The sequence below is a fragment of the Azorhizobium doebereinerae UFLA1-100 genome (assembly GCF_000473085.1).
Classification (GTDB): Bacteria; Pseudomonadota; Alphaproteobacteria; order Rhizobiales; family Xanthobacteraceae; genus Azorhizobium; species Azorhizobium doebereinerae.
Genome location: NZ_AXBA01000003.1, coordinates 167,609 through 224,092 on the forward strand (window position 1 = coordinate 167,609; position 56,484 = coordinate 224,092).

Annotated in this window: 53 protein-coding genes (2 of these 53 only partly in view); 32 read left to right on the forward strand and 21 right to left on the reverse strand. The window is 68.3% G+C overall.

Annotated elements, in window-relative coordinates:
• Positions 1–13, reverse strand: the beginning of a protein-coding gene (gene fabG / locus YU1_RS0104755; protein WP_029003082.1) for a 3-oxoacyl-ACP reductase FabG. 770 nt of this gene lie to the left of the window's left edge; only the first 13 of its 783 coding nucleotides appear in the window; it begins with the start codon at positions 11–13; the stop codon falls past the left edge of the window.
• 268 nt (positions 14–281) lie between these two features.
• On the opposite strand from fabG, the gene YU1_RS0104760 reads away from it, so the two are divergent.
• The 8 genes from YU1_RS0104760 (at position 282) to YU1_RS0104795 (ending at position 9,059) form a co-directional block, all read left to right on the forward strand.
• Positions 282–1,439: an ABC transporter substrate-binding protein gene (locus tag YU1_RS0104760; protein ID WP_198018830.1), complete on the forward strand. Its 1,158-nt coding sequence runs from the start codon at positions 282–284 to the stop codon at positions 1,437–1,439.
• A 336-nt stretch (positions 1,440–1,775) separates the two neighbouring features.
• Positions 1,776–2,864, forward strand: coding sequence for an ABC transporter ATP-binding protein (locus YU1_RS0104765; protein ID WP_029003084.1), 1,089 nt, complete (start codon positions 1,776–1,778; stop codon positions 2,862–2,864).
• A 4-nt stretch (positions 2,865–2,868) separates the two neighbouring features.
• Positions 2,869–3,789, forward strand: a complete 921-nt coding sequence (locus YU1_RS0104770; RefSeq protein ID WP_029003085.1) for an ABC transporter permease — start codon at positions 2,869–2,871, stop codon at positions 3,787–3,789.
• Positions 3,789–4,589 carry an ABC transporter permease gene (locus YU1_RS0104775; RefSeq protein WP_029003086.1) on the forward strand — a complete coding sequence of 267 codons (801 nt, stop codon included), beginning with the start codon at positions 3,789–3,791 and terminating at the stop codon, positions 4,587–4,589. The genes YU1_RS0104770 and YU1_RS0104775 overlap by 1 nt, the downstream gene beginning before the upstream one ends.
• Positions 4,590–4,846: 257 nt before the next feature.
• Complete coding sequence (locus YU1_RS0104780) at positions 4,847–5,632, forward strand: DeoR/GlpR family DNA-binding transcription regulator (RefSeq protein WP_029003087.1); 786 nt, start codon at positions 4,847–4,849, stop codon at positions 5,630–5,632.
• A gap of 52 nt (positions 5,633–5,684) precedes the next feature.
• Positions 5,685–6,581: a proline iminopeptidase-family hydrolase gene (locus YU1_RS0104785; protein ID WP_029003088.1), complete on the forward strand. Its 897-nt coding sequence runs from the start codon at positions 5,685–5,687 to the stop codon at positions 6,579–6,581.
• 111 nt (positions 6,582–6,692) lie between these two features.
• A complete protein-coding gene (locus YU1_RS0104790; RefSeq protein WP_029003089.1) occupies positions 6,693–7,676 on the forward strand; it encodes a phosphotransferase enzyme family protein in 984 nt (327 codons plus the stop codon).
• Between the two features lie 51 nt (positions 7,677–7,727).
• Positions 7,728–9,059, forward strand: coding sequence for an aspartate aminotransferase family protein (locus YU1_RS0104795; RefSeq protein WP_035713870.1), 1,332 nt, complete (start codon positions 7,728–7,730; stop codon positions 9,057–9,059).
• 39 nt (positions 9,060–9,098) lie between these two features.
• On the opposite strand, the gene YU1_RS0104800 is transcribed toward YU1_RS0104795, so the two are convergent.
• Positions 9,099–10,406: an MFS transporter gene (locus tag YU1_RS0104800; RefSeq protein WP_245263229.1), complete on the reverse strand. Its 1,308-nt coding sequence runs from the start codon at positions 10,404–10,406 to the stop codon at positions 9,099–9,101.
• Positions 10,407–10,598: 192 nt separating this feature from the next.
• On the opposite strand from YU1_RS0104800, the gene cyoA reads away from it, so the two are divergent.
• From cyoA to YU1_RS0104835, 7 genes are read left to right on the forward strand one after another with little or no spacing between them, the layout of a single operon-like run.
• Positions 10,599–11,765 carry a ubiquinol oxidase subunit II gene (gene cyoA, locus YU1_RS0104805; protein WP_029003092.1) on the forward strand — a complete coding sequence of 389 codons (1,167 nt, stop codon included), beginning with the start codon at positions 10,599–10,601 and terminating at the stop codon, positions 11,763–11,765.
• An 11-nt stretch (positions 11,766–11,776) separates the two neighbouring features.
• Positions 11,777–13,789, forward strand: coding sequence for a cytochrome o ubiquinol oxidase subunit I (gene cyoB, locus YU1_RS0104810; RefSeq protein ID WP_029003093.1), 2,013 nt, complete (start codon positions 11,777–11,779; stop codon positions 13,787–13,789).
• Positions 13,786–14,412, forward strand: a complete 627-nt coding sequence (gene cyoC / locus YU1_RS0104815) for a cytochrome o ubiquinol oxidase subunit III (protein WP_029003094.1) — start codon at positions 13,786–13,788, stop codon at positions 14,410–14,412. The genes cyoB and cyoC overlap by 4 nt, the downstream gene beginning before the upstream one ends.
• Positions 14,409–14,795, forward strand: a complete 387-nt coding sequence (gene cyoD, locus YU1_RS0104820) for a cytochrome o ubiquinol oxidase subunit IV (protein WP_029003095.1) — start codon at positions 14,409–14,411, stop codon at positions 14,793–14,795. Before cyoC ends, cyoD begins: the two co-directional genes overlap by 4 nt.
• Positions 14,792–15,580: an SURF1 family protein gene (locus YU1_RS0104825; protein ID WP_029003096.1), complete on the forward strand. Its 789-nt coding sequence runs from the start codon at positions 14,792–14,794 to the stop codon at positions 15,578–15,580. Before cyoD ends, YU1_RS0104825 begins: the two co-directional genes overlap by 4 nt.
• 19 nt (positions 15,581–15,599) lie before the next feature.
• Positions 15,600–16,883, forward strand: coding sequence for an ATP-binding protein (locus YU1_RS0104830; protein WP_035713874.1), 1,284 nt, complete (start codon positions 15,600–15,602; stop codon positions 16,881–16,883).
• Positions 16,873–17,406 (forward strand): response regulator transcription factor, encoded by a 534-nt coding sequence (locus tag YU1_RS0104835; RefSeq protein WP_029003098.1) that lies wholly within the window; start codon positions 16,873–16,875, stop codon positions 17,404–17,406. The genes YU1_RS0104830 and YU1_RS0104835 overlap by 11 nt, the downstream gene beginning before the upstream one ends.
• A gap of 7 nt (positions 17,407–17,413) precedes the next feature.
• Here YU1_RS0104835 and YU1_RS0104840 read toward each other — a convergent pair whose 3' ends face one another.
• Entirely contained in the window at positions 17,414–18,811 is a 1,398-nt protein-coding gene (locus tag YU1_RS0104840; protein WP_029003099.1) for an FAD-dependent oxidoreductase, read from the reverse strand.
• A gap of 135 nt (positions 18,812–18,946) precedes the next feature.
• Here YU1_RS0104840 and leuC point away from each other — a divergent pair, with 135 nt between their 5' ends.
• The 12 genes from leuC (at position 18,947) to YU1_RS0104900 (ending at position 32,048) form a co-directional block, all read left to right on the forward strand.
• On the forward strand, positions 18,947–20,368 hold the full coding sequence (gene leuC, locus YU1_RS0104845; RefSeq protein WP_029003100.1) for a 3-isopropylmalate dehydratase large subunit: 1,422 nt from the start codon (positions 18,947–18,949) through the stop codon (positions 20,366–20,368).
• A complete protein-coding gene (gene leuD / locus YU1_RS0104850) occupies positions 20,368–20,997 on the forward strand; it encodes a 3-isopropylmalate dehydratase small subunit (protein ID WP_029003101.1) in 630 nt (209 codons plus the stop codon). Before leuC ends, leuD begins: the two co-directional genes overlap by 1 nt.
• Before the next feature lie 91 nt (positions 20,998–21,088).
• Positions 21,089–21,931 carry a GntR family transcriptional regulator gene (locus YU1_RS0104855; protein ID WP_342446983.1) on the forward strand — a complete coding sequence of 281 codons (843 nt, stop codon included), beginning with the start codon at positions 21,089–21,091 and terminating at the stop codon, positions 21,929–21,931.
• A complete protein-coding gene (locus YU1_RS0104860) occupies positions 21,928–23,151 on the forward strand; it encodes an ABC transporter substrate-binding protein (RefSeq protein ID WP_029003103.1) in 1,224 nt (407 codons plus the stop codon). Before YU1_RS0104855 ends, YU1_RS0104860 begins: the two co-directional genes overlap by 4 nt.
• 67 nt (positions 23,152–23,218) lie before the next feature.
• Positions 23,219–24,091, forward strand: a complete 873-nt coding sequence (locus YU1_RS0104865) for a branched-chain amino acid ABC transporter permease (RefSeq protein ID WP_029003104.1) — start codon at positions 23,219–23,221, stop codon at positions 24,089–24,091.
• Positions 24,091–25,068, forward strand: a complete 978-nt coding sequence (locus YU1_RS0104870; RefSeq protein ID WP_029003105.1) for a branched-chain amino acid ABC transporter permease — start codon at positions 24,091–24,093, stop codon at positions 25,066–25,068. Before YU1_RS0104865 ends, YU1_RS0104870 begins: the two co-directional genes overlap by 1 nt.
• A complete protein-coding gene (locus YU1_RS0104875) occupies positions 25,068–25,814 on the forward strand; it encodes an ABC transporter ATP-binding protein (RefSeq protein ID WP_029003106.1) in 747 nt (248 codons plus the stop codon). The genes YU1_RS0104870 and YU1_RS0104875 overlap by 1 nt, the downstream gene beginning before the upstream one ends.
• Complete coding sequence (locus YU1_RS0104880; RefSeq protein WP_029003107.1) at positions 25,807–26,508, forward strand: ABC transporter ATP-binding protein; 702 nt, start codon at positions 25,807–25,809, stop codon at positions 26,506–26,508. Before YU1_RS0104875 ends, YU1_RS0104880 begins: the two co-directional genes overlap by 8 nt.
• A 215-nt stretch (positions 26,509–26,723) precedes the next feature.
• Positions 26,724–27,629, forward strand: a complete 906-nt coding sequence (locus YU1_RS0104885) for an isocitrate lyase/PEP mutase family protein (RefSeq protein WP_029003108.1) — start codon at positions 26,724–26,726, stop codon at positions 27,627–27,629.
• Positions 27,626–29,359 (forward strand): hydantoinase B/oxoprolinase family protein, encoded by a 1,734-nt coding sequence (locus YU1_RS0104890; protein WP_029003109.1) that lies wholly within the window; start codon positions 27,626–27,628, stop codon positions 29,357–29,359. The genes YU1_RS0104885 and YU1_RS0104890 overlap by 4 nt, the downstream gene beginning before the upstream one ends.
• Positions 29,356–31,437 carry a hydantoinase/oxoprolinase family protein gene (locus tag YU1_RS0104895; protein WP_035713878.1) on the forward strand — a complete coding sequence of 694 codons (2,082 nt, stop codon included), beginning with the start codon at positions 29,356–29,358 and terminating at the stop codon, positions 31,435–31,437. The genes YU1_RS0104890 and YU1_RS0104895 overlap by 4 nt, the downstream gene beginning before the upstream one ends.
• A complete protein-coding gene (locus YU1_RS0104900; RefSeq protein ID WP_035713881.1) occupies positions 31,437–32,048 on the forward strand; it encodes a cysteine hydrolase family protein in 612 nt (203 codons plus the stop codon). The genes YU1_RS0104895 and YU1_RS0104900 overlap by 1 nt, the downstream gene beginning before the upstream one ends.
• An 18-nt stretch (positions 32,049–32,066) precedes the next feature.
• Here the strand turns inward: YU1_RS0104900 and YU1_RS0104905 are convergent, their stop codons facing one another.
• Positions 32,067–33,302: an FAD-dependent oxidoreductase gene (locus tag YU1_RS0104905; RefSeq protein ID WP_029003112.1), complete on the reverse strand. Its 1,236-nt coding sequence runs from the start codon at positions 33,300–33,302 to the stop codon at positions 32,067–32,069.
• 205 nt (positions 33,303–33,507) lie between these two features.
• Between YU1_RS0104905 and YU1_RS0104910 the strand changes: the two genes are divergently transcribed.
• On the forward strand, positions 33,508–34,464 hold the full coding sequence (locus YU1_RS0104910; protein ID WP_245263226.1) for a hypothetical protein: 957 nt from the start codon (positions 33,508–33,510) through the stop codon (positions 34,462–34,464).
• A 159-nt stretch (positions 34,465–34,623) separates the two neighbouring features.
• Positions 34,624–35,412, forward strand: a complete 789-nt coding sequence (locus YU1_RS0104915) for a DeoR/GlpR family DNA-binding transcription regulator (RefSeq protein WP_029003114.1) — start codon at positions 34,624–34,626, stop codon at positions 35,410–35,412.
• Positions 35,413–35,464: 52 nt separating this feature from the next.
• On the opposite strand, the gene YU1_RS0104920 is transcribed toward YU1_RS0104915, so the two are convergent.
• The 5 genes from YU1_RS0104920 to YU1_RS0104940 all read right to left on the reverse strand — a co-directional run bounded on the left by YU1_RS0104920 (position 35,465) and on the right by YU1_RS0104940 (position 41,422).
• Complete coding sequence (locus YU1_RS0104920) at positions 35,465–36,190, reverse strand: MIP/aquaporin family protein (RefSeq protein WP_029003115.1); 726 nt, start codon at positions 36,188–36,190, stop codon at positions 35,465–35,467.
• A 116-nt stretch (positions 36,191–36,306) separates the two neighbouring features.
• Positions 36,307–37,803, reverse strand: a complete 1,497-nt coding sequence (gene glpK, locus YU1_RS0104925; protein WP_029003116.1) for a glycerol kinase GlpK — start codon at positions 37,801–37,803, stop codon at positions 36,307–36,309.
• A 55-nt stretch (positions 37,804–37,858) separates the two neighbouring features.
• Positions 37,859–39,352, reverse strand: coding sequence for a glycerol-3-phosphate dehydrogenase (locus tag YU1_RS0104930; protein ID WP_029003117.1), 1,494 nt, complete (start codon positions 39,350–39,352; stop codon positions 37,859–37,861).
• Between the two features lie 384 nt (positions 39,353–39,736).
• Positions 39,737–40,528: a transporter substrate-binding domain-containing protein gene (locus YU1_RS0104935; RefSeq protein ID WP_029003118.1), complete on the reverse strand. Its 792-nt coding sequence runs from the start codon at positions 40,526–40,528 to the stop codon at positions 39,737–39,739.
• A 126-nt stretch (positions 40,529–40,654) separates the two neighbouring features.
• Positions 40,655–41,422, reverse strand: coding sequence for an SDR family oxidoreductase (locus YU1_RS0104940; protein ID WP_029003119.1), 768 nt, complete (start codon positions 41,420–41,422; stop codon positions 40,655–40,657).
• 141 nt (positions 41,423–41,563) lie between these two features.
• Between YU1_RS0104940 and YU1_RS0104945 the strand changes: the two genes are divergently transcribed.
• The 3 genes from YU1_RS0104945 (at position 41,564) to YU1_RS0104955 (ending at position 44,347) form a co-directional block, all read left to right on the forward strand.
• Positions 41,564–42,601, forward strand: coding sequence for an L-idonate 5-dehydrogenase (locus tag YU1_RS0104945; RefSeq protein ID WP_029003120.1), 1,038 nt, complete (start codon positions 41,564–41,566; stop codon positions 42,599–42,601).
• Positions 42,602–42,783: 182 nt separating this feature from the next.
• Entirely contained in the window at positions 42,784–43,830 is a 1,047-nt protein-coding gene (locus tag YU1_RS0104950) for a LacI family DNA-binding transcriptional regulator (RefSeq protein ID WP_029003121.1), read from the forward strand.
• A gap of 172 nt (positions 43,831–44,002) precedes the next feature.
• A complete protein-coding gene (locus YU1_RS0104955) occupies positions 44,003–44,347 on the forward strand; it encodes a RidA family protein (protein WP_029003122.1) in 345 nt (114 codons plus the stop codon).
• A gap of 96 nt (positions 44,348–44,443) precedes the next feature.
• Here YU1_RS0104955 and YU1_RS0104960 read toward each other — a convergent pair whose 3' ends face one another.
• From YU1_RS0104960 to YU1_RS0105015, 12 genes are all read right to left on the reverse strand, one after another.
• The gene (locus tag YU1_RS0104960; protein WP_029003123.1) at positions 44,444–45,115 is read right to left on the reverse strand and encodes an isochorismatase family protein; all 672 of its coding nucleotides are present in this window, start codon (positions 45,113–45,115) and stop codon (positions 44,444–44,446) included.
• A gap of 28 nt (positions 45,116–45,143) precedes the next feature.
• Positions 45,144–46,454 (reverse strand): amidase, encoded by a 1,311-nt coding sequence (locus YU1_RS0104965; RefSeq protein ID WP_029003124.1) that lies wholly within the window; start codon positions 46,452–46,454, stop codon positions 45,144–45,146.
• Positions 46,455–46,468: 14 nt separating this feature from the next.
• Complete coding sequence (locus YU1_RS0104970) at positions 46,469–47,797, reverse strand: amidase (RefSeq protein WP_029003125.1); 1,329 nt, start codon at positions 47,795–47,797, stop codon at positions 46,469–46,471.
• A complete protein-coding gene (locus tag YU1_RS0104975; protein ID WP_029003126.1) occupies positions 47,794–48,003 on the reverse strand; it encodes a hypothetical protein in 210 nt (69 codons plus the stop codon). The genes YU1_RS0104970 and YU1_RS0104975 overlap by 4 nt, the downstream gene beginning before the upstream one ends.
• Positions 48,004–48,016: 13 nt before the next feature.
• Complete coding sequence (locus YU1_RS0104980; RefSeq protein WP_084539666.1) at positions 48,017–49,456, reverse strand: amidase; 1,440 nt, start codon at positions 49,454–49,456, stop codon at positions 48,017–48,019.
• Between the two features lie 10 nt (positions 49,457–49,466).
• Positions 49,467–50,525 carry an AbrB family transcriptional regulator gene (locus YU1_RS0104985; RefSeq protein ID WP_084539667.1) on the reverse strand — a complete coding sequence of 353 codons (1,059 nt, stop codon included), beginning with the start codon at positions 50,523–50,525 and terminating at the stop codon, positions 49,467–49,469.
• Between the two features lie 52 nt (positions 50,526–50,577).
• The gene (locus YU1_RS28030; RefSeq protein ID WP_051356499.1) at positions 50,578–51,603 is read right to left on the reverse strand and encodes an ABC transporter ATP-binding protein; all 1,026 of its coding nucleotides are present in this window, start codon (positions 51,601–51,603) and stop codon (positions 50,578–50,580) included.
• Complete coding sequence (locus YU1_RS0104995; protein ID WP_029003129.1) at positions 51,600–52,664, reverse strand: ABC transporter ATP-binding protein; 1,065 nt, start codon at positions 52,662–52,664, stop codon at positions 51,600–51,602. The genes YU1_RS28030 and YU1_RS0104995 overlap by 4 nt, the downstream gene beginning before the upstream one ends.
• 49 nt (positions 52,665–52,713) lie before the next feature.
• Positions 52,714–53,616, reverse strand: a complete 903-nt coding sequence (locus tag YU1_RS0105000) for an ABC transporter permease (protein WP_029003130.1) — start codon at positions 53,614–53,616, stop codon at positions 52,714–52,716.
• Positions 53,617–53,627: 11 nt separating this feature from the next.
• Positions 53,628–54,581, reverse strand: a complete 954-nt coding sequence (locus YU1_RS0105005; RefSeq protein ID WP_029003131.1) for an ABC transporter permease — start codon at positions 54,579–54,581, stop codon at positions 53,628–53,630.
• A gap of 62 nt (positions 54,582–54,643) precedes the next feature.
• A complete protein-coding gene (locus tag YU1_RS0105010) occupies positions 54,644–56,263 on the reverse strand; it encodes an ABC transporter substrate-binding protein (RefSeq protein ID WP_084539668.1) in 1,620 nt (539 codons plus the stop codon).
• Positions 56,264–56,364: 101 nt separating this feature from the next.
• On the reverse strand, positions 56,365–56,484 hold the end of the coding sequence (locus YU1_RS0105015; protein ID WP_156921961.1) for a hypothetical protein. 327 nt of this gene lie beyond the right edge of the window; the window shows 120 of its 447 coding nt (coding positions 328–447); the start codon falls outside the window, past its right edge; its stop codon occupies positions 56,365–56,367.

Here is a 56,484-nt window from a genome sequence, read left to right on the forward strand (position 1 = left end):
GCGCTGTCAGCATGTGTCTCTCCGTCTTCAGGCGGGACGGGCGCCCCGCGCTGCGAGGGCGACGATGCAATGCGAAAAATATGTTGTAAAGCCCACGGAGCGGCGCTTAACATCCAACATAGTTCAACAAGAAGTCCCACGCTTCAGGCACGTCCTGGGCCGGCGGCGCAAGGCGCGTCCGGTTGCGGATGACCTGTGCCGGCGGAGCAGCGGGGCCGGGCTTGAACACGGGAACAGGCGCCATCGCGGCGCGGGCACATCCATTCCAGAGGGTCGGACCCATGAGCATTTCGAAGCCGGGCATTTCACGACGCTCCGTGCTGCAGGGCATGGCGGCGGGCCTCGCGGTGGCCGGCGGCCCGTTCGCCAGCTCCCGCGCCTTCGCGGCGCGCGAGAAGGAGCTGAACATCCTGTGCTGGGAGGGCTACAACTCCGCCCAGGTGCTGGACCCGTTCCGCAAGAAGACCGGCGCCACGGTGAAGGCGGAGAGCCTGACCAACGACCCCACCATGATCAACCGCCTGCGCGCCGGCGAGATCAATGTGTGGGACCTGATCAACGTCAACAATCCCTGGGCGCGCAAGGTGATGGCGCCGGAGAAGCTGATCAAGCCGCTGCCCATCGCCGAATTCGAGCCGTTCTTCGCCAAGATGCTGCCCATGTTCAAATGGCCCTACAAATGGGCCATGAGCGACGACGGCAAGGAATTGCTCGGCTCCTGCCAGCGCTTCGGGCCCTATTCCTTCGTGGTGAACACCAAGAAGATCAGCCGCAAGACCGCCGAGGAGACCGGCTGGGACCTGTTCAACGACCCCAAGCTCGCCGGGAAATACGGCATCCTGGAGAGCGACGACTGGAATGTGTTCAACATCTTCCTGGTCGCCGGCATCGACCCGTTCAAGACCCACACGCCGGAGGAGATGGCGAAGTTCGAGGAGACCGCCAAGCGGGTGTTCAAGGGCGCCAAGCTGATCGGCGACATCGCCGCCATGAACCAGGCCCTGGTGTCCGGCGAGATCGACCTGCACCTCACCGGCGGCACCTATTCGGTCTCGCCCGCCCGCGCCGACGGCTATCCGGAACTGCGCGGCATCACCCCGCTGAAGGGCCCCATGGCCGGCGGCAAGGGCGGCATCTCCTGGATCGAGGTCACCTCCACGGTGAACAACCCCAACCTCTCGCCGCTGGCCATCGAGTTTCTGAAATACGTGCAGGCGCCGGAGGTGGCGCACACGGTGGCCTTCGCCGAGGGCACCTTCAACCCGGTGGCCCAGATGGGCAATCCGGACTGCTTCAAGCTGTTCACGCCCAAGGAGCTGGAGGCGATCCAGTGGGACAGCCTGGACGAGGAGATGGCGCGCTCGGTGGAGTACGACATCGTGCCGGACTACGACAAGGCACTCGACGTGATGAACGCCGCCAAGCGCGTGCGCGGGTAGGGGCGCGGGGTGGGGGAAGGGCCGGCGCGCTCTGCCCCGGCCGCGTCACCCCCCACCCCAGCCCTCCCCCGCAAGGGGGGAGGGGGCCGGTCGCGCGGGGTGATGATCGGGCGCTGAACAGCCTGACGATGCGAGCCGGAATGTCGGTTCGTGCATCCTCGCCGATGTCACCCTCCCCCTTTGCGGGGGAGGGCAGGGAGGGGGTGAAACGCCCTCCGCTATGGGCCGGCGTGGATCGAGGCGCCGGCCGCCGCAAGCCTTGCCGCCATGTCGTTCCGCTCGATCATTCTTCCCGCTCGATCACGCAAGCCGCATCACGCCAGCCCAGGACCCTTCATGCCGACCACCGACAAGCCGAACCTGCCGATCCTCCAGCTCGTGGGCGTGCGCAAGACCTTCGGCGATTTCGTCGCGGTGGAGACGCTCGATCTCGACGTAATGGAGGGCGAGTTCCTCACCATCGTCGGCCCCTCCGGCTCGGGCAAGACCACTCTGCTGCGCATGCTGGCGGGCATGGAGGCGCCGAGCGCGGGCGACATCAGCCTGCGCGGCGTGCGCATCAACGAGATGCCGCCGGAAAAGCGGCCCACCTGCATGGTGTTCCAGTCCCTGGCGCTGTTTCCGCACAAGAGCGTGGGCGAGAATATCGAGTTCCCGCTCAAGATGCGCGGCGTGCCGGCCAAGGCCCGCAAGGCCCGTGCGCTGGAGCTGATGGGCGTCGTCCGCCTGCCGGAGAGCTATTACGCCAAGAACGTCATGAAATGCTCCGGCGGCGAGCGCCAGCGCGTCGCGCTCGCCCGGGCGCTGGCCTATGACCCGGACGTGCTGTTCTTCGACGAGCCGCTTTCGGCCATCGACTACAAGCTCAAGAAGGTGCTGGAGAAGGAGCTGAAGGACCTGCACCGGGAGACCGGCAAGACCTTCGTCTACATCACCCATTCGCTGGAGGAGGCGATGGTGATGTCCGACCGCATCGGCGTCATGCGCTCCGGCCGCCTGGTCCAGGTGGGCACGCCGGAGGAGATCTATGCCAAGCCGGTGGATCGCTTCGTGTCCGAATTCATGGGCGAGGTGAACGTCATCGCCGTGGAGCGGGCGGCCGGCGTCGAGGATTGGACCGGGGTGGACGTGCCCGGCCGCTTCACCCTCGCCCCATGCCAGGAGATCGCCGATGCCGCCACGGCCTATGTGGTGGTGCGGCCGGAATATCTGCGCGTGCTGGGGGAGGGGGCGGGCGCCGACAATGCGCTGGAAGGCGTCATCTACAATGAATATGCGCTGGGCTCGCGCATCCAGTATCAGGTGCGGGTGGGCGAGAAGGTGATGCTGGTGGAACTCTCTCGCGCGCAGGCGCTCCATGCCGCGCCGGGCCAGCGCGTGCGGCTCGGCTGGGATGCGCGCGACGCCATCGCGGTGCGGAACTGAGCCGATGGTCTCGCTCTCCGTGTCCGATCGCGCAACCGACACCGCCACCAAGCCAGCCGGAGCGCCGCGCCTGCCGTTCCGCCTCTCGCCCGGCGCCCGCGCGGCCCTGCCGCTGCTCGGCCTCCTGGCGGTGGGCTTCCTGGCGCCGCTGCTGGCGATCCTCGCCTTCTCCTTCGCCCCGCCGCGCAGCTTCGCCGTGCTGCGCGCCTTTTCGCTGGCCAATTATGCCGAGCTGTTCAGCCTCTCCAACACGGTGTGGCTGTCCTTCCTGTGGTCCATCGGCTTCGCGCTCGCCACCGTGGTGCTGCTGGCGCTCATCGCCTATCCCATCGCCTTCGGGCTCACCTTCGTGTTCGGCCGCTGGTCGGGGCTGGTGAGCGTGCTGTTCGTCTTCCCTTTGTTCGTGTCGGAGAACGTGCGGCTCTATGGCTGGGTGCTGTTCTTCATCAAGAACGGCGTGCTGGACGGCTCGCTCAAGGCGCTGGGCTTTTCCGGCGGCCCGCAGGTGCTCTACACCTCGGGCATGATCCTGGCGGGCATGGTCTATACCTATCTGCCCTTCATGCTGTTTCCCATGACGCTGGGCCTCGCCATGGTGCCGCGCGACCTGATCGACGCGGCGCGCGATCTCGGCGCCGGCCGCTGGCAGATCTGGCGCGAGGTGGAAGTGCCGCTCGCCATGCCGGGCATCCTCATCGGCACGCTGCTCACCTTCGTGCTCGCCATCGGCGCGGTGGCGGAAGCCAAGATCCTGGGCGGGCAGTCGGTCATCGTCATCTCGCATGACATTGAGATCGCCTTCACTTATTCGCAGAACTGGCCGCTGGGCTCGGCCCTTGCCGTGCTGGTCACGCTGTTCATCGGCACGCTGACGCTTCTGGCCTTGCAGCGGCTGGATCTCGACCGGCTGCTGGGGAGGCGGTGATGGACCAGGCCCGCAGGCGCACCGCGCTCCTCGTCTCGCTCTGGACCGGCCTCATTGCCCTCCTGCTCTATCTGCCCATCCTGTGCGGGGCGCTGGCGAGCCTCAGCAAGGGGCGCTATTTCGGCTTTCCGGTGCGCGCCTTCTCCACCGAATGGTGGGAGCGCACCTTCGCCTCCATCGAGATCGGCATGATCGTGGAGAATTCGCTGCTGGTGGCGGCGCTGGTCACGCTGCTGTCGGTGGTGTTCGCTTTCTTCGGCGCGCTCGCCTTCGCCCGCTATGATTGGAAAGGCCGGCGGCTGTTCCAGAAGCTGGTGCTGCTGCCCATCTTCTTCCCCCAGCCGGTGCTCGGCCTCGCGCTCTTGCTGTGGTTCAGCGCGCTGGGCATCCAGACCTCCTGGATGACGGCGGTGTTCGCCCATCTGGTGTGGATCGTGCCGGTGGTCACGCTCATCATCGCCATCCAGGTCTATGGCTTCGACCCCGCGCTGGAGGAGGCGGCGCGCGATCTCGGCGCCAGCCGCTGGCAGGTGCTGCGCGAGGTGACGCTGCCGCTGCTGTGGCCCGGCATCTGGTCGGGCGCGCTGTTCGCCTTCCTGCTCTCCTGGGGCAATTTCCCGCTCTCGCTCTATACGGCGGGGGCGGATTCCACCGTGCCCAAATGGCTCTATTCCAAGATGGTGGCGGGCTATACGCCCATGGTGCCGGCGCTGGGCACCATGAGCACCCTGGTGGCCGCCGCCGCCTTACTGCTCGGCGGCCTCGTCATGCTGCTGCTGCGCCGGCGGAGCGCGGCATGAGCGGGACGGCGCGGAATCCCTTTATGCTGATGGCTGATCGGCCGCCCGATTCCGGCCGTTTCACCCCCCTCCCCAACCCTCCCCCGCAAGGGGGGAGGGGGCGGCGGCGCGCTGATTCTGCGGGCGTTCGGGGCGTGAGAACGGGGAGCCCTCCCCCCTTGCGGGGGAGGGCAGGGAGGGGGGTGAAACGGCATCCGCTGGGTGCGCGCCATGCGGCGGGCAAGACCGACGGACAGCGGGAAGGATAAGGAAGCGTGATGCTGGAGCGGCCGAAACTCAGCAAGAAGCAGCGGCACGAGCGCATCGTGGCGGAGCTGATGGCCACCTCCACCCTGCGGGTCTCCGAACTGGCGGCGGAGCTGGACGTCTCCACCGAGACCATCCGGCGCGACCTCTACGAACTGGGCGAGAAGGGCCTCATCAACCGCACCTATGGCGGCGCGGTGCGCCCGCTGGGCACCGAGCCCTCCGTCACCGAGCGGCATGGCATGATGGTGGCCGAGCGCGAGGCCATGGCGGCGGCGGTGGTGAAGCTGCTGAAGCCCAACGAGGTGGTGGCCATCGGCGCCGGCGCCACCACCACCCATGTGGCCCGGCGCATGGCGGCGGAGTGCCGCGACCTCACCGTGATCGCCCATTCCTTTTCCATCGCCACGGTCATCTCGCAGAACCCGACGCTCACCGTGCTCATGTGCCCCGGCCGCTACAATGCCCGCGAGGGCATGATGGTGGGGGCCGAGACCATCGAGTTCCTGCAATCCTACAACGCCAATTGGGCGATCCTCGGCGCAACCGGCATCACCCCCGAGGGGCTGTCGGACGCGGAGGCCGCCGCCGCCTCGGTCTACAAGGCGATGATGCTGCGGGCGGCGGAAACCATTGCGGTGGCGGACCATACCAAGTTCGACCAGCAGGCCCTGGCCATCTGGGGCCGCTGGCACGATGTGCGCCGGCTGGTCACCGACAAGGCGCCGGGCGGGGCCATCGGCCGGGCCATGGAGCGCGCGCGGGTGGATATCACCGTCGCCCGCCCGCGCGGGTGAGGCGGCAGGCAAGGCACTCTCAAAGGCACTCTCAGGAGAGGCGGGACAGGCCATGTGGCAGGAGCGGCAGGCGGACCGGACGGTCAAGGTGGATGTGGGCGGCCACACCGTGGTGGCCTATGAATTCGGCACCGGCGACAATGTGCTGCTGTGCCTCAACGGCGGGCCGGGCCTGCCGTGCGACTATCTGCGCGAGGCCCATTCCTTCCTCGCCGACCACGGCTGGCGCGTGGTGGCGTTCGACCAGCTCGGCTGCGGCGCCGCCGACCGGCCGGACGATCCGGCGCTGTGGTCCATCACCCGCTATGTGGCCGAGGTGGAGGCGGTGCGCACCGCGCTGGGGCTCGGCCGCGTGCATCTCACCGGCCATTCCTGGGGCGGGTGGCTGTCCATCGAATATGCCCTCACCCATCCGGAGGCTGTGCGCACGCTCATCCTCCAGAACACGGCGGCGGACCTGCCGCACCTGATGCAGGAACTGCACCGCCTGCGCGCCGCGCTCGGCGCCGAGACCGTGGCCATGATGGCGGCGCACGAGGCGGCGGGCACGCTGAAGGCGCCGGATTATCTCGCCGCCATCATTCTGCTGAACCACCGCCACGTCTGCCGCCTGAAGGGGGAGTGGCCGGCGCCGGTGCTGCGCTCCCTGAACGACTGGAACATGGTGCCCTACGAGGCCATGCAGGGGCCCAACGAATTTCTCTATGTGGGCAATCTGAAGGACTGGAGCCGGCTGGCGGACCTGCCGAAGCTGACCCTGCCGGTGCTGATCACGGTCGGCTGCCATGACGAGCAGACGCCGGCCTGCGCCGCCCGCATGGCCCGCGCCCTGCCGCAGGCGGAGCTGCACCTGTTCGAGCATTCCAGCCACATGCCCTTCTATGAGGAGCCGGAGGCGTTCGACGCCGTGCTGCTGTCCTTCCTCGACCGCCATCGGGCCGCGCCGTGAGGCGGGGCGGCGGGCGAGCCGTGGTCTTCGAGAGGGCGGATGTTGCATCCGCATCGGAAAATGTGGAAGGTGCCACATCATCCGAGCCAACCACGCGGGAGGGCCTGCGCTTTGTATGACGGCGATTTCCTGGCCCGCCTGGAAGGGGGCCTGCGGGCGGCGCTGCCGCGCTGGGGGCTGCCGCTCGACACCGGGCTCAGCCTGCTCACCATCTCCGAGAACGCCACCTTCAAGGCGACGGGGACGGGGCAGGGGGACCTTGTGTTCCGCGTCCACCGGCCGGGCTATCACACCCGCGCCGAGATCGCCTCCGAGCTGGCCTGGCTCACCGCATTGCGCGACGAGGAGGTGGTGGCGACGCCGCGCCCGGTGCCGCTCGCCGGCGGCGGGCTGATCGCCGACATCGACGATGCCGGCACCCAGCGCCAGGTGGTGGCGTTCGACTTCGTGCCCGGCGCCGAGCCGGCGGCGGATGCCGGGCTGGTGGGCTGGTTCCGCGAGCTCGGGGGCATCCATGCCGGGCTGCACGCCCATTCCCGGCGCTGGCGCCGGCCGGAGGGGTTCGTGCGCAAGCGATGGAATTTCGCCAGCACCTTGGGGGCGGCGCCCTTGTGGGGGGACTGGCGCGCCGGGCTGGGGCTGGACGATGCCGGCCGGGCGCTCCTCCAGCGCACGGTGGACGTGCTGGAACGACACTGTGTGGCATTCGGGGAATCCGAGGGGAACTTCGGGTTGATCCACGCCGATTTACGTTTGGCCAACCTGCTGGTGGACGGCGACAGGCTTTCGCTGATCGATTTCGACGATTGCGGATTCTCCTGGTATCTCTACGACTTCGCCGCCGCCATCAGCTTCATCGAGCACGAGCCCTATATTCCGGAGCTGGAAGCCGCCTGGATCGAGGGCTACCGATCGCATGCTCAGCTATCGACGGAAGAAGCCCAGCGATTGCCGGTATTTGTGATGCTTCGCCGCATTTTGCTGACCGCCTGGATCGCCTCCCATTCCGAGACCCCCACCGCCCGGGAGATGGGCCTCCCCTATACCGAGGGCACCCTGGCGCTGGCCGAGAATTTCCTCACCCGCTTCGGCTAGGTATCTGGACGGGCACGATAAATTGGCGCATGCGCCATCGGAGCAGGCTCAATGAGCAGCAAGACGCAGCAGATCCTCGCCCTCAACGCCTTCCGCCCCCAGGCGGACGGGAGCGGGCTGAGCGGCGACGTGGAGGCCCTGGTCGCCCGCCGGGCGGCGAGCTTCGGGGCGGGCTCGGTGCTGTTCTATCGCCAACCGTTGCATGTGGTGTCGGCGCACGGTGCCACCATCCAGACCTTTGACGGCAAACGCTATCTCGACCTGTACAACAATGTGCCCTCGGTGGGGCACTGCCATCCCAAGGTGGTGGAGGCAGTGCAGCGTCAGGTGGCGCTGCTCAATTGCCATACGCGCTATCTCTTTGACGGCATTCACGATTATGCCGAGCGCCTGCTGTCGACCTTCCCCGCGCCGCTGTCCAACCTCGCCATGACCTGCACCGGCAGCGAGAGCAATGATCTGGCGCTCAGGATCGCCCGCATGGCCACGGGGGGCATGGGGGTCATCGTCACCGAGACCGCCTATCACGGCAACACCTTCGCCGTCACCGAGGTCTCGCCCTCCTCCTACAAGGTCGGCCGCCCGCCGGACCATGTGGAAACCGTTCCCGCGCCTGATCCCGCGCGCTTCGGCGATGATCTGGCGGGCGGCTTCACCGCCGCCGTGGAAGCCGCCATCGCGGCCCTGGAGGCGCGCGGGCACAAGGTCGCCGCCCTGCTGGTGGACACCATCTTCTCCAGCGACGGCGTGTTCGCCGACCCGCCCGGCTTCCTGCAAGGCGCTGTTGCTGCGGTGCGAAAGGCCGGCGGGCTGTTCATCGCCGACGAAGTGCAGCCCGGATTCGCCCGCACCGGCAGCGCCATGTGGGGATTCGCCCGGCATGGGCTGGAGCCGGACCTCGTGACCATGGGCAAGCCCATGGGCAACGGCATCCCCATGGGCGGGGTCGTCACCCGGCCCGAGCTGCTGGCGCAATTCTGCGAGCGATTCGGCTATTTCAACACCTTCGGCGGCAATCCCGTGGCCGCCGCCGCCGGCCTGGCGGTGCTCGATGTCATCGCTGAGGAAGGGCTGATGGCCCACGCCGCCACCCTCGGCGCCCATCTCACGGCGCGCCTCGACGACCTGCGCGGGCGCGCGCCGGCCATAGGCGCGGTGCGCGGGGCCGGGCTCTATATCGGCGTGGACATGGTGGCGGACGGGGCTCCCGATCCCGAGGGCGCCACCCGCCTCATCAACGCCTTGAGAGAGCGACAGATTTTGATCGGGGCGGCGGGCCGGCTCGGCCATGTGCTGAAGCTGCGCCCGCCGCTGTGCCTGACGCAGGAGGAAGCGGACCGCTTCGTGGACACGTTGGAACGCATCCTGGTCCCGGCCGGCTGAACCGGCGGGGTGTGCGGGCCCCGCCGGTCCGGTGTGTCATCAGCCCCCCGCCATCTCCAGCCGCTTGTTCAGCCGCAGGGCGAGCAGGGTGCATACCGCGCCGGACAGGAGATAGGCGCCGGCGGAGAGCAGCCCGAAGTGGCTCGACAGGAACAGGGCGACGAACGGCGCGAAGCCGGCGCCGAACAGCCAGGCGAGGTCGTTGGTCAGCGCCGAGGCCGTGTAGCGGTAGCGATTGGCGAACAGCGAGGCCACCGCGCCGGACGACTGGCCGAACGAAATGCCGAGCAGCACGAAGCCCAGCAGCATGAAGATCGTCTCGCCGACGACGCCGATGCTCAGAAGCTGCGGGGCGAAGCCGCTGAACACGGCGATGGCCACCGCTGAGGCGCCGAGCAATGTGCGCCGGCCGACCTGGTCGGCGATGGTGCCGGAAGCGATGATGGCGCCGATGCCCACCGCGGCACCGAGGGCCTCGATCATCAGGAACCGCGTCGCGCCTTCCCGGGTGAACAGATAGACCCAGGAGAGCGGGAACACCGTCACCATGTGGAACAGGGCGAAGGTCGCCAGCGGCGCGAACGCGCCGATGGCGATGCCCGGGCCTTCCGCCCGCACGGTTTCGATCACGGGGGCCGGCTGGAGGTCGCCGCGCTCGAACAGCGCCTCGTATTCCGGCGTCACCGCCATGCGCAGCCGGGCGAACAGCGCCACCACGTTGATGGCGAAGGCGACGAAGAAGGGGTAGCGCCAGCCCCAGGAATAGAAATCCTCGGTGGAGAGGTTGCCGGCGAAGAAGGCGAACAGCACGCTCGCCACGATGAGGCCGAGGGGCGCGCCGAGCTGGGGCAGCATGGCATACCAGCCGCGCCGGGATTCCGGGGCATTCATGGCCAGCAGCGGCGCAAGCCCGTCCCACGCCCCGCCCCAGGCGAGGCCCTGGCCGATCCGCGCCAGCGCCAGCAACCAGACGGCCGAGACGCCGATCTGGCCATATGCGGGCAGGAAGGCGATGGCGACCGTGCAGGTGCCCATGAGGAAGAGGGCCATGGTGAGCTTCGCCCCGCGCCCCTGCGAGCGGTCGACGGCGAGGAACAGCGCGGTGCCGAACGGACGGGCGATGAAGGCCAGCGCGAAGATGCCGAAGGAGTAGAGCGTACCCGTCAGCGGGTCCACGCCGGGGAACAGCAGGCGCGGAAACACGATCACCGAAGCGATCGCATAGACGAAGAAATCGAAGAATTCCGAGGTACGGCCGATGACGACGCCGATGGCGATGTCACTGGGATCCACCCGTCCGCCCGTGCTGTGCAACGCCACCGCGTCGCGTTCCATGGTCGAAGCCATCTGCGTCATGTTTCACATCCCCTTGCGAGAGCTTCAACCGCAGAGAGAATGATCCGTTCCGGATCGATCGAACCGGGCAAGTTCATTCCCTTACAGGGGATTATCGGCGCCTTGGGCAAATTGTCCAATGTCACTTGTGCTGCACTGCAGCTAGCCAACCGGCACCATGCAATCCCCCAGGCAGGTGCTCCCGTGAGCCGCTTTCGATTCCTCGCCGTGCTGCCGCTGCTGGCGGTGCTGTGCGGCTGCAATTTCGTCGTCCTCGACCCGTCCGGCGACGTCGCGGTGCAGCAGCGCGACCTCATCATCATCTCGACCGTCCTGATGCTGCTCATCATCATCCCGGTGATGGCGCTGACGATCCTGTTCGCCTGGCGCTATCGCCAGACCAACACCGAGGCCAAGTACGAGCCGGACTGGCACCACTCCACCAAGCTTGAGCTGGTGATCTGGTCCGCGCCGCTGCTCATCATCATCTGCCTCGGGGCGCTGACCTGGATGGCGACGCACCTGCTGGACCCCTACCGCCCGCTGTCCCGCATCACCGCCGACCAGCCCGTCGCCGCCGGCGTGAAGCCGCTGGAAGTGGATGTGGTGGCGCTCGATTGGAAGTGGCTGTTCATCTATCCGGAATACGGCGTCGCCTCGCTCAACGAGCTGGCCGCTCCGGTGAACCGGCCCATCACCTTCCGCCTGACCTCCTCCTCGGTGATGAACTCGTTCTTCGTGCCGGCGCTGGCAGGGCAGATCTATGCCATGCCGGGCATGGAATCGAAGCTGCACGCGGTCATCAACGAGGCCGGCTCGTACCGCGGCTTCTCGGCCAACTACAGCGGCGCCGGCTTCTCCGGCATGCATTTCGCGTTCAAGGGCCTGCCCGCCGCCGATTTCGACAAGTGGGTCGCCGGCGTGAAGGCGGGCACCAATGGCGAACTGACCCGGCAGGCCTACCTCGAGCTTGAGCGTCCGAGCCAGAACGTGCCAGTGCGGTATTATCCGAGCGTCGATCCCGGCCTGTTCAAGGCCATCGTCAACATGTGCGTCGAGCCGGGCAAGATGTGCGCGAGCGACATGATGGCGATCGATGCCAAGGGCGGCCTGGGCAAGGAGGGCGCCAGCAACGTGCTGCCGCTCGCCTACGACAAATATGCCCGCCGTGGCGCGGTGCTCGGCGGCGAGCCGGCCTATGTCGTCGGCATCTGTGCGCCCGATGACCTGAGCAAGGCTGCGGTCGGCGCTCCCGTGTCCGTCGGCGGCGCCCGCATTCTCGGGGGCGGCCTGTCCACCCCCGCCTTCACCCCCATCAGCGCCCCGTCGGCCTTGCCCATGCCGACCCTGCGCCAGCCCTCCAATTCCTGACGCGAGGCGGCATGTCCCCAGCTCCGTCCCTCCCCCTGAGCCCGATCTTCGGACGGCTCACGCTTGAGAGCTTCCCGTTCCATGAGCCCATCCTGGTCGCCACCTTCGCGGTGGTGGCCACGGGCGGCGTCCTGGTCTTCGGCCTCCTGACCTACTTCCGTCTGTGGGGCTATCTCTGGAAGGACTGGTTCACCAGCGTGGACCACAAGAAGATCGGCATCATGTACATGGTGCTCGGCATCATCATGCTGCTGCGCGGCTTCGCCGACGCCATCATGATGCGCCTCCAGCAGGCCATCGCCTTCGGCGGGTCCGACGGCTACCTGCCGGCGCACCATTACGACCAGGTCTTCACGGCCCACGGCGTCATCATGATCTTCTTCGTGGCGATGCCTCTGGTGACCGGCCTGATGAACTTTGTCGTGCCGCTCCAGATCGGCGCGCGCGACGTGTCCTTCCCGTTCCTGAACAATTTCAGCTTCTGGATGACGGTAGGCGGCGCGATCCTGGTGATGATGTCGCTGTTCATCGGCGAGTTCGCCAAGACGGGCTGGCTGGCCTATCCGCCGCTGTCGGGCATCGGCTACAGTCCGGACGTGGGGGTCGACTACTATATCTGGGGCCTCCAGATCGCCGGCGTCGGCACAACCCTATCGGGCGTCAACCTGATCTGCACCATCGTTAAGATGCGTGCGCCCGGCATGACGCTGATGAAGATGCCGGTGTTCACCTGGACCTCGCTCTGCACCAACGTGCTGATCGTCGCCAGCTTCCCGGTCCTGACCGCCGTGCTCGTGCTGCTGTCGCTGGACCGCTACGTCGGCACCAACTTCTTCACCAACGACTTCGGCGGCAGCCCGATGTTGTACGTGAACCTGATCTGGATCTGGGGCCACCCCGAGGTCTACATCCTGGTGCTGCCGGTGTTCGGCATCTTCTCCGAGGTCACCTCGACCTTCACCGGCAAGCGCCTGTTCGGCTACACCTCCATGGTCTACGCCACGGTGGTGATCACCATCCTGTCCTACCTGGTGTGGCTGCACCACTTCTTCACCATGGGCTCGGGCGCCAGCGTGAACTCGTTCTTCGGGATCACGACCATGATCATCTCCATCCCGACCGGGGCGAAGATGTTCAACTGGCTGTTCACCATGTACCGCGGGCGCATCCGGTTCGAAGTGCCGATGATGTACACGGTGGCGTTCATGCTCACCTTCGTCATCGGCGGCATGACCGGCGTCCTGCTCGCCGTGCCTCCGGCCGACTTCGTGCTGCACAACAGCCTGTTCCTGGTGGCGCACTTCCACAACGTCATCATCGGCGGCGTGGTGTTCGGCCTGTTCGCCGGCATCGCCTACTGGTTCCCCAAGGCGTTCGGCTTCAAGCTCGACCCGTTCTGGGGCAAGATGTCGTTCTGGTTCTGGGTGGTGGGCTTCTACTTCGCCTTCATGCCGCTCTACGTGCTCGGCCTGATGGGCGTGACGCGCCGTCTGCGGGTGTTCGACGACCCTTCGCTGCAGATCTGGTTCATCATCGCCGCTTTCGGCGCGGGCCTGATCGCCCTGGGCATCCTGTCGTTCATCATCCAGATCGCCGTCAGCATCCTGAAGCGCGACCAGTTGCGCGACACGACGGGCGATCCGTGGAACGCGCGCACGCTGGAATGGGCGACCTCCTCGCCGCCCCCGGACTACAACTTCGCCTTCACGCCCGTCATCCATGACAGCGATGCGTGGTGGGACATGAAGCAGCGCGGCTACAAGCGTCCGTTGAGTGGCTTCAAGGCGATCCACATGCCGAAGAACACCGGCACGGGCGTCCTGCTGGCCATCTGCAGCGTGGCCCTCGGCTTCGCTCTGGTCTGGTACATCTGGTGGCTGGCGGCGGTGAGCTTCATCGCCCTGATCGCCATCGCCATCGGACATACCTTCAACTACAACCGCGACTTCGACATTCCCGCCGCGGACGTGACGCGGACCGAGGATGAGCGGACCCGCCTCATCGCTGCGCAGGTGAAAGCATGACGACCGCCGCTACCCCCCAGACCGGCGCGCCCGTCTTCTACGAGGTGGACGAGCACGCCCACCCCGAGGGCCACAGCACGGCCCTCGGCTTCTGGCTCTACCTGATGAGCGACTGCCTCATCTTCGCGATGCTGTTCGCCGCCTTCGGCGTGCTGGGCGGCAGCTATGCGGCGGGGCCGGGGCCGAAGGACCTGTTCGACCTTAATCTCGTGGCGGTGAATACCGCCATGCTGCTGTTCTCCTCCATCACCTATGGCTTCGCCATGCTGGCGATGGAGAAGGGGCGGACTGCGCCGGTGCTGGTCTGGCTCGCGATCACCGGCCTGTTCGGTCTCGCGTTCCTGTCCATCGAGCTCACCGAGTTCCACCATATGATCGCCGAGGGCGCGACGCCGCAGCGCAGCGCCTTCCTGTCGTCCTTCTTCACCCTGGTGGGCACCCACGGCCTGCACGTGACCTTCGGCATCATCTGGCTGGTCACGCTGATGGTGCAGGTCACCCGCCGAGGCCTGATCGCCGCCAACCGGCGCCGCCTGATGTGCCTCAGCATGTTCTGGCATTTCCTAGACGTGATCTGGATCGGCGTCTTCACCTTTGTCTATCTGATGGGAATGCTGCGATGAGCTCCGACGCCCACGCTCACACGGCGGATGCGCACGGCCATGCGCATGAGGATGGCCACAGCCATGGCTCGCTCAAGAGCTATCTGATCGGCTTCTTCCTCTCGGTCGTCCTGACCGCCGTTCCGTTCTGGCTCGTCATGACGGGCAAGCTCGGCAGCAACCAGGTCACCGGCTTCGTCATCATGGCGCTGGCCGCCGTGCAGATCGTCGTCCATATGGTGTTCTTCCTCCATATGAACACGCGCTCGGAAGGCGGCTGGAGCATGCTGGCCATGATCTTCACGATCATGATCGTGGTGATCGTCCTCAGCGGCTCGCTGTGGGTGATGTACCACCTGAACACCAACATGATGCCCACGCACGACATGAGCCGCATGCCGTGAGCGGGCCGACCGGGACGGGGGACGACCACGCTCCGCAAGGGGCGGCGGGCGGTCCCGTCCCTGCCAGCGCGGGCGGTGTCCGCTCCGTCCGCGTCTATCTCCTCGTCGGTTTCCTGCTCGTCTGCACCGGCGTGTTCTGCGCCCTGGGCGTCTGGCAGATCCAGCGCCGCGCCTGGAAGCTGGACCTGATCGCCCGCGTCGACCAGCGCGTCCACGCCGCGCCCGTGTCTCCGCCGGGCCCCGCCGACTGGCCCGTGATCACCGCCGCGAAGCACGAATATCTCGCAGTCCGCGCCACCGGCCGCTTCCTGAGCGACCGCGAGGTGCTGGTGCAGGCCGTGACCGATCTCGGCGGCGGCTATTGGGTGCTGGCGCCGTTCCGGACCTCGGATGGCTTCACCGTGTTCGTGAACCGGGGCTTCGTGCCCGTGGACCGCCGCGATCCGGCGAGCCGCAGGGCCGGGCAGGCGGAGGGCGAGGCCACCATCACCGGCCTGTTGCGTCTCAGCGAGCCCGGGGGCGGCTTCCTGCGGTCCAACGACCCTGCCGGCGACCGCTGGTATTCGCGCGACGTGCCCGCCATGGCGGCGGCACGGGGGCTGGGCGATGTCGCGCCCTATTTCATCGATGCCGACGCGACGCCCGTGCCTGGCGGCTTCCCGGTCGGTGGCCTGACGGTGGTGCGCTTTCCCAACAGCCACCTCGTTTACGCGCTGACGTGGTTCTCGCTTTGCGCTATGGCCTTGGGCGGCGCCGTCCTCGTCTGGAGACGCAGCGCCCGGTGAGAGGACACTCCACGGCGCCATGACCACGCCCCTGCGCGACACGAGCAGCAACAAGAACCTCTTCCTGCTCGCCCAATTGCGCTGGCTGGCCGTGGCCGGGCAGGTGTTCACCATCATGGTGGTGCACATCTGGTTCCACATCCCCTTGCCGCTGCAAGAAATGGTGTCGGTGTTGCTGTTCCTGGTGGCGCTCAACCTGGTGACGCTGTGGCGGCACCGCCGTTCCGAGACCGTGACCAACGCCGAGCTGTTCTTCGAACTGCTGCTCGACGTCGCCGCGCTGACCATCCAGCTCTATCTCAGCGGCGGCGCGGCCAATCCTTTCATCTCGCTCTATCTGCTGCAGATCGGCCTCGGTGCCGTGCTGCTGGAGACATGGTCGGCCTGGACGCTGGTGCTGATCGCGGGCGGCTGCTTCGTATGGCTGACCACCACCTTCCGTCCGCTCACCCTGCCGGACGCACCGCGCGAAGGACTGTTCGATCTCCACATCGGCGGCATGTTCGTCTGCTTTCTGCTGGCGGCGAGCCTGCTGGTGCAGTTCATCACCCGCATCAACGCCAACCTGCGTGCGCGCGACACGCATCTGGCCGACCTGCGCCAGAAGTCGGCGGAGGAGGACCATATCGTGCGCATCGGCCTGCTGGCCTCCGGCGCGGCGCACGAACTGGGCACGCCCTTGGCGACGCTGTCGGTGATCCTGAACGACTGGCGGCACATGGCGCAGTTCAGCTCCGATCCGGACCTCGCGGAGGAGATGGCGGAGATGCAGAACCAGCTCGACCGCTGCAAGGCGATCGTCTCGGGCATCCTCATGTCGTCGGGCGAGGCGCGGGGCGAGGGGACGCTGCACACCACGGCGGGTGCCTTCTTCGACGAGGTGATCGCGGAATGGCGGGCCAGCCGTTCGCCGGCGCATCTGGAGTATCGCAACACGATCGACGAGGGCGTCGCGATCATTTCCGATCACGCTCTCAAACAGGTGATCTTCAACGTGTTCGACAATGCGCTAGAAGCTTCCCCTGACTGGGTCAGGGTCAGCGTTCGCAGGCAGGGCGAAGAACTGGTGCTCACGGTGCGCGATCAGGGCGGCGGCTTCGCCGAGGAGATTCTCAGCGAATTCGGCAAGCCCTATCGCTCGACCAAGAACCGCCCTGGCGGCGGCCTCGGCCTGTTCCTTGTCGTCAATGTGGTCCGTAAGCTCGGCGGCAGCGTGCGGGCGATGAACGGGGATCGCGGAGCGTCGGTGACGTTGAACCTGCCGCTGTCCGCTTTGACGCCGGATGGTCGCCATGGAGCCTAGCAACCTGCTTCTGATCGTCGAGGACGACGCGTCCTTCGCCCGCGCCCTGCGACGCTCGTTCGAGCGTCGGGGGTACGAGGTGCGCATCGCCGCCGGAGCGGAGGGCGTCGCCACGCTCCTTGAGGACGCTTCGCCGGTCTATGCGGTGGTGGATCTCAAGCTGAACGGCAGTTCGGGCCTGGAATGCGTGAGGCAGTTGCACGCTCACGACCCGGAGATGAAGATCGTGGTGCTGACCGGCTTTGCCAGCATCGCGACGGCCGTCGAAGCGATCAAGCTCGGTGCCTGCCACTATCTCGCCAAGCCGTCCAACACGGATGATATCGAAGCTGCCTTCGACAAGCGCAGCGGTGATGCGTCCATTTCGGTCACCGCCCGCCCCACGTCGCTGAAGACGCTGGAATGGGAACGGATTCACGAGACGCTTGTCGAAAGCGACTTCAACATCTCGGAGACCGCCCGGCGGCTCGGCATGCACCGCCGCACGCTTGCGCGCAAGCTGGAGAAGAAGCGCGTTACCTGACCTCCGCTCAGGTTGCGGCAGCGCCCGCGGCCCGGCCGGCGATCCGGCCGAGCGTCACCGCCATCAGCAGGCCGTTGCCGGACAGATAGCCGGACGCCTGCGCGCCCGAGACGCCACAGGCGGCTCCGCCGGCGGCGAACAGGTTCGGCAGCGGATGCCGGGCCCGGTCCAGCACACGGGCCTCCGCGTCCACCACGAGGCCCCCCTGGGTGTGAAACAGGGCACCCGTCACCTTCACCGCGCGGAAGGGAGGGGCGAGGTCCGGCAGGCCGGCGAAGGACCGGCCGAAGCCATCTTCGGTCCCGGTGCTCTTGAAGCCCGATACGGCCGTCATGGTGGCGCCCAGCGTGTCGATGGGGACGGACATCCGCGCCGCGAGCGTCGGCCAGTCGTCGGCGGCGAGCACGGCGCCGATGGCCTCCGCCTGGCGAAAATCCTCGAATTGCCGGGCAATGGCCGCGATGCGCGCGTCAAATACCGTCCAGGCCACGCCGTCGGGCTGGCGCAGCACCTCCGCGGCCTGTTCGGAATAGCCCCGGGACTCGTCGCAGAAGCGCTCGCCCCGGCTGTTCACCTGGACGCCGCCCTCCGTGATGGTGGCCCAGGTGACAAGGATGCCGGCCGGATGGGCCACCGACCCGTGGCCCTGATGCCCTGACAGATGCCGCGTGCCGGCGCCGAGCGCCTCACCCCACAACAGGGCGTCGCCCTGGTTGCCGGGATGGCCGAAGTAGAGCGCGTCCGCCAACGAGGGGATGTGCTGCGCCACCAGCGCCCTGTTGCCGCCGTAGCCATTGCAGGCGAGCACGAGCTGGCCGCAGCCCACCTCGTCCCGCGTGCCGTCGGGGCGGGTGAATGCGAGCCCGATGATGCTGCTGTCCTCGCCGGCGAACAGGGTGGTGACATGGGCATCGCAGAGAATGGAGATGTCGGCGCGTTCGGCCGCTCCGCGCAGGGCGTTGATCAGTTCCTCGCCGGAGCGGGAGGGAAGGCCATGCATGCGCCGGGCACTGTGGCCGGGATAGCCGAAATCGGTGATGAGGGAGAAGGCGAGGCCATGGGAGGCAGCCAGCCATTCGATGGCGGGGGCGGCTTCCCGGCTGACACGGTCCACCAGGACCGCATCCGGCTCGTGGTGGGCCTTGGCCATGATATCGGCGGCGAACAGTCCGGGATCATCGACAATGCCGGCCGCCCGCTGCCAGCGCGTGCCGGCGGCGGGAACGAGGCCCGCCGACAGGGCGGTGGATCCCCGAGGCAGGGGATCGCGTTCGATGACCAACACTTCGGCGCCGGCCTCGTGGGCGGCCAGCGCCGCCACCAGCCCGGCCGCGCCGGCACCGATGATGACGACGGGAACGTGGGCATCGAAGGCCTTGCCGGGACGATGGACGATGCTGCTCACGAAGGGCCTCATGCGAGAGAGCGAAGCTGTCTTTCCGTCAGACAATAATCGGTATTAGATATGAAACAAGATTTGCCAGGGGGCCGCATTCCCCCTTAGTCTGGCGCGCAAGAGCGAAAGAGCGGAGGAAGCCGCATGGCGACCGGGAACGCGACAGGCCGCACCTTGTTCGACAAGGTGTGGGATGCCCATGAGGTGGTGCGGCGGGAGGACGGGCAGAGCCTGCTATGGATCGACCGCCACTTCCTCCACGAGGGTTCGTTCCACGCCTTCGACAAGGTGGCGGCGCGCGGCGCCGAGGTGGCGCGCCCCGACCTGACGTTCGGCGTCGAGGATCATTATGTACCCACCCGGGTGCGGGTCCTGGAACGGATGGACCCGGCCATCCGGCGCATGATGGAGCAACTGCGGGCGAACACGGACCGCCATCATGTGCGGCTGTTCGGCATCGACGATCCGGCCCAGGGCATCGTTCATGTGGTGGGGCCTGAGCAAGGGCTTACGCTGCCGGGCCTTTGCATTGTCTGCGGCGACAGCCATACGGCGACCCACGGCGCCTTCGGCGCGCTCGCCTTCGGCATCGGCGCGTCCGAGGTTGCCCATGTGCTGATGACGCAGACCCTGTGGCAGAGCAGGCCGAAGCGCCTGCGCGTGCGGGTGGAGGGTGCTCTCGCGCCGGGGATCGCGGCCAAGGACATCGCGCTGTCCATCATCGCGCGCATCGGCGCCGACGGGGCGGCGGGCCATGCCATCGAATATGCCGGCTCGACCATCAGGGGCCTGTCCATGGAAGGACGGCTGACGCTCTGCAACCTGTCGATCGAGGCGGGCGGGCGCTGCGGGATGGTGGCGCCCGACGAGACGACCTTGGCCTATCTGCGCGGCCGGCCCTTTGCACCGGCCGGCGCAGACTTCGAGCGGGCGGCGGAGGCGTGGCTGGGCCTCGCCGGCGATATGGATGCCGTGTTCGACCGCGAGGTGGTGCTGGACGGCAGCGAGATCGCCCCCATCGTGACCTGGGGCACGAGCCCCGAGGATGCGCTCCCCATCACCATGGCGGTGCCCGATCCTGATGCCGCGGATGATGCGGGGCGGGCTGCGCATATCCGCGACGCTCTGGCTTACATGGATCTGCGCCCCGGCCAGAAGCTGTCCGACATCCGCGTCGATCGGGTGTTCATCGGCTCGTGCACCAACAGCCGCATCGAGGATCTGCGGGCCGCCGCCGCAGTGCTGGCGGGCCGGTCTGCGCAGGTGCCGGGCCTCGTTTCGCCGGGCTCCGCTCAGGTGAAGCAGCAGGCGGAGGCGGAGGGGCTGGACGTCGTCTTCACGTCGGCGGGGCTCGAATGGGTGGATGCGGGCTGCTCCATGTGCGTCGGCATGAATGGCGATCTGGTGCCGCCCGGTGAGCGCTGCGCTTCGACGACCAATCGCAATTTCAAGGGTCGGCAGGGGCCGGGCTCCCGCACCCATCTCATGTCGCCGGCGATGGTGGCGGCGGCGGCCGTGACGGGGCATCTCACCGACATGCGGCCGTTGCTCGCGGGGAGGGTGTGATGCGGCCCTTCACGCAGCTTCAGGCGGTCGGTTGTCCCTTGTCGTTGAGCGGGGTCGATACCGACCAGATCATTCCCGCCCGCTTCATGAAGCGCTCGCGGGCCGAGGGTTATGGCGGCTACCTGCTGCATGATCTGCGTTTTGACGCGGGCGGCGCGGCCCGGGCGGATTTTCCGCTCAATGCGCCGACCTATCAGGGCGCGCAGGTCCTGGTGGCTCGGCGGAATTTCGGCAGCGGCTCATCGCGCGAGGCGGCGGTCTACGCCTTGGTGGACTACGGCATCCGCTGTGTGGTGGCGCCGAGCTTCGGTGACATCTTCGCATCCAACGCGGTGAACAACGGCCTGCTGCCCGCGACCGTCTCCGAGCCGGACGGCGAGGCGTTGCTGGCGGCGCTCGAAGCTCAGGCGGGGCCGATGCAGGTGGATCTCGAAGCCTGCCGGGTGCGGATCGGCGCCCTCGACGTGGCCTTCGCCGTCGATCCCGTCTGGCGGACCAAGCTGCTGAACGGCTGGGACGACATAGACCTCACCACCAGCCACGCGGCGGCCATTGCCGCCTTCGTGGCGGGGGATCGGGCGCGGCGGCCCTGGGCGCTGCCGCGGACGACGGTGGGAAAGCCGGACTGAGAGCCGCCGTTTGGCTTGACAAGCCGGATGGTCATGAGATCACTAGACAGATATCTGTCTTATATAGCAGACAGGAATGGAGCGGCACCTGATGTCGAGCGTCGAACCGCTGAAGGCCCGCCGGCTCTATCTGCTGCTGCGTGACCGCATCCTCAGCGGCGAGGCGCGGCCGCAGACGCGCCTGCCCAGCGAACCGACGCTGGCGGTCGATTATGGTGTGTCTCGTGTGACGGTCCGCCGGGCCCTGGACGAACTGGAGCGCGAAGGGCTGATCGAGCGCAAGCCCGGATCTGGCACCTTCGTCAGCGGCAAGACCGCCGTCGCGCCCATGGTGGCAGATTTCTCCAACGTGTTCACCCATCTGGTGGAGATGGGGCGGCGCACGGGCGTGCGCCTGTTGTCGTTCGGCTATGTGCCGCCGACCCCGGCGCTGGTCGAAGACCTGAAGCTGGAGGCGGGCGAGCGCGTGCAGCGCTCGGTACGCGTGCGGCTCATCGACGGCCAGCCGTTCTCCTATCTGGTCACCCATGTGCCGGAGCGCATCGGCATCTCCTATTCCGAGGCGGACCTTGCCTCCACGCCGCTGCTGGAACTGCTGGAGCGCTCCGGCCTTGCCGCCGAGCGCGCCAGCCAGACCATCGGCGCGGCCCTGGCCGGGCCGGAGGTGGCGGCGGCGCTGGATCTGGAAATTGGCGCCGCGCTGCTCTCCATGACCCGCGTGGTCTACGAGCCGTCAGGGCGCGGCATCGAGCATCTGCAGGCGCTCTACCGGCCCGATCGCTATTCCTTCCATATGGATCTCGTCCGCACCGGGGCGGACGGGGCGCGGCGCTGGGCGCCGGTCGAGCTGTCGCGCCCCGCCGATCCCCAGGCACCAATCCTTCAAAAACGGCGTCCGAAACGGGCCCAACCTCAGAGGAGAACAGCAAGATGACGATTTGGAAGACGCCGCTTGGTCGTCGCGCTGTCCTGAAGGGCAGCACCGCCGCTTTGGCCACGCTCGCCGCCCCCTCGATCCTGCGCGGCGCGGAGCCCGCTCCGATCAAGGTCGGCGTTCTTCAGCCCATCACCGGCGCGCTCGCCATGGATGGCGAATTCGGCCGTACGGGTGCGGAATTCGCCATTGCCGACGTGAATGCGGCGGGTGGCATCAAGTCCCTCGGTGGCGCCAAGCTCGAGATGGTGTTCGGCGATGCGCGCTCCAACCCGGAGGCGGGCACGCAGGAAGTCGAGCGGATGCAGTCCGAGGGCGTGGTGGCGGTCGTCGGCGGCTTTGCCAGCGGCATCTGCCTTGCCGCCAGCCAGACCGCCGCGCGCTATGACCTGCCTTATATCGTCGACGTGGGTGTGTCCGACCAGATCGTGCAGCGTGGCCTCAAGAACACCTTCCGCTTCGGCCCGGGCTTCGGCACCTGCGCCCGCACGGCGTTCGACAACCTTGCCCGTATCAACGAGGCCGCAGGCAAGCCGGCGAAGACGGTGGTCCTGGTGCACGAGGACGGCCTGTTCGGCAGTGGCCTCGCGAAGGTGATGCAGCAGGAACTGCCGAAGCTGGGCTTCGAGATCCTCGATACCATCGCCGTGCCCACGCCCTCGCGCGACCTCTCCAACGTGGTGCTCCGGCTGCGCTCGCTGAACCCGGATCTCGTCATCCCCAGCACGTATTACGGGGAGACGGTTCTGCTCGCCCGCACCATGCAGCAGCAGCGGGTGCGGCCGAAGGGCGTCTATGGCGTGCTCAACGGCGCCGCGTCCAACACGCGCTTCGTGAAGGAATTCCCCGAAGCCGCCGACAAGATCATGGACTGCAACCACTGGTACGATCCACGCAAGGCGGCCGCCCAGGCGCTGATCAAGGCGGCCGCGGCGGCCGGGAAGGGCTGGAACTATAATCTCCCACTCAATTATTCCTGCGTCGGCCTGCTGGCGGACGCGCTGAACCGGGCCGGTTCCACCGACCGTGCGAAGGTCAACGAGGCGCTCGCCGCCTCCACCTGGGCGGACCATGTGATGCCCTACGGCCCGACCAAATTCGTCGATGGCCAGAACCAGGGCGCAGCGCCTGTCTCGCTTCAGGTGCAGGAAGGCGCGATCCGGGTGATCTATCCGGAGGCCTTCTCCGACGCCAAGCCCATCTTCCCGGCCCGCGCCTGAGCGCGGACCACACGACCGGCCCGGCGGCACGCCGGGCCGCAAAGCGACGCCGGCAGCGGAAGAGGCGATGTATTCACTCCCCATTGTGCTCGAAGCCACGTTGAACGGGCTGCTGACCGGCGCGATCTATGCGCTGGTCGCGCTCGGGCTCACGCTGGTCTATGGCGTCCTGCACATCATCAATTTCGCCCACGGCGCCTTCCTCACCGCCGCCATGTTCGCGGTCTGGATGGCGGTCACTTTCCTGGGCGTCGATCCCTATGTGGCCATCCCGTTCCTGACCATTGTCTTCTTCGCCATCGGCTATGGCGCGCAGCGTTTTGTGATCGGCCCGGCGAGCCACGGGGACGACGGCAACATCCTCCTCGTCACCCTCGGTCTCTCCATCGTCATCGAGAACATCCTGCTCGCGGTCTTCCGGGCCGATACGCGGACCATCACCACCGATTATGCCTTCGAAGTGGTGGAGATCGGGCCGCTGCTGATCTCGCAGGCGCGGCTCTACGGCTTTCTCGCCGCCGTCGTGGTCTCCGGCCTGCTGTGGGGATTGCTCACCCGCACGGACACCGGCAAGGCGATCCGCGCCGTGGCCAAGGAGAAGCTGGGCGCCAGCCTCGTCGGCATCGACGTCCGGCATATCTACGCGGTCACCTTCGGCCTCGGCTGCGCCACGCTGGCAGTGGCGGCCTGCCTGCTGATGCCGATCTTCTACGTGAACCCGCGTGTGGGCCAGGCCTTCGTGCTGGTGGCCTTCACCATCGTGGTGCTGGGGGGCATGGGCTCCATACCGGGGGCGCTGGCGGGCGGCCTGTTCATCGGCGTGGTGGAGAGCCTCACCGGCCTGTTCTTCGGCGACAGCCTCGGCCAGATCGGCATCTTCATCATCTTCATCCTCGTCCTGCTGCTGCGGCCCAGCGGCCTGTTCGGAGCGCGGGCCTGATGATGCGCACCTATCTTCCCATTCTTGCGATCGTTGGGCTCATCGCCGCCATCCCCTTTGCGGTGACGTCGAACACGGCGCTCAACTTTGTCGTCTTCGTGCTCATCATCGCTCTGGGCGCGCAGGGGTGGAACCTGCTGGGTGGCGTGGGCGGGCAGTTCTCCTTTGGTCACGCCGCCTTCTTCGGCACCGGGGCCTATGTCTCGGCGATCCTCCAGGTGCGCTACGGCCTGAATGCCTGGATCGCCATGGCGGCCGGTATCCTGCTTGGCGCGGCGGTCGCCTGGGGCATCGGCTTCCTCAGCTTCCGCGCCGGGTTGCGCGGCTCCTATTTCGCGTTGGTGACGCTGGCCTTCGCCGAGGTGCTGCGCATCCTGGCCAATGCCGTTCCCATCACCGGCGGCGCGGCCGGGCTGCTGCTCAAGCTCGACATCGGCGTCCTGAACCTCCAGTTCGCCAGCCGCGCCGCCTTCCTGTGGCTGGCCCTCGGCTGCGTGGCTGCCGGCCTGGTCCTGTGCCGCTGGATCATGGATTCCCGCTTCGGCGCGCAGCTTGTGGCCGTGCGCGAGAATGAGGATGCGGCGCGGGCGCTGGGCGTGGACGTGCTGGCGGTGAAGCTGAAGGCCATCACCGTATCCGGCGCGCTGACCGCTGCGGCGGGCTGCCTCTACCTCCAGTACTTTCTCTATCTCGATGCCAACATCGCCTATGGCGTGTGGATCTCCATCGAAGTGCTGCTGGCGGCGATGGTGGGCGGGCGCGGCCTGGTGCTGGGGCCGCTGGTGGGAGCCTTCACGCTGCATGGCCTCGGCGACCTCACCAAGCAGTTTGCGGGTGGCATTCCGGGCATCGATCTCGCCGCTTATGGCACGGTCCTGATCCTGGTGGTCGCCTTCGCCCCCGGGGGCGTGCTGGGCTTGCTGACGCGCCTTTGGACCCGCCGTGCCGCGGCGCAGCCGGCGGGAGGGCGGGCGTGATGCTCGATGTGCAGGACATCACCATGCGCTTCGGCGGGCTGGTGGCCGTCTCAGGCGCCTCCCTCTCGGTGCCGAAGGGAGCCATCGTCGGGCTCATCGGCCCGAACGGCGCCGGCAAGACCACGCTGTTCACGATCATCGCCGGCTTCCAGGCGCCGAGCGCGGGCCGCGTCGCATTTGGTGGGCAGGACATTACCGGCAAGCCTGCGCACATCCGCGCGCGGTTGGGCATCGCCCGTACTTTCCAGATCGTCCAGCCGTTCGCGGGCCTGAACGTGCGGGAGAACATCGCCGTCGGCGCCTATCTGCGGCATGCCCGCCGCGCCGATGCCCATGCGCGGGCGGAGGAGGTCGCGCGGCGGGTCGGCCTCGGCGTGGATCTCGATAAGCCGGCCGCAAGCCTCACCGTCGCCGGCCGCAAGCGGCTGGAGCTCGCCCGGGCGCTGGCGACAGAGCCGTTATTGTTGCTGCTCGACGAGGTGCTCGCCGGGCTCAACCCGTCTGAGATCCGCGACATCATCCCCGTCATCCAGGCGATCCGTGACGACGGCGTCACCATCCTGATGATCGAGCATGTGATGCAGGCGGTGATGAACCTGTGCTCGCATGTCCACGTGCTGGCGCGCGGCCGGATGATCGCTCAGGGCGCCCCGCGTGACGTCTGTGCCGACCCCGCGGTGATCGAGGCCTATCTCGGCAAGGGCGCCGCCGGTCGCATCGAGGCGGGGGAGGCGAGCGATGCTTGAGGTTCGCGGCCTGCGCGCGGGCTATGGCGGCGTCGAGGTGCTGCGCGGCATCGACCTGTCGGTGAAGGCCGGTGAGATCATCGCAGTGCTGGGCTCCAACGGTGTCGGCAAGACGACGCTCAACAAGGTGCTTTCCGGCGTGCTGGCGGCGGACGCCGGCGAGATGATGTTCGACGGCCGTCCGCTGCAGGGCCTGTCGCCGGCCGAGGTGGTGGAAGCGGGGCTGATCCACGTGCCCGAAGGGCGCAAGATCTTCCCCAACATGAGCGTGCGCGAGAATCTGGAGCTGGGCAGCTATCGCCGCGCCCGGCGCAATCGCGCCGCCAATCTGGAGAAGGTGTACGCGACCTTCCCCCGGCTGCGCGAGCGGATGGGGCAGGCGGCGGGAACGCTGTCGGGCGGCGAGCAGCAGATGGTGGCCATCGGCCGGGGCATGATGGCGGAACCGCGCCTGCTGATCCTCGACGAACCTTCCCTCGGCCTCTCCCCACTGCTGGTGGAGGAGATGTTCGCGCTCATCCAACGCCTGAATGCGGAGGGGCTGCCGATCATGCTGGTGGAGCAGAACGTGGTGCAGTCGCTGGAGGCGGCGACCCGCGCCTACATCATCGAGAACGGCATCGTGGCGCTCTCCGGCGAGGCCCGCGCGCTCGCCGCCGATCCTGCCCTGCGGCGCGCTTACCTGGGGCTTTGACATGATCCTCCTCACGCCGGGCGTGTTGCCTGCCTCCGTCCCGCGCGCCGGTCTGCCTCCTGCCTGGCTGGGACACTCGCAGCCCACATGTTCGTGGCCACGCCGCGATCCATGGGGTTCCCGCCGCACGCCATCGCCCATCGAAACGGTCCTTAATCCGGGGCTGCCCCGTGTGGCGGCCTCCGGCCGCCGCCACTGCCAGGAAGACCTGCGCCATGAGCCTTAAATCCCGCCTCGCCGAGGCCCGCGTCCTCGCCGCGCCCGGCATCTACGACGCCCTGACCGCCTCGCTCGCGACGGCGGCGGGTTTCGAGGCGCTCTATCTCTCCGGTGCGGCGATCGCCTATACGCGCCTCGGCCGGCCCGATATCGGCCTCGTCTCCATGAACGAGGTGGCGGAGGTCATCGCGCTGGTCAGCGACCGCGTGCCGACGCCGCTGATCGTCGATGCGGACAACGGCTATGGTAACGCGCTGAACGTGCGCCGCACCGTCCGCCTGTTCGAGCGGGCCGGGGCGGGTGCCATCCAGATCGAGGACCAGACGCTGCCCAAGCGCTGCGGCCACCTGCAGGACAAGAGCCTGATCTCGGCTGCCGAAATGGCCGGCAAGATCAAGGCGGCGGTCGATGCGCGGGAGAGCGAGGACACGCTCATTATCGCCCGCACCGACGCGGTGGCGGTGGAGGGTTTCGAGCGGGCGATCGCGCGGGCGAGCCTCTATGCGGAGGCGGGGGCGGACGTGCTGTTCGTGGAGGCCCCGCGCTCGCGCGAGCAACTGGCCGCCGTCACCACGGCCCTCGGCAATCGCCGGCCGCTGCTGGCCAATATGGTGGAGGGCGGCGACACGCCGCTCGCCTCGGCCGAGGAACTGGGCGAAATCGGCTTTCGCATCGTGATCTTTCCCGGCGGCATCGTGCGGGCCATCGCGCGCACGGCGCAGGATTACTACGGCTCGCTCAAGGCGCACGGCACCAACGAGCCGTTCCGTGAACGGATGTTCGATTTCGGTGCCCTGAACGCCTTGATCGGCACGCCCGAGATGCTGGCGCTCGGTCAGGATTACGACACCTTCGGCGCCGCGCTCGCCGACACTCCCGCAGCCAAGGAGGCCGCACGATGACCGCGATCGATCCCGTCACGCTGGCGGTCCTCAAGGGCCGCCTGGAGCAGATCGCCGACGAGATGGATGCGACGCTCTATCGCTCGGCCTTCAACCCGATCATCGCCGAGGCGCGGGACGCCTGCCACGGCCTCTACCATGCGCAGACCGGCGCGACCCTCGTCCAGGGCACCAAGGGGCTGCCGATCTTCGTCGGCGCCATGGCCTTCGCGGTGAAGGCGGTGATTGACAAGGTGGCGCGCGAGGGCAATCTCCAGCCCGGCGACACCTTCCTCTTCAACGATCCCTATGACGGCGGCACCCATCTCAACGACTTCCGGCTGGTGCGGCCGATCTTCCGGGGCGGGACGCTCTATTGCTGGCTCGCCTCCGTGGGCCACTGGCTCGACATCGGCGGCAACGTCCCGGGCGGCTTCAACGCCCGTGCCACGGAGAGCTTTCAGGAAGGCGTGCGCTTCCCGCCGGTAAAGCTGTTCGCCGCAGGGGTGATGAACCAGGACATCATCGATATCCTGGCCGCCAATTCCCGCGTCCCCGTCTCCAATTACGGCGACCTTAACGGCCAGCTGAACGCGCTCGACCTCGGCGAACGGCGGTTGGCGGAACTGCTGGACGCCTATGGCGACGCGGTGGTGGCCGGCGCCTTCGAGGCCTTCTCGGACCGCGCGGAGGCGATGATGCGCGCTGCCGTCCGCGCGCTGCCGGACGGCACCTATGCGTTCGAGGATTATCTCGACAATGACGGCATCACCGCCGGCCGCCTCACCATCGCGCTCGACCTCACCATCGCGGGTGACACGATGGTGCTGGATTTCTCCCGCTCGTCGGCCCCCTGCGCCGGGCCGCTGAACATCGCCTATTCCACGGCGGCGGCCTGCTGCTACGTGGCCCTCAAGCATGTGTTCACCGACGTGCCGGCCAATGCCGGCTGCCTGCGGCCGATCACCTTCGTCATCCCCGAGACCACGCTGCTCGGCGTGAAGGCGCCCAAGCCCGTGGGCGGCTATACGGAGACCATCCTGCGGGTCATCGGCGTCGTGCTCGGCGCGCTGGCGCAGGCGGACCCCGCGCGCGCCACGGCGGCGCCGTTCGGCACCATCAATGCCCTGTCGCTGGCGGGGCATCGGGCGGATGGCACGCGCTGGGTAATGTTCTCCTTCTTCGGCGGGGGCCTCGGCGGCAATCCGGAGACCGATGGGCTCAGCCACGCCAACAACCCGATCTCCATGGCGACCATCCCGCCGGCGGAAATCCTGGAGGCGGCCTATCCAGTGATGTTCAGTCAATGGGCGCTCCGGCCGGATTCCGCAGGCGCCGGTGCCCATCGCGGCGGGTTCGGCGCGGTCTATGAAATCGAGGCGTTGACGGACGCGGACGTGTTCCTGCTCGGCGAACGTGGCCTCTATCCGCCCTTCGGCGTGGCGGGCGGCGGGCCCGCGGCACTCAACGTGTTCTCCTGGGAGAGCGAGGATGGAGAGCGGTCTCCGCCGCTCGCCTCCAAGGTGACCGACGTGAAGATCAAGGCCGGCCAGCATGTCCGGCTGGAGACGCCCGGCGGCGGCGGCTATGGCGATCCGCGCGAGCGCAGGCTGGAGGATGTGGTGCGCGACGTGCGCCAGGGACTCGTGTCCCCGGACGCGGCCCGCATGGCCTATGGCGTGGCCCTCGCCGCCGACGGCACCCCCGATGCCGCCACCACCCGCGCCCTGCGCCAGGGAGCCGCCGCATGAACGCGCATGTTGAATCCGCCAAGGCCAAGCCGGCGCCCATGGTCGGCGTGGACGTGGGCGGCACCTTTACCGACCTGTTTTTCTTCGATGCGGCGGCGGGGCGCTTCCGCACCGCCAAGGTCCCGTCCAATCGCGGCGACGAGGCGGTAGGCTTCCTGGAGGGGCTGAAGACCTTCGGCCCGTTGGCGCAGCTCGGTTCCATCGTTCACGGCACGACGGTGGGCACCAATGCGCTGCTGGAGCGCAAGGGCGCCCGGACCGCGCTCATCACCACGCGCGGCTTCCGCGACGTGCTGGAGATGCGGCGGCGGGACCGGCTCCATACCTGGGGCCTATGGGGAGATTTCGTGCCGGTGATCGAGCGCGATCTCCGGTTCGAGGTGAACGAGCGCGTTCTGGCGGACGGCAGCGTGCGGCAGGCGCTCGATGTGGAGGAGGTGAAGGCGGCCGCGCGCGCCGCGCTGGCCCGGGGCGCGGAAGCCCTCGCCATCGTCTTCATCAACGCCTATGCGAACGCCGATCACGAGATGGCGGCGCTCGCCGCGGCGCAGGAGGTCTGGCCGAACGGGAACCTGGCCTGCTCGTCGCAGATCCTGCCGGAGATCCGCGAATTCGAGCGCACCTCGACGACGGCGCTCAACGCCTATCTCCAGCCGGTGGTGGGCAGCTATCTGGCCAAGCTCGACAGCGCGCTCCAGGGGGAGGGGTTCGGCGGGCGGTTCCATATCGTGCAATCCAGCGGCGGCGTCATGTCCACCGCCACCGCCCGCAAGCTGCCGGTGCGCACTGCGCTGTCCGGTCCGGCCGCGGGCGTGATCGCGGCGGCGGCCATCGCCGAGGCGGCGGGCTATCCGGACATCATCACCGGCGATCTGGGCGGCACCTCGTTTGATGTTTCGCTGGTGGCGGGCGGGAAGACGGCGCTGGCTGCGCAGACCACCATCGACTTCGGCCTCGTCATCCGCACGCCGATGATCGAGATCACGACCATCGGCGCGGGCGGCGGCTCCATCGCCCATGTGGACGCGGGCGGCATGCTCCAGGTGGGTCCCGAGAGCGCGGGCTCGCGGCCGGGGCCGGTTGCCTATGGCCAGGGCAACACCCGCCCGACGCTGACCGACGCCAATATCGTGCTCGGCCGCATCAATGCCGATCGGCCGATCGGCGGCAAGCTGGAACGGCTCGACGTGGAGGCGGCAAAGTCCGCCATCGCCGCCCATGTGGCGGCGCCGCTCGGCCTCGGGGTGATGGAGGCCGCCGAAGCCATCGTCCGCATCGCGGACGGCCGCATGGCGGGCGCCATCCGGCTCGTCTCCATCGAGCGAGGGCATGATCCGGCGACCTTCGCCGCCGTGCCGTTCGGCGGCGGCGGGGCCCTTCACGTCGGCGCACTGATCAAGGACGTGGGCCTGAAGGCGGCGCTCGTGCCGCGCTATCCGGGCGTCACGTCGGCGCTGGGCTGCGTCATAGCCGACATCCGGCACGACCAGGTCCAGACGGTCAATCTGACGCTCGATGCGCTCGATCCTGCCGCTTTGGATACGCGCATGGTAGCCGAAGCCCAGGCCGCCCGCGCGGTGGTCGAGGCGGCGGGATTGCCGATGGAGCGGATCGATCTCGTGTTCGAGCTGGACATGCACTATGTCGGACAGACCCACACCGTCGCCGTTCCTCTTCCCGTGGTTGTGACGGACGGCAGCACGGGTATCGACCGGGCCACCATCGCGGCGGCGTTCGATGCGGCCTATCAGGCTTCGTTCAGCCGCCTGCTGCCGGGCGTTCCCGCGAAGATCGTCAACCTGCGCACCGCCGCCATCGGCCGGCGGCCGCATTTCGATCTGCGGGCGCTGGCTCCCGAACCCGGCACCACCGTTGAAGGGGCCAGGCGCGGCACCCGCCCGGTCTGGTTCGCGGGGGCCTGGCACGCGGCGGCGATCTATGCCCGCCTCGATCTCCCGGTCGGTGCGATCATTTCCGGCCCGGCGGTACTGGAGCAGCCCGACGCGACCACATGGATCGATCCGGATCTGGTGGCGCGGGTGGATGGGCTGGGCAACGTCATCGTGGAGCGCGCCTGATGCACGAGCCTGTTTCCCTGTCGCAGACCGCGCTGGTGATCGTCGATCTGCAGAATGATTTCGTCGATCCAAAGGGGGCCTATGGCCGCGCCGGGCAGGGTGCGCCGGCCATCGCAGCCCTGCCGGAGAAGATCGCGCCCTTGGCCGATGCCATGCGGGCGAAGGGCGGGTGGATCGTCTCCACTCATTTCACGCTGGTGCCGGCCAAGGGCGGCGAGCCGCTGATCTCGCCGCATCTGAAGGACCTGCGGCCGTTCCTCGCCAAGGGCGACTTCCAGCCCGGAGCCTGGGGTCACCAACTCGTGGAGTGCCTCGCGCCGGCGGACCTGTCGGTGGAAAAGATCGCCTATTCCGCCTTCTACATGACCCGGTTGGAATGGGTGCTGCGCAAGTGCGACATCCGCAGGCTGATCTTCTGCGGCATCGTCACCAATGGCGGCGTCGCATCCACGGTGCGCGAGGCGCATGTGCGGGATTTCGACGTCAGCGTGCTGTCCGACGGCTGCGCCGCCTTCAGCCAGGAGGTGCATGAGACGGCCATCGCGGCGCTGCGCCCGGTCTGCCGCGTGACGACGATTGCCGAGGCGCTCGCGGATATCGCGCGCGGCTGATGCACGGCCGCGCGCCGGTCAGCGGGAGGGGCGGATGTGCTCCGGGCGGAAGCCCAGGCCGACGAGGCGGCCGGCAAGGTGGGCGAGCACCGGCCAGCGGGCGATGCCGCGCATGAAGGCCGGCGGGCCGGCCCGTGTCCCCTCGCTCGCCTCGCGCTTGCGGCGGTCCCGCTGCATCATCAGTTGCAGCTTCTGGGTCGCCTTGGTGGGGAAGGTCCGGCGCTTCTCGACGGCGGCGAGATGGTGGTCCGCCAGCGTTCCCTCCGCCAGGGGCCGGGCGAGGATATTGGCGGCTGCCACCGCGTCCTGGATGGCGAGATTGACGCCCACGCCGCCGATGGGCGACATGGCATGGGCGGCGTCCCCGAGGCACAGCAGGCCGGGCCTCCACCAGCGCTTCAGCCGGTCGATGCGGACCTGGAGCAGCGAAACATCGCTCCAGTCCTGGATTTCCGCCATCCGTTCGGCCGGCAGCGGGCAGGCCTGGGCGAGGGCCGCACGGAAGGCCGCGATGCCGAGGGCCTGCACTTCGGCGAAGCTGCCCTTGCGGAGCACGTAGCCGCATTGCCAATAGTCGCCCCGGTCGATCATCACGAAGCCCTGGCGCGGCCCCGCATGGCCCATGGTGTAGGGCGGGTCGTCGGCGTGGCGGGAGAGCTTCATCCACAGCACGTCGCGGGGACTGCCGAAGCTTTCGACCTGAAGTTCCGCGTTTGTACGTACGCGGGAATGACGCCCGTCCGCCCCGATCACGAGATCGGCCCGCAGCTCCACCTCGCCGTCGTCGGTGGTGGCGCGCAGGCCCCTGATCCGGCCGTCCTCAAGGATGAGGTCGCTCATGCTCGCGCCCATGAGCAGGCGGAAGTTCGGGTACCGGGCCGCCTCCCGCGCCACATAGTCGAGAAAATCCCATTGCGGCATGAAGGCGATGAAGCGGCAGCGCGTCGGCAGGCGGGAGAAATCGGCGATGGTCACGTCCGCCCCGCCGATCTCGGCGTGCAGCTTCGGTGCCTCGGTGTGGGGAAGCCGGAGCAGGCCGTCCAGCAGGCCGATCTCATGCATCACCTCCAGCGTGGAGGGGTGGATGGTGTCGCCGCGGAAATCGCGCAGGAAGTCGCGGTGCTTCTCGACCACCGTCACATCGACGCCGGCCCGGGCCAGCAGCAGCGCCAGCATCAGCCCGGCGGGTCCCGCGCCGACGATGGCGCAGCGGGTTTCGATCACATTCGGGTCAGCGGGCGGGAACGAGGCCATGGGACAAGCTTTACTCCCCTGGACCGGCATCGCAACGGGGCAGCCGCCACACTGGAGGTCCTCCAGGCGGGCGGAGGGGGCGGGTCCGGCCGCCACGCCCTGGACAGGGCCGGCTTGCGCTTTGGCGCGGAACGGACGAAAGCCTGATCGGCGCGGCAGATCCGGGAGCAACGAGATGAGGTGGGGTTCCATGCGGATGCGGGAGATGTGCGCGCCTGTCCTGGCGTCTGTCCTGGCGCCTGTCCTGGCGGCGGCCCTGCTGCTGGCGGGCGCGGCGGGGGCGATGGCCCAGGCGGTGTTTCCGCCCGGCGTGAGCATCGGCCTCGCGCCGCCCCCCGGCATGGGCCCGTCGGCTGGCTTCGCGGGCTTCCAGCACCCCTCCGGGGCGTCCATCGTGGTGGTGGAGATGCCGGCCGAGGCCTATGCGCAGCTCACCGAGAAATTCACCCCCGAGACGCTCCGGTCGAGCGGCTTCATCGTGGCCGGCGCCGCGCAGCCGCTCCAACTGGCCGACGGGGAGGGGCGGCTGCTGCGGGGCACGCAGGATGCCAATGGGCAGACCTATGCGAAATGGGTGGTGATCGCCCGCGGCCCGGGCACCACCGCGCTGGTGACGGCGCAGGTGCCTGAAGGCGCCCGCGCCCAGGTGTCCGATGCGGCGGTGGAGGCGGCGCTGCGCTCCATCGCCTTCCGGCCGCAGCAGAGCCTTCAGGACCAGATCGGCGCGCTGCCGTTCACCATCGGCGACACCGCCGGCTTCCGCGCCGTCCGGGTGATCGCCGGATCGGGCCTCCTGCTGACCGACGGTCCCAAGGACGTGGACCCGGACGCGACGCAGCCGATCGTGGTCGTCGCCTCCTCCCTCGGGGCGCCGACGAGCCCGGCCGACCAGGACGCGTTGGCCCGCAGGGCGCTCGGCACGCTGGCCCAGATGAGCGAGATCAGCATCACCGACGAGAAGCGCGCCATGCGCGGGGCGGCGACGGTCCTCCTCCTTCACGCCACCGCCAAGGATGCCCGCAGCGGCAGGCTGGTGCAGGTGACGCAGACCGTGATCTTCAGCGAGGGGCGCTATGTCCGCGTGGTCGGCATCGCGCCCGCCGACAGGGCCGATGCCATCGCCCGGACCGACCGCCTCGCAGGGTCCGTGGTTCTTCGCTAGGGCGCGCGCCGATCCGCCTGCATCGCACGCGGATCGGCGCACGCAGTCTCCATCGACAGTTTGGAGCCTGGCCGGATCAGGCTCCAGGGTCCGGCGCAGGTATCCGATGGCAGGTGCGAGAGCTTGCATCTGCCCTCCAGCCGTGGCCACAGTTCAACGATGGATCTGAACGACCGCCAACACGAGATTCTCGCCGTCGCCCGCGCCTCGGGGCGGGTGACGGTGGACGATCTGGCCGCCCGCTTCCAGGTGACGCCCCAGACCATCCGCAAGGATCTCAACGACCTGTGCGAGCAGCGCCTGCTGGCGCGCACCCATGGCGGCGCCGTGGTGACATCGAGCGTGGAGAACGTGGCCTATGCGGCCCGCCGCCTGATCGCCGATGCCGAGAAGCGTGCCATCGGCCGGGCCGCCGCGGAGCTGATCCCGGACAATTGCTCGCTGTTCATCAATATCGGCACCACCACCGAGGAGGTGGCCAAGGCGCTGACCGACCGGCGCGACCTGCTGGTGATCACCAACAACCTGCATGTGGCCATGCAGCTCTATCCCAGCCCGTCCATCAAGGTGATCGTCGCCGGCGGGCAGGTGCGGCATAGCGACGGCGCCGTGATCGGGGCGTCCGCCATCGATCTCATCCAGCAATTCAAGGTGGATCTGGCGGTGATCGGCACCTCCGCCATCGACGCGGACGGCGCGCTGCTGGATTTCGACTATCAGGAGGTGCGCGTCAGCCAGGCGATCATCGAGAACGCCCGGAAAGTGATCCTGGTCTCGGACCATCTCAAGATGGGCCGCGCCGCACCGGTGCGTATCGCCCATATCACCCAGGTGGACGTGTTCGTCACCGACCGCATGGCCTCGCCCGAATTGGCCAAGGTGTGCCGGGATGCGGGGGTCGAGATCATCGAGACCGGAATGCCGGCCGCGCCGGGGACGGTACCTTAGGCCGCTTCGCCCTGCCGGCCGGCGCGGTGGCGCCAGCCGACAGGAAGGCCCGTCAGATGAAGGCCTTGATGAGGCCGGCCGCGGCGAGCGCGCCCAGCAGGGGGCCGACCACGGGTATCCAGGCATAGCCCCAGTCGGAGCCGCCCTTGCCGGCGATGGGCAGCACCGCGTGGGCGATGCGCGGCCCGAGGTCGCGGGCGGGATTGATGGCATAGCCGGTGGTGCCGCCCAGCGAGAGGCCGATGCTCCACACCAGCATGCCCACCATGTAGGGGCCGAGGGTGGGGGGAATGCCGCCGCCCATCACCGCCTTGGAGAAGATGGCGGCGACGATGAAGACCAGCGCCACGGTGCCGATGATCTCGCTGACGAGGTTGGCGCCCGCGTTGCGGATCGCCGGCCCGGTGCAGAACACCGCGAGCTTCAGCCCCTGGTCCTCGGTCTTGGCCCAGTGCGGCAGATACTGGATCCACACCAAGGCGGCACCGATGAAGGCACCGATGAGCTGGGCGGGGACGTAGGTGGTGATCTTGGAATAGTCGCCGGAGACCACGGCGAAGCCCAGCGTCACCGCCGGGTTGAGATGCGCGTCGGGGCTGCCCGTGGCGATGGCGGTGAAGATGCCCGCCAGTACGGCGAAGGCCCATCCCGCCGTGATGACGATCCAACCGGAATTCTGCGCTTTCGAACCGTGAAGCAGGACGCCGGCGACCACACCGTCGCCGAGCAGGATGAGAACCAGTGTGCCCAGGAGTTCACCGGCAAAAGGGGTGTGCATGGGACGTCTCCGATTTTCGTTTCTTGATTGGTACGCAGTGCAAAGAGGCGTGCCCGCGCCCTCCGGGCGCCGAAGCCTGGAGGGGGCGGAATGGCGGTGCCGTTGGCGTCTTGAACTCAGTCCGCCCAGTCGAGGGAGCGGGTGACGGCCTTGTTCCAGGAGGCGTAGAGATGCTCGCGCTGGGCTTCGTCCATGTGCGGATGCCAGCGGCGGTCGACGCCCCAGTTCTGCACGATGTCGTCGGTGGAGTGCCAATAGCCGACCGCGAGGCCGGCGGCATAGGCGGCGCCCAGCGCGGTGGTCTCGATCACCTTCGGCCGGACCACGGGCACGTTGATCATGTCGGACTGGAACTGCATGAGCAGCTCGTTCACCACCATGCCGCCGTCGGTGCGCAACTCGCGGATGGCGACCTTGCTGTCCTTCACCATGGCTTCCAGCACCTCGCGGGTCTGGTAGGCGGTGGCTTCCAGGGCCGCGCGCGCGATGTGGCCCTTGTTTGCGAAGCGGGTGAGGCCGCAGATGACGCCGCGCGCGCTCTCCTGCCAGCGCGGCGCATAGAGGCCGGAGAAGGCCGGCACGAAATAGACGTCGCCATTGTCGCTGACGGTGCGGGCCAAGGGCTCGATGTCGGCGGAGGTCTGGATGATGCCGAGGTTGTCGCGCAGCCACTGCACCAGCGCCCCGGTGATGGCGATGGAGCCTTCCAGAGCGTAGATGGCCTTGCTGCCCCCCAGCTTGTAGCCGACGGTGGTGACGAGGCCGCAGGTGGAGGGAAAGGGCTTCTCGCCGGTGTTCATCAGCATGAAGTTGCCGGTGCCGTAGGTGTTCTTGGCTTCTCCGGGATGCAGGCAGGCCTGCCCGAACAGGGCCGCCTGCTGGTCGCCCAGGATGCCCGAGAGCTTGACGCCCTCCAGCGGCTCGCGGGCGAGGCCGTATTCCTCCGAGGAGGAGACGATGCGCGGCAGGCAGGCGCGGGGAATCTCGAACAGCTTGAGGATGTCTTCGTCCCACGCCAGGGTTTCGAGATCCATCAGCTGGGTGCGCGAGGCATTGGTGACATCGGTGATGTGGATGCCGCCCTCGGCGCCGCCGGTGAGGTTCCACAGCAGCCAGGTATCGATATTGCCGAACAAAGCGTCACCGGCCTCGGCCTTCTCCCGCGCGCCGGGGACGTTGGCGAGGATCCAATGCAGCTTCAGGCCGGAGAAGTAGGTGGCGAGCGGCAGGCCGGTCTTGGCGCGCAGGCGGTCCTGCCCGCCTTCGGCCGCATAGCGGGCCACGAGCTGGTCGGTGCGGGTGTCCTGCCAGACGATGGCGTTGTAGAGCGGCTCGCCGGTCTTGCGGTCCCACAGCAAGGCGGTTTCGCGCTGGTTGGTGACGCCGACCGCCGCCAGATCGGACGGCGAGAGCCCGCGCCGCTCCAGCGCGTCGAAGATCACGGTGCGGGTGTTGAGCCAGATCTCCAGCGGGTTGTGCTCCACCCAGCCGGGGCGGGGGTAGATCTGCTCGTGCTCGCGCTGGGCGGTGCTGACGATGCGGCCCTTGCGGTCGAACACGATGAAGCGCGTGCTCGTGGTTCCCTGGTCGATGGCGCCCACGTATTTGGTCATGGCTTCCTCCCGTTGATCTTGTGCCGGCTCCGGCGCGCCTGCGCCGGGCGCGGCTTCACGCACCCTTGAGAAAGGTGTCGATCTCCGCCTCGGCCGCCTTGGGCAGTTTCAGGCCGAGCTTGGTGCGGCGCCACAGGACGTCCCGTCCCGTGCGAGCCCATTCCACCGTCTTAAGATAGGTGAGTTCCGCTTCGGTGAGGCCACCGCCGAAGTCGCGGCCCAGGCCCTCCTCGGAGGTCGCCGTGCCGACCACTTGGTGGGCGCGCGTGCCATAGGTGCGGACCAGCCGCTCGGCCCGCGCGCGGCCGAGGAACGGCTTGGCCTTCAGAAGCTCGCTGATGGCTCGCTTAATATCGCCGCCCGGAATATCGCCGCCGGGGAGGGCGGCTCCTGCGGTCCAGGCGGGCTTCAGGCCGGGCAGGTGGGGGGCGAGGTCGCGCAGAACGTGCTCGGCCAGCTTGCGATAGGTGGTGAGCTTGCCGCCGAATACCGACAGCAGCGGTGCGCCGCCGTCCGGTGCGTCGACGTCGAACACATAGTCGCGCGTGACGGCGGAGGCGTTGACGGAGCCGTCGTCGAACAGCGGCCGGACGCCGGAATAGTCCCAGACGATGTCGGTGCCGGCGATCTCGCGCCGGAACCAGTGATTGATGGAGGCGACGAGGTAGTCCACCTCGTCCGGCGAGATGGAGACGTCCCGGGGGGCGCCGTCATAGGGCACGTCGGTGGTGCCGATCAGGGTCAGGTCGTCCTGATAGGGGATGGCGAAGACGATGCGCTTGTCGGGGTTCTGCAGGATGTAGGCGTGCGTGCCCTCATACAGGCGCGGCACGACGATATGGCTGCCCTTCACCAGCCGCACGCCCTTGGACGTATTGAGGCTGAGGCGATGGTTGAGCACGTCGGCCACCCAGGGACCGGCGGCATTGACGAGGATGCGCGCGGAGACCTCGCGCCGCGCGCCCGAGGCGTCCACCAGCGTCGCCACCCACAGGCCGCCCTCGCGGCGGGCGCTGTCCAGGCGGGTGCCGACCTCGATCTCGGCGCCGCGTTCCTTTGCGTCGAGGGCGTTCAGCACCACCAGGCGGGAATCGTCCACCGCGCAGTCGGAATATTCGAAACCGACGCGGGTGATGGGCTTCAGCGGCGTGCCGCGCGCATCCCGGCCGAGGTCGACGCGCGCGCAGGCGGGCAGGCGCTTGCGGGGCGCCAGATGGTCGTAGAAGAACAGGCCGAGCCGCACCAGCCAGGCCGGCCGCACCGAGACGTCGTGGGGCAGCACGAAGCGCAGCGGGCGGATGATGTGCGGCGCCATGGCCAGCAGCCGCTCGCGCTCCAGCAAGGCCTCGCGCACCAGCCGGAACTCGTAATATTCCAGATAGCGCAGGCCGCCGTGGATGAGCTTGGTCGACCAGGACGAGGTGTGGGCGGCAAGGTCGTCCTGCTCCACCAGCAGCACGGAAAGGCCACGGCCGACCGCGTCACGCGCGATGCCCGCGCCGTTGATGCCGCCACCCACCACCAGAATGTCGAAAGGGCTGCTCTGCACGCCGCTCCCCGTTTCCTGTGCCGCGCTTGCACGCGGTCCCTTTGCCGGAAGGGTAATCATGGTTCGTGATTATTTCATAGTGGCGATAAAACGAAACTGACAAGAAAGTTCCATGGCGCGCAACGGACTTTGCACGTCCGGCGCGGCAGCGGATTGCGGATTGATGAGCGAGATCGATGAGTGTGTGGGGGCGCTGTGGGAGATTTGCATCAATCGCAAAACTCAGCCGGCCCACCGGACCCGATCGTGTTGCGGGGATGGGGCTTTGAGGGCGGGGGCTGCGCGGTCGGAGGCGGGGGCGCCTTGGTCGAGCTGCGACCTGATGGCCCGCGCGCTCGCGATGTATCCGGCTGATCCGCCGCGCAATATCCCGGCGGGGCGGCGCTAGAAATTGTCCAGCGGCGGCAGCGGCAGGTCGGTCCATTTGTGGTAGAGCGCGTCGAGCTCGCCACTCTGCTTCATCACGTAGATCGTATTGTTCAGCCATTGGAGGATCTCGAAATCCCCCATGCGGACGGCCATCGAATTGCCCTGCGAATAGATGCTGAAGCCCACCGTCAGCTTCGCGTCCGGCCTCTGCTTGGCGACCGCGTTCACGAGCGTGTCGGGGAGCGCCGCGGCATCGATCTGGTCGGCCAGAAGGGCGTCGACCACGGTGGCATCGTCCTCGAAGGTCACGACCATGACGCCGCCGGCGCGGCGCAGCGCGGCTTCCTGCGGCGAGGCGCGGTTGACGCCGACCCTCATGCCCGCAAGGTCGGCAAGTCCCTTCACCGTCTTTCCGCCGGCGGTCACCACGACCATGTTGAACGCATTGTAGGGAATGCTGAACATCACGGTGCGGGCGCGCTCCGGCGTGGGGCTGAGCGTGGCGACCAGCAGGTCCACCCGGCCGTTCTGCAATGCCGGGATGCGCGCCGGCGGCGTCAGGGGAATGTATTCGCCCTTGACGCCCAGATACCTGGCGAGACGAACCGCGACGTCATAGTCGTAGCCGGTTGGATTGCCCTTGTCGTCGACCATGCCCAAGGGCGGGGCGCCGATCAGGACGCCGATCCGCACCGTGCCGCGCTGGATGATTTCGGTCAGCGTCGCGGCGGCGGCGCCGGACGCCATGCCGATGAGGCCGATGATGGCGGCGATGACCAGTGTCCGGGCCTCCCTGAGACGAACCATGTGTCCCTCGCCGCCGGCGATCATTGTCCGGATCCTGCGCTGTCGGCGTGGCGCAGGTCCACCATTTGCGTCCGGCGCGCGGCTCAATTCGCAGTCCGCGGGAACCGAGCCGTCACAGCGTGGGCGTCACAGCGTGGCCAGGACACCCCCGTCCACATAGATCACCTGGCCGTTGACGAAGCTGGAGGCGGCGGAGGCCAGGAAGATGCAGGCGCCCTGCAGCTCCTCCGTGCGCCCCCAGCGGCCGGTCGGAGTGCGGTTCTTGAGCCAGGCATCGAATTGCGGGTTCTCGATCAGGGCCTGGTTGAGCGGCGTCTCGAAATAGCCCGGGCCGATGGCGTTGACCTGGAGGCCGTGCCGCGCCCAGTCCGTGCACATGCCCTTGGTGAGGTTCTTCACGGCGCCCTTGGACGCCGTGTAGGGGGCGATGGAATAGCGCGCCGCCTCGCTCTGCAGGCTGGCGATGTTGATGATCTTCCCCTGGCCGCGGGGGATCATGTGCCGGGCCACCGCCTGGCCGACGTAGAACACGCTGTCGAGATTGGCCCGCATCACCTCGTGCCACGTCTCGACGGAATACTCCTCCAGCGGCGCGCGGCGCTGGATGCCGGCATTGTTCACCAGGATGTCGATGGGCCCGATGTCCCGCTCGATCCCGTCGATGCCGGCCCGCACCGCCGTGTGATCGGTAACATCGAAGGCCGCCACATGCGCCGTGATGCCGTCCGCCGCGAGGGCGGCCCGCGCCTGCGCGGTCCTTTCCTGCGTCCGCCCGTTCAGCACCACCGCCGCCCCGGCGCGACCGAGCCCGAGGGCGAGCGAATAGCCGATGCCCTGGCTGGAGCCCGTGACCAGGGCAAGACGCCCGCTCAAGTCGAACAACTGAATGGACATCAAGCCTCCCGTGCGGCCCCCGGTCCGCCCCACGCGCGGCGGCCGAAGTGCTTTTGGCCTTGTGCTCGAACTTGAGCATGTTATCGATAACAGAACAAGCGCGACCTCGAAGTCAATGGGGCGCACGGATCGGGAGGCAAGATGCGCGCGGCGGTTCTCCATGCAGCCAAGGACCTGCGGATCGAACAGATGGACGAGCGTGCGCTGGGGCCCGACGAGGTGCGCCTGCGGCTCGGCGCGGGCGGCATCTGCGGCTCCGACCTGTCCTATTATTTCAAGGGGCGCGTGGGCGATTTCGACGTGCGCCAGCCTCTGGTTCTCGGCCACGAGGTGGCGGGCGAGGTGGTCGAGACCGGCGTCTCGGTCCATGGGGTTGCGCCGGGAGACCGGGTCGCCGTCAATCCCAGCCGGCCGTGCCTGACCTGCGACTACTGCCGCCTGGGGCGGAGCAACCTCTGCCGCAACATGCGCTTCTTCGGCAGCGCGGCGATCTTTCCCCATGTCCAGGGCGCGTTCAGCGAAACCTTCACCGCCCGCGCGGACCAATGCGTGAAGGTGCCCCATTCCATGTCCATGCGGGTGGCGGCCTGCGCGGAACCCCTCGCCGTGGCGGTGCACGCCTGCCGGCGGGGCGGGGAGATGGCCGGGCGCAGCATTCTCATCGCCGGGGCCGGGCCGATCGGCATCCTCATCGCCATGGTGGCCCGGCGCATGGGGGCGGCGCACATTGCCATCACCGACCTGGTGGAGGCGCCGCTCGCGGTGGCGCGCAGCGCGGGCGTCGACGAGACCATCTGCGTCGGTACCGCGCCCGAGCAACTGGCGCGCTACGAGGCGGACAAGGGCTTTTTCGACATCGCGCTGGAGGCGACGGGATCGCCCCAGGCGCTGGCGGCGCTGTTCAAGGTGGTGCGGCCCGGCGGGCGGGTGGTGCAGGTGGGCATGATGCCGCCCGGCGTGATCCCGGTGCCGGCCAACCTGCTGATGGCGCGAGAGATCGACTTCGTGGGGGCGTTCCGCTTCGACCGCGAGTTCGAGACGGCGGTGACCTATCTGGCGAGGGGGCTGGTGGATGTCACCCCCATCCTGTCGGCGCAGATGCTGATGGACGACGCGGACGCGGCCTTCGCCATGGCGGCGGACCGCACCCAGGCCATCAAGGTGCATCTGCATTTCTGAACGGGGCCGAGGCGCGGCCTTGGCCGGGCCCAGGAAAAGGCGCGCACGATGAGTGGTCTCATGGATCGGCGCAGGGTGGCGCGGGGCGGGGGAGCGCGGGGATCGCAGCCCCGCTTCGCCGGTCGCCGCCGCCGGCGCGGGTGTTGAGCGCAGCCATGCCGCACCGCCCGCGCAAGCCGACCATGCGGGACGTCTCCCGCCTCGCCGGCGTCTCGACGATGACCGTCTCGCGCGTTTTCGCGGACCCCGCGACCGTCCAGGCGGATACGCGAGCGCGGGTGCTGGCGGCGGTGGAGCAGCTGGGTTATGTGCCGGACCGGGTCGCGGGCAGCCTGTCGTCCCGCCGCACGCATTTTATCGCGGCCATCCTGCCCACGCTGACCAACGTCAATTTCGCCGATACGGCCCATGCGCTGACCGAGATCCTGCGGCCGGCGGATTATCAGCTGCTCATCGGCTATTCCATGTACCATATGGACGAGGAGGAGCGGCTCATCCGCGCCATGCTGCCGCGCCGGCCGGACGCGGTGGTGGTGGCCAGCACGGTCCATACCAAGGCCGCCAGCCAGCTCCTCGCCCGCTCCGGCGTGCCGGTGGTGGAGATATGGGACACGCCCGCCCAGCCGCTCGACCACGCGGTTGGCTTCTCGAACTACGAGATCGGCCGGGCTGCCGCCCATCATCTGCTGGCGCTCGGCCACCGCCGCATCGGGGCGCTGGGGCCGGGCCGGGACGGCGAGGCGCGGGACTATCGCGGCGAGGACCGCATGAAGGGGTTCGCCGCCGCGCTGCGGGAAGCCGGCGTCGCCGACGACCTTGTGCTGCACCATGGCGAAGTGCCTGTCAGCTTCGAGCAGGGCCGGCAGGCGCTCGTGGCGCTGTTGGCGCGCGCGCCGGATGTGGAGGCGGTGTTCGCCGTGTCCGACATCACCGCCTGGGGGGCGCTCATGGAGTGCCATCGTCGCGCCATCCGGGTGCCGGGCGACCTCTCGCTCATGGGGTTCGGCGATTTCGACATCGGGCGGCAGTCGGTGCCGGCGCTGACCACCATGGGGGTGGATGCGCGCGCCATCGGCCGCCGCACGGGCGAGCTTCTGATGCGGCTTCTGCGCGGCCCGTCGAACCCGGCCGCCGCTTCAGAGCGGGTGGACGTGGGCTTTCGCCTGATCGCACGGGAGACCACCGCGCCGGCGCGCCGGCGCGGCCGCAGGTCGCCGCCAAGGGCCTGATAGGGCAGGGCCATGGCGGTCGATGCCGCGGGTCGATCCGTTGCGAAACGATCCAAAGGACCGCCGACGGGGGCCCCAGTCGCGGCGGTCGTGCTATATGCGCGCTGGCGGCAGTCGCCGTCCCCATCCCCGTGCCCGTGTTTCCGAGCGGGCCGATTGCAGGAAAGCCAAGATGAGCATTGTCCGTCTCGACAAGGGTGCCCGCATGAGCGATGCCGTGATCCACGGCAACACGATCTATCTCGCCGGCCAGGTGGGCGACGGCCCGGACGTTGCGACCCAGACGCGCAGTGTGCTCGCCTCGATCGACGACCTGCTCGCGCGCGCCGGCAGCAGCAAGGCGAACATCCTGTCCGCCACCATCTGGCTGTCCAACATCGCCGATTTCGCCGAGATGAACAGCGTGTGGGATGCGTGGGTGGACAAGGAGAACCCGCCCGCCCGCGCCACCAGCGAAGGCAAGCTGGCCGCCCCGCAGTTCAAGGTCGAGATCATCGTGGTCGCCGCCAAGCCCTGAGGCTCGGCAGCAGGTGAAAGCGGGGGGCGTTATCGCCCCTCGCCAGTCCCATCGACCCGGCGCGCCGTTCTGCCTCCGGATGATCGTGCGGACGTTTCAGCCCAGCCGCGCAACATAGGCGAGCGCGGCGTCGAGCGGTTCGACATCCCCGAACTTCGCGTCGATGTCGAACAGGTTCCAGGCAATCGCGCCGGCGATACGGTCGCCCACGGCCTCGCGCACGACGATCGGCCGGAAGCCCTCGGCGATGGCGTCTTCGGTGGAATGGCGCACGCAGGCCGAGGCGGTGACGCCCGTGAGCACCACCGTATCCACCCCCATGGCCTTCAGCATGCTGGACAGGTTGGTGCCGTGGAACGCGCTGGCCCGCTTCTTCAGGATGACGAATTCTCCGCCGCGCGGCGCGAGTTCGTCGTCGATGGCCGCTTCCCAGCTCCCCGTCTTCATCGCTTCCAGGGGCACCTTGCGCGCCCACAGGCCCATGTCCGTATCCTCGCCCGCGGTGACGTCATAGGCCGTGGTGGTGAAGACCACCGGCAGGCCTTTCGCCCGGAAGGCGGCGATCAGGGCCTGATTGGCCGGGATCACCGTGTCCATGCCACCGCAGGAGAAGGGGCTGCCGGGACGGGTCCAGCCGTTGGCCATGTCGATGACGACGAGCGCGGGCTTCCGGCCGTAGCCGACCCGCCGCTCGAAGCCCCGCTCGGCATAGAAAGCGGAGTTCTCCGCGAAGATCGTCTGGAGCGTTTGGTTCAGAACGTCGGTCATGGGGCGTCTCCTCTGCCGATGCGGCGGTTCAGGCTTCGGGGGCGTAGAGCGGCGTCTCCAGGTCGATGACGGGCGCGAGCGCCTCGGCGAGCGCGAGCAGGCGGGCGTCGTCGTATCGCGGGGCCACGATCTGAACGCCCACCGGGAGGCCCTTCGGCCCTGTGGTGCAGGGGATGCCGAGGCAGGGCACGTGCAACAGCGTCCACATGGCGTTGAAGACGTGGTCGCCGGTATTGTAGGTGCCTTCCGGCGCCTCGCCGGGGGAAGCCGGCGTCAGCACCACGTCGAAGTCGCTATAGAGCGCCTCGAAGGCGCGCCGGCAGTCGGCGGCCAGATCGTAGGCGGCGATCAGCTTCTCCGGGGTGATGCCCAGCGTATTGCCGACACGATCATGGAAATCCTGGTGCAGGCGGTCGCGGAATTCGAGCGCCACATCGAGGAAGGAGGCGCGGCCCTCGCCCATCATGATGGTGTTCTGCGCCTCGAACATGCCGTCGAAGGGTTTCGGCAAGGTCAGTTCGACCAGCGTCGCGCCGGCCTTGGACAGCCGCTCGCAGGCGAGCGCGAGGGCCTTTTCGCCGGCGGGCTCGATCCGGTTCCAGAACGGCGTCCGGCACCATGCGACCTTCAGCGACGCGACTTCCGGCACCGAGACCTCGCCGACCGCGTGCAGGCGGAAGGCCGAGGCGACGAGGGACAGATCGGCGACCGAGCGGCCGTACCAGCCGATGGTGTCGAGCATGTTGGAATATTGCTTGGCGCCCTCGCGGCTGACCGAGCCCCAGGTGGGCTTCAGCCCATAGATGCCGTTGAAGGAGGCCGGGCGGATGTGCGAGCCGCCGGTCTGGGTGCCGAAGGCGAGCTGCACCTGCCGGTCTCCCACCGCCGCACCGGAGCCGGAGGACGAGCCGCCCGGTGTGTGGCCGAAATTCTTGGGGTTGCGCGTGGCCGCGCGCCGGCCGGCGGCGGCGAACTCCACCGTGTCGGTCTTGCCGAGGATGACGGCGCCGGAGAAGCGCGCCACGCCGACGCAGGCCGCGTCGCGGGCGGGGCGATAGTCCTGGAAGACGGGTGAATTGTAGGTGGTGGGCATGTCGGCGGTGTCGATCATGTCCTTGATGCCGAACGGCAGGCCGTGCAGCGGGCCCATGGGCGGGCGCTTGTCCAGCTCGCGCGCGGTGGCGATGGCCTTGGCCTTGTCGACGTAAAGCCAGGCCTTGACCTGCGGGTCGCGCGCCTCGATGCGCGCGAGGCAGGAGCGGACGAGGGCCTCGCTGGTCAGCTTGCCGTCGCGGATGCGGGCCGCGGCCTCGGCGGCGGTCAGAAAACAGGGTTCCATCGGATGGGGCTTTCTCAGGCGGCGGAGAGGACGCTGGCGCGCATATCGGCGAAATCGTCCAGCACGGGCTGGAGCGCGTGGGCCACGGCGAGGAGGCCGGTGTCCGAGAGGCGCGGGCCGACGAGCTGGATGCCGACGGGAAGGCCCAGGTCCCCGAGCACCGTCGGGATGGCGACGCAGGGCGTGTGCAGCAGCGTCCACAGCCCGTTGAAGATCCAGTCGCCGACCGTGTGCAGCCCCTTGGGGGCCTCGCCCGTCGCGGCCGGCGCCAGGACGGCATCGAAGCCGGAGGCGATGGCGTCGAACTCCCTGCGGCAGGCGTCGGAAAGGTCGTAGGCTTCGACCAGCCGCCTTGGCGTCACGCCCCGCCCGTTCTCGACCGTCAGCCGCAGTTCGGGATGCATGCCATGGCTGTCGCGCAGATATTCGTCATAGAGCGCCACGCGGCCCTCGCCGAACATGATCATGGTGTGCGCCTCGGCGAGATCGGCGAAGTGCGCGGGCAGGACGATCTCTTCCACGATGGCGCCGGCCCGCCGCAGCCGCTCGGCCGCGGCCGCCATCGCCTTCCTGGCGCCGGTCTCAGCCTTCGCCCAGTAGGGCGTTTCGCAATAGCCGATGCGCAGGCCCCCGGGATCGCGCGTCGCCAGATCGGCGATGCCGGGCAACTGGAACGCCCGCGCCCCGAGAATGAGGTCGTCGACGCTGCGACCATACCAGCCGACCGTGTCGAGGATGGGCGAGATCATGTGCACGCCCTCGCGGCTCACCGTGCCCCAGGACGGCTTGATCGCATAGATGCCGTTGAAGGAGGCGGGGCGGATGTGGGAGCCCGCCGTCTGGGTGCCGAAGGCGAACGGCACCTGATAGTCGCCCACCGCGGCGCCGGAGCCGGACGAGGAGCCGCCCGGCGTATGCGCCAGATTGTAGGGATTGCGGCTCGCGGCCTTGCGCGAGTTGAAGGCGAACTCCACCGTGTCGGTCTTGCCGAGGATGATCGCGCCGGCATGGCGGACGATGGAGACACAGGCGGCGTCGCGTGTGGGCCTGTGCCGCTGCCAGGCCGGCGAATTGTAGGTGGTCGGCATGTCGGCGGTGTCCATGATGTCTTTCACGCCGAAGGGCAGGCCGTGCAGCGGGCCCATGGACGGGCGCTTGTCCAGCTCCCGCGCCTGCCGGATGGCGAGGTCCGGGTCCACATGCAGCCAGGCCTTCACGGCCGGGTCGCGCGCCTCGATCCGCGCCAGGCAGGAGCGGACCAGCGCCTCGCTGGTGAGGCGCCCGGCCGCGATCTCGGCCGCGGCCTGCGCGGCGGTGAGGAAACAGGGTTCAATCGTGCTCATTTGGGATCTCGCAGAGCCGTCACGGTGAACAGATGGGCGGGTTCGTCCTCTTCCGAGGGCATGCGCGGGATGGCGAGGCCGGTTTCGCGCACGGTCTTGGCGAGTTCCGCGAGCCGCGCGACCTGCGCCTCCGGCAGGTCCCTGAGCCCGTGTCGCTCGGCATAGAGCCGGATCTCTGCGTCGGTGGCGGTCTGGATGTCAGGCATGGGGTCCTCCGGATCAGAGCGCGGGGCGGCGGGCGCGCCAGGGCGTGGCGGCCTCATAGGCCTGGGCGACGCGCAGCACGGTGGCCTCGTCGAAGAAGCGTCCGACGATCTGCGCATTCAGCGGGAGGCCCCCGGCGTCGTAACCGGTGCAGACCGTGAGGGCTGGGTGGCCGGTGACGTTGAACACCGTGGTGGCGGTGTCGGCGGTGAAGGGGGCGACCGTGTCCGGCGCGTCGAAGCGCGGCGCCACATGGAATGCGCCGGCGATCAGCAGGGCATCGCAGGACCGCACCAGCGCGTCGGTGGCGGCGACGAGCGTGCGGCGCAGCCGCGTCGCCGCCAGATAGTCCGCCGCCCGGACGGTGAAGCCGGACATCATCTTCTCGCGCAGCGCCTGGCCCATCAGCGCGCTGCGTTCCAGGAAATCCCGCTCGTGGATCGAATAGGACTCCGCCCAGTTGATGACCTTGGTGACAGTGCGGTAGTGCGCCAGCGGCGCGGGCAGCGTCACCTCGCGGATGATGGCGCCCTGCTGCTCCAGCACGCGCGCGGCATCCTCCAGGGCCTGGGCGTTGGCGGCATCGAGCGCGGCGCCCTCCGGACCGAGATCGCGGACGAAGCCGACGACGAGCCCCTTCACGCCCGCGTGCAACGCCTTGCGATAGTCGGGCGTGGGGACGTCGGCGCTGGAGGGATCGTCCGGGTCATGGCCGGCGATCGCCTGCATGACGATGGCATTGTCCTCCACCGTCCAGGTGAGCGGCCCGGTGTGGTCGAGCGTCCAGCAATTGGGCAGGCAATGGGCGCGGCTGACCCGCCCGAACGTCGCCTTGAAACCCAGCAGCCCGCAGGCGGCTGCCGGCAGGCGGATCGAGCCACCGGTGTCGGAGCCGAGCGCGAACATGGCCGTGCCGGCGGCGACCGAGGCGCCGGCGCCGGTCGAGGAACCGCCGGTGAAGCATTCAAGATCCCAGGGATTGCGCGCCACGGGGAAGGGCAGGTCGTGATAGACGCCGCCGTTGCCCGTGCCATATTCCCAGGTGTTCAGCTTGCCGAGCAGGATGGCGCCGGCCGCTTCCAGCCGCGCCACCGCCGTCGCGGTGCAGCTGGGAACATGGTCGAGCATCAGCCGCGATCCGCCGGTCGTGGGGATGCCGGCGACATGGTAATTGTCCTTCACCGCGAACGGGATGCCGTGGAGCGGCCCCTTCCAGCGCCCGGCGGCGATCTCCCGTTCCGCCGCCTGCGCCACCGTGAGCGCGCGCTCACGCGTGACGGTGATGTAGCTGTGGAGCCGGGCATCCAGCGCATCTATGCGGGCGAGAAAAGCTTCCACCAGCGTGACCGGCGACAGTCGCCCGCTGCCGATGAGCCGCGAGGCCTCCGACACGGTGAGGAAGTGCAACGGCGTGGCGGCGCCGGACACTTCGGCGGCGGTGCTCGGCATGTTCATGGCGGACCTCTCATTCGGCGGGCAGGCGCGCGGGGGCGTGCGCGGGTGGCATCGGCATCGCCCCCACTGCCCGGAGCAGGCGGAACAGGTAGGGCGCCGACAGGATGACGAGGAAGATGCGGACGATGTGGAACGCGACCACGATGGGCACGTCGAGATGCAACACCTTGGCGGTGATGCACATTTCGGTGACGCCGCCGGGCGAGGTGGCCAGCACCATGTTGCCGGGCGAGATGCCGGAGGCATAAGCCACCAGAACACCCACCGTGGCGCAGCCCGCCATCAGCACAGCCAGGTTGACCAGCGCCGCCGGGATGAAGCGGCGCATGCTGGTGATGAGCGCGCGGTCGAACTGCGCGCCGATGTGCGCGCCCATGAGCACCTGCCCGATGGCGGTGAGCCAGGGTGGCACGGAGGATAGATCGGCCTCGGAGAGCCCCAGCACGCAGCCCACCGCCATGGGCCCGAGCAGCCAGGCATTGCGGAAGCGGAACCGCGCGAGCAAGGCGGAGAAGGCGAAGGCGAGGCCGAGCGAGAGCACCAGGCCGGACCAGGAGAAGGGCAGGGCGCCGAGGGCGCTGGTGCTGCTGCCGCCGGCCCCCAGCAGGGTCAGCGTGCTGGGGATGAGGATGGTGACGGAGACCACACGCAGCAGCTGGGTCACCGCGATGGGCATGGGGCGGCCGCCGAAGCGCTCGCCGACCATGCTCATTTCCGCGATGCCGCCGGGCACGCTGCAGAAGAAGGCGGTCACATGGTCGATGCGCGCGGTGCGCGCCAGCAGGAAGGAGGCCGCCGCGCCCACCGCCAGCGTGGTGCCGCTGGCGGCGACGATGACCGGCAAATGCGCCAGCACGGCCATGGCCGCTTCGGGCGTGAAATAGAGGCCGAGCGCCACGCCGAGCACCAGCATGCCACCGATGCGCCCCTCGCTGGAGGCCTTCAGTGGCAGGCCGAGAAAGGTGGCGAGGCCGCAGCAGATGATGGGACCGATGATCCAGGGCAAAGGCGTGCCGATCCAGGCGAACAGGCAGCCGCCGGCAAGGCCGATGGCGAGCCCGAGCGTGATCCGGCCGAGCGCTGCCCGGTTGAGAGGGGGGGCGTGTTCATCTGTGCGCGGCTCAGCTCGCTTTCAGCAGCGCTGCCTCGGAGAAGGCCGGGCCGGGGGCGTATTGCAGGCAGCGGGCCTGCTGACCGCCTTCCAGCACGGCCAGCTCCGGCTGGACGGCGAGGCAGGGTTCGCGCGCCGCCGCGCAGCGCGGGGCGAAGGGGCAGCCGGCGGGAAGGTCGGTCAGGTCCGGCGGCGCGCCGGGGATGGGATCGAGCGCCACGCCGCGCATGTCGGCATGGATGGTCGAATTCATCAGCCCCTGCGTATAGGGATGGCGCGGATGATCGATCACCTGCTCAACCGAGCCGGTCTCGACGAATTTCCCCGCATACATCACCGCGATCTTGTCCGCGACCTCGCAGGCGACGCCGAGATCATGCGTCACGAAGATGGTCGCCATGCCCAGCTCGCGTTGCAGCTCGCGCAGCAGAAGCAGAATCTGGATCTGCACGGTGGCGTCGAGCGCCGTGGTCGGCTCGTCGGCAAGCAGCAGCTTGGGCTTGCAGGCGAGCGCGAGGGCGATCATGGCGCGCTGGCGCAGCCCGCCCGATAGTTCGTGCGGATAGGCCTCCAGCCGCCGCCTGGCCGAGGGAACCTGCACCAGCTCCAGCAATTGCAGCGCCCGCGCATCGGCGGCGCGGAAGGAGATGCCTTCGTGATAGACCAGGGTCTCGGCGATCTGCTGGCCGATGGTGAACACCGGGTCGAGCGCCGTCATCGGCTCCTGGAAGATCATGGAGATTAGCCCGCCGCGGATCTGGCGCAGCCGGTTCTCCTCCAGCGCCAGCACGTCGACCCCGTCCACGCGGATGGCGCCCTGGAGCCGGGCGGTTGGGGGAAACAGCCGCATCAGCGCGCGCAGCGTCACGCTCTTGCCTGAGCCGGACTCGCCCAGGATGCACATGGACGAACCGCGATCGAGCGTGAAGGACACGCCGTTGACCACGCAGATGTCGAGGTCCCGGCCGATGAAGCGGACGGTGAGGTTCTCGACCTCCACCAGGGGGGAGCCGGCGGCTCTCTCCGGGGCGGTCAATGCACGGCTCCTTCCGCCGGGGCGGCGCTGTGTCCGGAGCCGGGGCGATGGGCGTGGCAGGCGACCGGATGCGTCTCGTCCCCCTTCGCCGCCGCCAGCGGCGGCGCGGTCTCGGCGCAGACGGCCTCGGCGATCGGGCAGCGGGTGCGGAAGCGGCAGCCGGTCGGCGGGTTGATGGGGTTCGGCGGGTCGCCGGAGAGCGGCGGCCTCTCCATGCGCCGGCGTGGGTCCATGGAGGGCCGGGAGGAGAGCAGGGCCCGCGTATAGGGATGCTTCGGCGCCCGGTAGATCGCGTCCACCGGGCCGATCTCCACCGCCTTGCCGAGATACATTACCAGCACGCGATCGCTGATGTACTGGATCACGTTCAGGTCGTGCGAGATGAAGATGTAGGTGAGTTCGAGCTTCGCCTTCAGTTCCTGCAGCAGGTTGAGCACCTGCGCCTCGACGGACTTGTCCAGCGCCGAGACCGCCTCGTCCAGGATCAGCAGGCGCGGCCCCATGGTCAGCGCGCGGGCGATGTTGACGCGCTGGCGCTGGCCGCCGGACAATTCGTGCGGATAACGCTGGGCGAACAGATCGGGCGGCAGGCCCACCATGCGCAGCATGGAGGCCGCGCGGGTCTTGGCCTCCTGTGCGGCCTTGCCTTGGGACACGAGGCCGAAGGCGATGGAGTCCTCGATGGTCATGCGCGGGTTGAGCGAGGAATAGCTGTCCTGGAACACCATCTGCATCTGCCGGCGCAGGTCGCGGACGGAGAGGCCGCGCATGGCGCCGACCTGTTCGCCGTCGAAGATGACCTCTCCCGCATCCGGCGCCATCAGATGCATCAGCAGGCGTGCGGTGGTGGACTTGCCGCAGCCGGACTCGCCCACGATGCCGAGCGTCTCGCCCTTGTTGACCACGAGATCGACGCCATCCACCGCCTGTACCCAGGCTTGCGGGCGACCGAGCAGGCCGCCACGGATCGGGAAATGCTTCTTCAGCCCTTCGACGATGAGCAGGGGCTGGGCCGGGCCGCCGCGGTCGCGCGGATCCACGTCGTTGGGAATGGCTGCCATGGCGGAACCGTGCGGCTGGAACGGAGGGGAAGGGTTCATGCCGGCGTCCTCACTGCTTGACGTCCATGGCGCTGTGCAGCCCGTCGCTCATCAGGTTGAAGCACATGGAGGTGATGAAGATCATCACGCCCGGCAGCACGGCGTTGAGCGGCGCCACATAGATCGATTGGCGCAGCGTGTTCAGCATCAGGCCCCATTCCGGCTCCGGCGGCGTGATGCCGAGGCCGAGGAAGGAGAGGCCGGCCGCCAGCACGATGGAGACGCTGATCAGGCTTGAGGCATAGCTCAGGATCGGCCCGGTCACGTTCGGCACCACATGGGCGAGGACGATCCGCCAGTTCGCCGCGCCGGTCGCGCGGGCCGCCTCGACGAAGTCCTGCATGCGCATCTGCGTCGCCACGCTTTCCGCCACGCGCGCGACCGGCGGGATGAAGACCAGGGTGAGGGAGAAGATGGTGTTGCCGATGCCCGCGCCGAGCACCCCGGAGATGGCGACCGCCAGCAGCACGGAAGGGAAGGCATAGAACACGTCGATCACGCGCATGATCAGCATGTTCATCGCCCCGCCCACATAACCGGCGATGACGCCCAGCGCGCCGCCGATGGCGGTGGCCATCAGGACCGGCGCGAAGCCCATGAACAGTGACAGCCGCCCGCCATAGATCAGGCGCGAGAGCAGGTCGCGGCCCAATTCGTCGGTGCCGAGCCAGTAGCGGGCGTCGCCGGGAGCGATCAGCCTTCGCGCCATGCTGGTGCGATAGGGATCGTGCGGGGCGACATAGGGGGCGAAGATCGCGGCCAGCACGATCAGCAGCAGGATCGTGAAGCAGGTCATCGTCACCGGATCGCGCAGCAGGCGGCGCAGCACATTGCGCCAGAAGCTGCGCGTGGCCGGGCGCCTGCCCTTGGCTGGGGCATCGGCGCCGGCGAGGGCGATCGAGGTCTGGGGCATGGGGCTCTCCGTCAGGCGCGCTTGATGCGCGGGTCGACCACGGTCTGAAGGACGTCGACGGCAAGATTGATCAGGACGAAGAACATCGCGAGCACGAGGATCGTGCCCTGGAGCACCGGCAGGTCGCGGGTGAAGATCGCGTTGTTCAGCAGAAAGCCGGTGCCGGGCCAGGAGAAGACGGTCTCCACCAGGATCGAGCCGCCGAGCAATTGGGCGAGCTGGAGGCCCATGACCGCGAGCACGGACGGCAGTGCGTTCTTGACCACATGGACGAAGATGCGGCGGCCGGGCAGGCCCTTGGCGTGCAGGGTCTGCATGAAGTCCTGCTTGCGCACCTCGGCGATGGTGCCGCGCACCGAGCGGGCGATGATGCCGGCCGGGATCACCGACAGGGTGAGCGCGGGAAGCACCAGATATTGCAGGCTGTCCCAGCCGAGGCCGAAAGTGCCCGAGCCGCCTTCGCCCATGCCGGTGGCGGGCAGCAGATTGAGGTTGACGGCGAAGATCACCATCAGGACCATGCCCAGCCAGTAGTGCGGGATGGAGACGCCCGTGATGGAGGCGGCGGTGACAACCTTGTCCGTGGGCCTTCCTGCGAGATAGCCGGACGCCACCCCGAGCAGGCAGCCGAGCACGAAGCCGAACAGCACGGCTGCGGCCGCCAGCGTCAAGGTGTTGACGAGGGCGGGCGCGACCTCCGCCAGCACCGGGCGCTGGGTCATGATCGACAGGCCGAAATCGCCTTGTGCCACATGGGCCAGCCACTTCAGATACTGCACCGGCAGCGGCCGGTCGAAGCCGTAGGCCACGCGGATCTGCGCCACCGTGTCCGGGGAGGCGCCTTCGGGAATGATGGCGCTGAGCGGATCGCCCGGCGCGATGTGGATCAGCGCGAAGCAGACCAGCGAAACGCCCATCGCGATCGGCACGGTGTAGAGGATGCGGCGCAGGATATAGACGAGCATGAGGCGTCCTTTCGATCGCGGACCGGGCGGCGGGCGGGCTTGCCGTCCGCCGCCAGGGAGCCCTACGAGACCGTGACCGGCGTCAGGTCCTGGAACCAGCTCTGGGCCTGGACGAAGCCTTTCACGTTGGGGCGCATGGCGCGGGGGTTGAGGTCGTGCACGACCCAGATCCACATGGCCTCGTCCACGATATGGCTGTGCAGGTCGGCCAGGATCTTGTTCTGCTCGGCGGGCTCGAAGGCCGCCTTGGCCTTGGTGGAGAGCTCGTCCACCTTGGCGTCCTTGAAGTCGCCCCAGTTGAACCCGCCCGGCACCTTGGCGAAGGAGGCCGCCGTGCCGATCAGGCCGATGTCCGGGTCCCAATAGGCCCAGCTGTTGTTGATGCCGTGCCGGCCCTTGTTCTCCGGCGCCCAGGCGCCGAGACGGCGGCGGGCGCGCAGCGCCTCCCAGTCCAGCACCTCGAACTCCAGGTCGATGCCGACGTCCTTGAAGTTCTCCTTGATGAACTCGTTCATGGGCAGCGGCAGCATCTGGCCGGAGCCGGACGGGGAGATGATGAACTTCGCCTTCACCGGCTTGTCCGGCCCGTAGCCCGCTTCCTTGAGCAGCTTCTTGGCGCCTTCGGGATCATACTTGATGTCGAAGGTGGGCTTGCCGAACCAGGGGTGCTTCTCGTCCACCATGCCCTTGGCGGGCGCCGCGAGGCCGCCGAGCAGCTTCACCAGCCCTTCGCGGTCGATGGCGAGGTTGGCGGCCTTGCGCACGCGCACGTCCTTGAAGGGTGAATCCTCCAGGAAGGAGAGCTGGAACGGCCAGACGTGCGGATAGAGGTTGGTGACGATCTGCATCTTCTGCTGCTTCAGGCGCGGCACCGCATCCGGCGGCGGCGCCTCGATCCAGTCCACCTGGCCGGAGAGCAGCGCCGCGACGCGGGTGTTGGCATCCGGCATGGGCAGCAGCACCAGCCGGTCCGACTTGGGAATGCGGGCCTTGTTCCAGTGGTTGGGGTTGCGGATCAGCTCCGCGCGCTCGCGCGGCTTGAAGGATTCGAGGATCCAGGGCCCGGTGCCGGAAGGCTTCTCGGCGAACTTGCCCCAGTCCTTGCCCACCTCTTCCCAGCGCTTGGGGCTCGACATGAACAGGCCGGCGAGATTGTAGGGCAGGACTGCGTCCACCCGCTTGGTGGCGATCTCCACCGTATAGTCGTCGATCTTGCGCCAGGAGCCGATGTTGGCGTCATAGGAGGCGGCCTGGTTGGCCTGCGCCTGGTCGAACTGCGGGGCATCCGTCTTCATCAGCTTGTCGAAGTTCCAGATCACCGCATCGGCGTTGAACTCGGAGCCGTCATGGAACGTCACGCCCTGACGCAGCTTGAAGGTCCACACCTTCTGGTCCTTGGGGTCCACGGTCCAGCTCTCGGCGAGGTCGGGAATGACCTGCGCCGCCTGGTCGGCCTTGGACAGGTCCCAGCGGGTGAGGCCGTCATAGAGGGTGATCCCCATGAAGCGGATGCCCTCGGCGCCCTGGCTCGGTTGCCCGGTGGTCAGGGGGATGTCCGCGGCAGTCATGGCCACGCGCAGCACGCCCGGCTTGGCCTGCGCCTGCGCCGATCCCAGCCCCAGGCCCAGCTCTCCGGCGGTGAGCGACACGGCTGTCAGCGACACCCCCGAAAGCAACTGCATAAACGAACGTCTGTTCATTGACGGAACCCTTCCCCTGATCTTGTCCGGCTCTCCGTCGTGCGTTTCCCTTCGCGATGGCGGCCGTTTGCGGCCGCTCCTGTTCACTGTGCCGCGGCGGCCCGCGCCGGCGGGTCAAGGCGCGGTCGGCACCGGCGGAACTCCATCTCGCGCTCGAACGCATCGCCCATGCGCAGCGTTCGCGTGCCGCCAGAGGTGAGCAG

Excerpts from the sequence above, each read along its gene's own strand:
- YU1_RS0104995 (WP_029003129.1), bottom strand. The coding sequence starts at position 52,664 with ATGGCAGCCATTCCCAACGACGTGGATCCGCGCGACCGCGGCGGCCCG.
- YU1_RS0104795 (WP_035713870.1), top strand. The coding sequence starts at position 7,728 with ATGAGCAGCAAGACGCAGCAGATCCTCGCCCTCAACGCCTTCCGCCCC.
- YU1_RS0104770 (WP_029003085.1), top strand. The coding sequence starts at position 2,869 with ATGGTCTCGCTCTCCGTGTCCGATCGCGCAACCGACACCGCCACCAAG.
- YU1_RS0104860 (WP_029003103.1), top strand. The coding sequence starts at position 21,928 with ATGACGATTTGGAAGACGCCGCTTGGTCGTCGCGCTGTCCTGAAGGGC.
- YU1_RS0104870 (WP_029003105.1), top strand. The coding sequence starts at position 24,091 with ATGATGCGCACCTATCTTCCCATTCTTGCGATCGTTGGGCTCATCGCC.
- YU1_RS0104975 (WP_029003126.1), bottom strand. The coding sequence starts at position 48,003 with ATGCCTGACATCCAGACCGCCACCGACGCAGAGATCCGGCTCTATGCC.
- YU1_RS0104955 (WP_029003122.1), top strand. The coding sequence starts at position 44,003 with ATGAGCATTGTCCGTCTCGACAAGGGTGCCCGCATGAGCGATGCCGTG.
- YU1_RS0105010 (WP_084539668.1), bottom strand. The coding sequence starts at position 56,263 with ATGCAGTTGCTTTCGGGGGTGTCGCTGACAGCCGTGTCGCTCACCGCC.
- YU1_RS0104875 (WP_029003106.1), top strand. The coding sequence starts at position 25,068 with ATGCTCGATGTGCAGGACATCACCATGCGCTTCGGCGGGCTGGTGGCC.
- YU1_RS0104780 (WP_029003087.1), top strand. The coding sequence starts at position 4,847 with ATGCTGGAGCGGCCGAAACTCAGCAAGAAGCAGCGGCACGAGCGCATC.
- YU1_RS0104885 (WP_029003108.1), top strand. The coding sequence starts at position 26,724 with ATGAGCCTTAAATCCCGCCTCGCCGAGGCCCGCGTCCTCGCCGCGCCC.
- YU1_RS0104900 (WP_035713881.1), top strand. The coding sequence starts at position 31,437 with ATGCACGAGCCTGTTTCCCTGTCGCAGACCGCGCTGGTGATCGTCGAT.
- YU1_RS0104905 (WP_029003112.1), bottom strand. The coding sequence starts at position 33,302 with ATGGCCTCGTTCCCGCCCGCTGACCCGAATGTGATCGAAACCCGCTGC.
- YU1_RS0104945 (WP_029003120.1), top strand. The coding sequence starts at position 41,564 with ATGCGCGCGGCGGTTCTCCATGCAGCCAAGGACCTGCGGATCGAACAG.
- YU1_RS0104950 (WP_029003121.1), top strand. The coding sequence starts at position 42,784 with ATGCGGGACGTCTCCCGCCTCGCCGGCGTCTCGACGATGACCGTCTCG.
- YU1_RS0104775 (WP_029003086.1), top strand. The coding sequence starts at position 3,789 with ATGGACCAGGCCCGCAGGCGCACCGCGCTCCTCGTCTCGCTCTGGACC.
- YU1_RS0105000 (WP_029003130.1), bottom strand. The coding sequence starts at position 53,616 with ATGCCCCAGACCTCGATCGCCCTCGCCGGCGCCGATGCCCCAGCCAAG.
- YU1_RS0104940 (WP_029003119.1), bottom strand. The coding sequence starts at position 41,422 with ATGTCCATTCAGTTGTTCGACTTGAGCGGGCGTCTTGCCCTGGTCACG.
- YU1_RS0104830 (WP_035713874.1), top strand. The coding sequence starts at position 15,600 with ATGACCACGCCCCTGCGCGACACGAGCAGCAACAAGAACCTCTTCCTG.
- YU1_RS0104800 (WP_245263229.1), bottom strand. The coding sequence starts at position 10,406 with ATGGCTTCGACCATGGAACGCGACGCGGTGGCGTTGCACAGCACGGGC.
- YU1_RS0104915 (WP_029003114.1), top strand. The coding sequence starts at position 34,624 with ATGGATCTGAACGACCGCCAACACGAGATTCTCGCCGTCGCCCGCGCC.
- YU1_RS0104935 (WP_029003118.1), bottom strand. The coding sequence starts at position 40,528 with ATGGTTCGTCTCAGGGAGGCCCGGACACTGGTCATCGCCGCCATCATC.
- cyoD (WP_029003095.1), top strand. The coding sequence starts at position 14,409 with ATGAGCTCCGACGCCCACGCTCACACGGCGGATGCGCACGGCCATGCG.
- leuC (WP_029003100.1), top strand. The coding sequence starts at position 18,947 with ATGGCGACCGGGAACGCGACAGGCCGCACCTTGTTCGACAAGGTGTGG.
- YU1_RS0104920 (WP_029003115.1), bottom strand. The coding sequence starts at position 36,190 with ATGCACACCCCTTTTGCCGGTGAACTCCTGGGCACACTGGTTCTCATC.
- glpK (WP_029003116.1), bottom strand. The coding sequence starts at position 37,803 with ATGACCAAATACGTGGGCGCCATCGACCAGGGAACCACGAGCACGCGC.
- leuD (WP_029003101.1), top strand. The coding sequence starts at position 20,368 with ATGCGGCCCTTCACGCAGCTTCAGGCGGTCGGTTGTCCCTTGTCGTTG.
- YU1_RS0104965 (WP_029003124.1), bottom strand. The coding sequence starts at position 46,454 with ATGGAACCCTGTTTTCTGACCGCCGCCGAGGCCGCGGCCCGCATCCGC.
- YU1_RS0104835 (WP_029003098.1), top strand. The coding sequence starts at position 16,873 with ATGGAGCCTAGCAACCTGCTTCTGATCGTCGAGGACGACGCGTCCTTC.
- YU1_RS0104785 (WP_029003088.1), top strand. The coding sequence starts at position 5,685 with ATGTGGCAGGAGCGGCAGGCGGACCGGACGGTCAAGGTGGATGTGGGC.
- YU1_RS0104960 (WP_029003123.1), bottom strand. The coding sequence starts at position 45,115 with ATGACCGACGTTCTGAACCAAACGCTCCAGACGATCTTCGCGGAGAAC.
- YU1_RS0104880 (WP_029003107.1), top strand. The coding sequence starts at position 25,807 with ATGCTTGAGGTTCGCGGCCTGCGCGCGGGCTATGGCGGCGTCGAGGTG.
- YU1_RS0104895 (WP_035713878.1), top strand. The coding sequence starts at position 29,356 with ATGAACGCGCATGTTGAATCCGCCAAGGCCAAGCCGGCGCCCATGGTC.
- YU1_RS0104980 (WP_084539666.1), bottom strand. The coding sequence starts at position 49,456 with ATGAACATGCCGAGCACCGCCGCCGAAGTGTCCGGCGCCGCCACGCCG.
- YU1_RS0104890 (WP_029003109.1), top strand. The coding sequence starts at position 27,626 with ATGACCGCGATCGATCCCGTCACGCTGGCGGTCCTCAAGGGCCGCCTG.
- YU1_RS0104910 (WP_245263226.1), top strand. The coding sequence starts at position 33,508 with ATGTGCGCGCCTGTCCTGGCGTCTGTCCTGGCGCCTGTCCTGGCGGCG.
- YU1_RS0105005 (WP_029003131.1), bottom strand. The coding sequence starts at position 54,581 with ATGCTCGTCTATATCCTGCGCCGCATCCTCTACACCGTGCCGATCGCG.
- YU1_RS0104855 (WP_342446983.1), top strand. The coding sequence starts at position 21,089 with ATGTCGAGCGTCGAACCGCTGAAGGCCCGCCGGCTCTATCTGCTGCTG.
- YU1_RS0104760 (WP_198018830.1), top strand. The coding sequence starts at position 282 with ATGAGCATTTCGAAGCCGGGCATTTCACGACGCTCCGTGCTGCAGGGC.
- YU1_RS0104970 (WP_029003125.1), bottom strand. The coding sequence starts at position 47,797 with ATGAGCACGATTGAACCCTGTTTCCTCACCGCCGCGCAGGCCGCGGCC.
- cyoC (WP_029003094.1), top strand. The coding sequence starts at position 13,786 with ATGACGACCGCCGCTACCCCCCAGACCGGCGCGCCCGTCTTCTACGAG.
- YU1_RS0104865 (WP_029003104.1), top strand. The coding sequence starts at position 23,219 with ATGTATTCACTCCCCATTGTGCTCGAAGCCACGTTGAACGGGCTGCTG.
- YU1_RS0104765 (WP_029003084.1), top strand. The coding sequence starts at position 1,776 with ATGCCGACCACCGACAAGCCGAACCTGCCGATCCTCCAGCTCGTGGGC.
- cyoB (WP_029003093.1), top strand. The coding sequence starts at position 11,777 with ATGTCCCCAGCTCCGTCCCTCCCCCTGAGCCCGATCTTCGGACGGCTC.